The organism is Arthrobacter sp. SO5, from assembly GCF_020532805.1.
GTDB lineage: Bacteria > Actinomycetota > Actinomycetes > Actinomycetales > Micrococcaceae > Arthrobacter.
Map to the genome: position 1 here is coordinate 4,822 of NZ_MQTQ01000022.1, position 44,089 is coordinate 48,910.

41 protein-coding genes and 1 pseudogene are annotated in these 44,089 nt (G+C 65.5%); 33 read left to right on the plus strand and 9 right to left on the minus strand.

What is annotated here, in order from left to right; genetic code table 11:
• The 7 genes from rsgA to BJG92_RS04005 form a co-directional block, all read left to right on the plus strand.
• A partial coding sequence (gene rsgA, locus BJG92_RS03975) for a ribosome small subunit-dependent GTPase A (RefSeq protein ID WP_232082726.1) occupies positions 1 to 866 on the plus strand: 866 nt, incomplete at its 5' end.
• A gap of 226 nt (positions 867 to 1,092) precedes the next feature.
• Entirely contained in the window at positions 1,093 to 2,196 is a 1,104-nt protein-coding gene (locus BJG92_RS03980) for an ABC transporter ATP-binding protein (protein WP_269461713.1), read from the plus strand.
• Positions 2,196 to 2,936 carry an ABC transporter permease gene (locus tag BJG92_RS03985; RefSeq protein WP_232082727.1) on the plus strand — a complete coding sequence of 247 codons (741 nt, stop codon included), beginning with the start codon at positions 2,196 to 2,198 and terminating at the stop codon, positions 2,934 to 2,936. The genes BJG92_RS03980 and BJG92_RS03985 overlap by 1 nt, the downstream gene beginning before the upstream one ends.
• Positions 2,933 to 3,679 carry an ABC transporter permease gene (locus tag BJG92_RS03990; protein WP_232082728.1) on the plus strand — a complete coding sequence of 249 codons (747 nt, stop codon included), beginning with the start codon at positions 2,933 to 2,935 and terminating at the stop codon, positions 3,677 to 3,679. Before BJG92_RS03985 ends, BJG92_RS03990 begins: the two co-directional genes overlap by 4 nt.
• Entirely contained in the window at positions 3,676 to 4,632 is a 957-nt protein-coding gene (locus BJG92_RS03995; protein ID WP_232082729.1) for an ABC transporter substrate-binding protein, read from the plus strand. The genes BJG92_RS03990 and BJG92_RS03995 overlap by 4 nt, the downstream gene beginning before the upstream one ends.
• Positions 4,633 to 4,808: 176 nt before the next feature.
• A complete protein-coding gene (locus BJG92_RS04000; protein WP_232082730.1) occupies positions 4,809 to 6,029 on the plus strand; it encodes a pyridoxal phosphate-dependent aminotransferase in 1,221 nt (406 codons plus the stop codon).
• Between the two features lie 68 nt (positions 6,030 to 6,097).
• Positions 6,098 to 6,952, plus strand: coding sequence for a polyphosphate kinase 2 family protein (locus BJG92_RS04005; protein ID WP_232082731.1), 855 nt, complete (start codon positions 6,098 to 6,100; stop codon positions 6,950 to 6,952).
• Positions 6,953 to 6,976: 24 nt separating this feature from the next.
• On the opposite strand, the gene BJG92_RS04010 is transcribed toward BJG92_RS04005, so the two are convergent.
• On the minus strand, positions 6,977 to 7,207 hold the full coding sequence (locus BJG92_RS04010; protein ID WP_232082732.1) for an exodeoxyribonuclease VII small subunit: 231 nt from the start codon (positions 7,205 to 7,207) through the stop codon (positions 6,977 to 6,979).
• 105 nt (positions 7,208 to 7,312) lie between these two features.
• Positions 7,313 to 8,614, minus strand: coding sequence for an exodeoxyribonuclease VII large subunit (gene xseA / locus BJG92_RS04015; protein ID WP_232082733.1), 1,302 nt, complete (start codon positions 8,612 to 8,614; stop codon positions 7,313 to 7,315).
• A 212-nt stretch (positions 8,615 to 8,826) separates the two neighbouring features.
• Between xseA and BJG92_RS04020 the strand changes: the two genes are divergently transcribed.
• Both BJG92_RS04020 and BJG92_RS04025 read left to right on the plus strand, forming a co-directional pair.
• On the plus strand, positions 8,827 to 9,669 hold the full coding sequence (locus BJG92_RS04020; protein WP_232082734.1) for a hypothetical protein: 843 nt from the start codon (positions 8,827 to 8,829) through the stop codon (positions 9,667 to 9,669).
• 43 nt (positions 9,670 to 9,712) lie between these two features.
• Complete coding sequence (locus BJG92_RS04025) at positions 9,713 to 10,804, plus strand: 4-hydroxy-3-methylbut-2-enyl diphosphate reductase (protein ID WP_232082735.1); 1,092 nt, start codon at positions 9,713 to 9,715, stop codon at positions 10,802 to 10,804.
• Between the two features lie 29 nt (positions 10,805 to 10,833).
• Here the strand turns inward: BJG92_RS04025 and BJG92_RS04030 are convergent, their stop codons facing one another.
• A complete protein-coding gene (locus BJG92_RS04030) occupies positions 10,834 to 12,114 on the minus strand; it encodes a DNA recombination protein RmuC (protein ID WP_232082736.1) in 1,281 nt (426 codons plus the stop codon).
• A gap of 118 nt (positions 12,115 to 12,232) precedes the next feature.
• Here BJG92_RS04030 and ychF point away from each other — a divergent pair, with 118 nt between their 5' ends.
• Entirely contained in the window at positions 12,233 to 13,318 is a 1,086-nt protein-coding gene (ychF, locus tag BJG92_RS04035) for a redox-regulated ATPase YchF (protein ID WP_232082737.1), read from the plus strand.
• Positions 13,319 to 13,459: 141 nt separating this feature from the next.
• Here ychF and BJG92_RS04040 read toward each other — a convergent pair whose 3' ends face one another.
• Positions 13,460 to 14,185: an alpha/beta fold hydrolase gene (locus BJG92_RS04040; RefSeq protein ID WP_232082738.1), complete on the minus strand. Its 726-nt coding sequence runs from the start codon at positions 14,183 to 14,185 to the stop codon at positions 13,460 to 13,462.
• Positions 14,186 to 14,259: 74 nt separating this feature from the next.
• Between BJG92_RS04040 and BJG92_RS04045 the strand changes: the two genes are divergently transcribed.
• From BJG92_RS04045 to BJG92_RS04090, 10 genes and pseudogenes are all read left to right on the plus strand, one after another.
• On the plus strand, positions 14,260 to 14,955 hold the full coding sequence (locus tag BJG92_RS04045; protein ID WP_232082765.1) for a YafY family protein: 696 nt from the start codon (positions 14,260 to 14,262) through the stop codon (positions 14,953 to 14,955).
• On the plus strand, positions 14,952 to 15,365 hold the full coding sequence (locus BJG92_RS04050; protein ID WP_232082739.1) for a hypothetical protein: 414 nt from the start codon (positions 14,952 to 14,954) through the stop codon (positions 15,363 to 15,365). Before BJG92_RS04045 ends, BJG92_RS04050 begins: the two co-directional genes overlap by 4 nt.
• 75 nt (positions 15,366 to 15,440) lie before the next feature.
• Positions 15,441 to 15,692 carry a type II toxin-antitoxin system Phd/YefM family antitoxin gene (locus BJG92_RS04055; protein WP_232082766.1) on the plus strand — a complete coding sequence of 84 codons (252 nt, stop codon included), beginning with the start codon at positions 15,441 to 15,443 and terminating at the stop codon, positions 15,690 to 15,692.
• Complete coding sequence (locus tag BJG92_RS04060; RefSeq protein WP_232082740.1) at positions 15,693 to 15,947, plus strand: Txe/YoeB family addiction module toxin; 255 nt, start codon at positions 15,693 to 15,695, stop codon at positions 15,945 to 15,947. It abuts the gene before it with no gap.
• Positions 15,948 to 15,992: 45 nt separating this feature from the next.
• Positions 15,993 to 16,130 (plus strand): annotated as a pseudogene (locus BJG92_RS04065) (acetamidase/formamidase family protein); the annotation flags it as partial.
• Positions 16,131 to 16,246: 116 nt separating this feature from the next.
• Positions 16,247 to 16,900, plus strand: a complete 654-nt coding sequence (locus BJG92_RS04070) for an SDR family oxidoreductase (protein WP_232082741.1) — start codon at positions 16,247 to 16,249, stop codon at positions 16,898 to 16,900.
• 282 nt (positions 16,901 to 17,182) lie between these two features.
• A complete protein-coding gene (locus BJG92_RS04075) occupies positions 17,183 to 18,796 on the plus strand; it encodes a cryptochrome/photolyase family protein (protein ID WP_232082742.1) in 1,614 nt (537 codons plus the stop codon).
• 367 nt (positions 18,797 to 19,163) lie between these two features.
• Entirely contained in the window at positions 19,164 to 20,948 is a 1,785-nt protein-coding gene (locus tag BJG92_RS04080; protein WP_232082743.1) for an ABC transporter family substrate-binding protein, read from the plus strand.
• A 182-nt stretch (positions 20,949 to 21,130) separates the two neighbouring features.
• Positions 21,131 to 22,672, plus strand: a complete 1,542-nt coding sequence (locus BJG92_RS04085) for an ABC transporter permease (protein WP_232082744.1) — start codon at positions 21,131 to 21,133, stop codon at positions 22,670 to 22,672.
• Entirely contained in the window at positions 22,669 to 23,766 is a 1,098-nt protein-coding gene (locus tag BJG92_RS04090; RefSeq protein ID WP_232082745.1) for an ABC transporter permease, read from the plus strand. Before BJG92_RS04085 ends, BJG92_RS04090 begins: the two co-directional genes overlap by 4 nt.
• A gap of 48 nt (positions 23,767 to 23,814) precedes the next feature.
• On the opposite strand, the gene BJG92_RS04095 is transcribed toward BJG92_RS04090, so the two are convergent.
• Positions 23,815 to 24,444, minus strand: coding sequence for a PH domain-containing protein (locus tag BJG92_RS04095; protein ID WP_232082746.1), 630 nt, complete (start codon positions 24,442 to 24,444; stop codon positions 23,815 to 23,817).
• Positions 24,445 to 24,523: 79 nt separating this feature from the next.
• On the opposite strand from BJG92_RS04095, the gene BJG92_RS04100 reads away from it, so the two are divergent.
• The 5 genes from BJG92_RS04100 to BJG92_RS04120 all read left to right on the plus strand — a co-directional run bounded on the left by BJG92_RS04100 (position 24,524) and on the right by BJG92_RS04120 (position 32,139).
• A complete protein-coding gene (locus tag BJG92_RS04100) occupies positions 24,524 to 26,350 on the plus strand; it encodes an ABC transporter ATP-binding protein (protein WP_232082747.1) in 1,827 nt (608 codons plus the stop codon).
• A 280-nt stretch (positions 26,351 to 26,630) separates the two neighbouring features.
• A complete protein-coding gene (locus BJG92_RS04105; protein ID WP_232082748.1) occupies positions 26,631 to 28,271 on the plus strand; it encodes an ABC transporter substrate-binding protein in 1,641 nt (546 codons plus the stop codon).
• A gap of 223 nt (positions 28,272 to 28,494) precedes the next feature.
• Positions 28,495 to 29,424, plus strand: a complete 930-nt coding sequence (locus BJG92_RS04110; RefSeq protein WP_232082749.1) for an ABC transporter permease — start codon at positions 28,495 to 28,497, stop codon at positions 29,422 to 29,424.
• A complete protein-coding gene (locus tag BJG92_RS04115; RefSeq protein ID WP_232082750.1) occupies positions 29,414 to 30,406 on the plus strand; it encodes an ABC transporter permease in 993 nt (330 codons plus the stop codon). The genes BJG92_RS04110 and BJG92_RS04115 overlap by 11 nt, the downstream gene beginning before the upstream one ends.
• A gap of 11 nt (positions 30,407 to 30,417) precedes the next feature.
• Positions 30,418 to 32,139, plus strand: a complete 1,722-nt coding sequence (locus tag BJG92_RS04120) for an ABC transporter ATP-binding protein (RefSeq protein WP_232082751.1) — start codon at positions 30,418 to 30,420, stop codon at positions 32,137 to 32,139.
• 134 nt (positions 32,140 to 32,273) lie between these two features.
• On the opposite strand, the gene BJG92_RS04125 is transcribed toward BJG92_RS04120, so the two are convergent.
• Positions 32,274 to 33,098: an SGNH/GDSL hydrolase family protein gene (locus tag BJG92_RS04125; RefSeq protein ID WP_232082752.1), complete on the minus strand. Its 825-nt coding sequence runs from the start codon at positions 33,096 to 33,098 to the stop codon at positions 32,274 to 32,276.
• 270 nt (positions 33,099 to 33,368) lie between these two features.
• On the opposite strand from BJG92_RS04125, the gene typA reads away from it, so the two are divergent.
• The 3 genes from typA (at position 33,369) to BJG92_RS04140 (ending at position 36,860) form a co-directional block, all read left to right on the plus strand.
• Positions 33,369 to 35,297: a translational GTPase TypA gene (gene typA / locus BJG92_RS04130; protein ID WP_232082753.1), complete on the plus strand. Its 1,929-nt coding sequence runs from the start codon at positions 33,369 to 33,371 to the stop codon at positions 35,295 to 35,297.
• Between the two features lie 34 nt (positions 35,298 to 35,331).
• On the plus strand, positions 35,332 to 35,709 hold the full coding sequence (locus BJG92_RS04135; RefSeq protein WP_232082754.1) for a hypothetical protein: 378 nt from the start codon (positions 35,332 to 35,334) through the stop codon (positions 35,707 to 35,709).
• A gap of 341 nt (positions 35,710 to 36,050) precedes the next feature.
• Positions 36,051 to 36,860, plus strand: a complete 810-nt coding sequence (locus BJG92_RS04140) for a type IV toxin-antitoxin system AbiEi family antitoxin domain-containing protein (protein ID WP_232082755.1) — start codon at positions 36,051 to 36,053, stop codon at positions 36,858 to 36,860.
• A 162-nt stretch (positions 36,861 to 37,022) separates the two neighbouring features.
• Here the strand turns inward: BJG92_RS04140 and BJG92_RS04145 are convergent, their stop codons facing one another.
• Positions 37,023 to 37,274 carry a hypothetical protein gene (locus BJG92_RS04145; protein WP_232082756.1) on the minus strand — a complete coding sequence of 84 codons (252 nt, stop codon included), beginning with the start codon at positions 37,272 to 37,274 and terminating at the stop codon, positions 37,023 to 37,025.
• A gap of 195 nt (positions 37,275 to 37,469) precedes the next feature.
• Between BJG92_RS04145 and fdxA the strand changes: the two genes are divergently transcribed.
• The 5 genes from fdxA (at position 37,470) to BJG92_RS04170 (ending at position 41,957) form a co-directional block, all read left to right on the plus strand.
• On the plus strand, positions 37,470 to 37,796 hold the full coding sequence (gene fdxA, locus BJG92_RS04150) for a ferredoxin (protein WP_232082757.1): 327 nt from the start codon (positions 37,470 to 37,472) through the stop codon (positions 37,794 to 37,796).
• Between the two features lie 13 nt (positions 37,797 to 37,809).
• Positions 37,810 to 38,958: a succinyldiaminopimelate transaminase gene (gene dapC, locus BJG92_RS04155; protein ID WP_232082758.1), complete on the plus strand. Its 1,149-nt coding sequence runs from the start codon at positions 37,810 to 37,812 to the stop codon at positions 38,956 to 38,958.
• A gap of 228 nt (positions 38,959 to 39,186) precedes the next feature.
• Positions 39,187 to 40,470: a citrate synthase gene (locus BJG92_RS04160; protein WP_232082759.1), complete on the plus strand. Its 1,284-nt coding sequence runs from the start codon at positions 39,187 to 39,189 to the stop codon at positions 40,468 to 40,470.
• A 170-nt stretch (positions 40,471 to 40,640) separates the two neighbouring features.
• Positions 40,641 to 41,279, plus strand: a complete 639-nt coding sequence (locus BJG92_RS04165; RefSeq protein ID WP_232082760.1) for a TetR/AcrR family transcriptional regulator — start codon at positions 40,641 to 40,643, stop codon at positions 41,277 to 41,279.
• A 66-nt stretch (positions 41,280 to 41,345) separates the two neighbouring features.
• Complete coding sequence (locus BJG92_RS04170; RefSeq protein ID WP_232082761.1) at positions 41,346 to 41,957, plus strand: hypothetical protein; 612 nt, start codon at positions 41,346 to 41,348, stop codon at positions 41,955 to 41,957.
• 34 nt (positions 41,958 to 41,991) lie between these two features.
• Here the strand turns inward: BJG92_RS04170 and BJG92_RS04175 are convergent, their stop codons facing one another.
• A complete protein-coding gene (locus BJG92_RS04175) occupies positions 41,992 to 42,843 on the minus strand; it encodes a hypothetical protein (protein ID WP_232082762.1) in 852 nt (283 codons plus the stop codon).
• A gap of 89 nt (positions 42,844 to 42,932) precedes the next feature.
• A complete protein-coding gene (gene dapD, locus BJG92_RS04180) occupies positions 42,933 to 43,943 on the minus strand; it encodes a 2,3,4,5-tetrahydropyridine-2,6-dicarboxylate N-succinyltransferase (RefSeq protein ID WP_232082763.1) in 1,011 nt (336 codons plus the stop codon).
• Positions 43,944 to 44,089 lie beyond the last annotated feature (146 nt).

Sequence of the window (44,089 nt, forward strand, 5' to 3'; positions counted from 1 at the left end):
CCTTCGACGCCTCGTCGGCGGCACAGGTGCTCGGCGCCAACATGGACATCGTCGGCGTCGTGGTGCCGGTGGACCGGCCGCTCACCCACAACCGGCTCGAGCGCACGCTCGTGGCCGCGTGGGACTCCGGGGCCGTGCCGCTGGTCATCATCACAAAAGCCGACCTCGCCGATGCGGCGGACGACGTCGTCGGGCAGGTCATGCTCCAGGCCGCAGGCGTCGCGGTGGTGACCACCTCGGCCGAACAGGGCGACGGCCTCGATGAGCTGCTCGGCCACCTGCCCACCGGCGGCACGCTCGTGCTGCTGGGACCTTCAGGCGCGGGCAAATCCACGCTCATCAACGCCCTCGTCGGCTATGAGGCCCAGGACACCGGACCTGTCCGGGCCGGCGACGGCAAGGGCAAACACACCACCACCTCCCGCGAACTGGTTCCGCTGCCGGGCGGGGCAGTCCTGATGGATACGCCGGGAGTGCGCGGCTTCGGGCTGTTCGACGCCGACGACGGGATGGAGGAGATCTTCGGCGATCTGGCGGAACTCGCCGGGCAGTGCCGGTTCTCCGACTGCGCGCACGGCCGCGAGCCCGGCTGCGCGGTGCAGGCAGCGCTCGCGGACGGTTCGCTCGATGACCGCCGCTGGGCTAGCTACCTGAAGCTGCAGCGCGAACTCGCCGCCCTGAACCGGCGCCACGACGCGGCCGCCCGCCGGGCCTACCAACGGGAATGGCACCAGAAGATCACGGCAGCCGCCAAGAGCCAGCGCTCGGCCGCAAGGTACGGCCTCGAGCGGGCCGAGGAACAGGGGGCGAAGCCCGGCGGAAACGGCCGCGGCGGGGCCAAAGGGGGCGGCCGGCGGCATAGCTGAACCGGAAGTACGGCCGCGGCGGAAGTATTTTCGCCGCGGCACCCATCCAAAACGCGGTTGCCTACGAATCCCAACGTTGGCCGCGGCGCCACCGGCAAGTTCCCCGGTTTTTGGGGTGGCTGCTGGCTACGCTGGGGTCTACCGCTTTACAGCCAAAAATCACCGTGCCTATGATCAGTTGGCTGGACCGTCCGATGTTGCCGTCAACAGTTAGGTAAGCCCGGAAATGGCTGAAGCCATGATCGAGTTCCAGAGCGTCACCAAGCAGTACCAGGGCGGGCAAGCCGCCGTCGATGACCTGACCATGTCCATCGACAAGGGGGCCATCACCGTTTTTGTCGGGCCCTCGGGCTGCGGGAAGACCACGTCGCTGCGGATGATCAACCGCATGGTCGAGCCGACCTCGGGAACCATCACGTTGGGCGGCGAGGACGTCACGTCGGTCCCGGCCGCGAAACTGCGGCGCTCCATGGGCTACGTCATGCAATCCTCCGGACTCATGCCGCACCGTTCGGTCCTGGACAATATTGCCACGGTGCCCCGGCTCAACGGAGTCTCCAAGACCGACGCGCGCCGGCGCGCTGAGGAGCTGCTCGACGTCGTCGGCCTGGCTTCCGCGTTGGGCAAGCGCTACCCCTCCCAGCTGTCCGGCGGCCAGCAGCAGCGCGTCGGCGTGGCGCGGGCCCTCGCCGCCGATCCGCCCGTGCTGCTCATGGACGAGCCCTTCAGCGCCGTGGACCCGGTGGTCCGGGACGAGCTGCAGCAGGAACTCCTCCGGCTCCAGCGCGACCTCGCCAAAACCATTGTCTTCGTGACCCACGACATCGACGAGGCCACGATTCTGGGGGACAGGGTGGCCGTGTTCGGCCTCGGCGGCAAGCTGGCGCAGTACGCCGCCCCGGACGAGATCCTGCGGGCGCCGGCCAATGACTTCGTGGCATCCTTCGTGGGCCGGGACCGCGGGTTCAGGCACCTGGGCTTCAGCCCGTCCGACGGCGTGACCATCCACCCCGTCCGCACCGTCACGCCGGACCAGCTCCGGCAGGAGGGTAGCTCCGGGGACTGGCAGTTGGTGGTCGACGACGCGCTCCGTCCCCTGGGCTGGGCCGGTCCGGTCGCTGAAGCCGGAGCAGGCCCGGTCATGGTTCCCGGTGGCTCCCTGTTCCGCACGGGGGACACGCTCCGCCGTGCCCTGGACGCCGCCCTGTCCTCGCCGTCGGGACTTGGCGTCGCGGTCGACGAACACGGCTGTGCGGCCGGGGTTTTCGCCGCGGCCGAAGTCCTCGCGGTGATCGAGTCGAACCGTCACGTCCGGCAAGGCGTGCGCTGATGGAGTGGTTCCTGGCCAACAGCGCGCAAGTCTTCAGCCTGGCAGGCCAGCACCTGGCCCTCGCCATTCTGCCGATGATCTTCGGGGTGCTCATAGCCGTCCCGCTGGCCCAGCTGGCCCGGCTGAACCCGGGGCTCCGGTCCGTGGTGCTCACCGGCTCCTCGCTGCTGTACACGATCCCGTCCCTGGCGCTTTTCATCATCCTGCCGACCATCCTCGGAACCCGGATCCTCGATCCCGTCAACGTGGTCGTGGCATTGACCATCTATGCCGTCGCCCTGCTGGTGCGCGCCACGCTGGATGCCTTCGACTCTGTGGACGAGGACCTCCGGCAGGCAGCCGCCGCCATGGGCTTCAAACCCTTGGCCCGCTTCCTGCAGGTCGATTTGCCGCTGTCCCTGCCGGTGCTGTTCGCCGGGCTGCGCGTGGTCTCCGTCAGCAACATCTCGCTGGTCAGCGTCGCGGCACTGCTCGGCATCGGCAATCTCGGAATGCTCTTCACCTCCGGCCTGCAACGTGATTTCGTCACCGAGGTGGTGGTGGGCATCATCGCGATCCTGATTCTCGCGCTCATCATGGACGCCGTCCTCGTCCTGCTCGAACGGCTGCTGACCCCGTGGACCCGCGCCGGCGCCACCCCGGGGGCGGGCACCGATGCGGGCGCCGGCCACGCGAAGGCTGACCCCACCGCCGCGGCGCTGCGGCTTTCAACTACCCAGGCCGGAGGGGGCACCGCATGAGCAACGTCGTCACCGAGACATTTGCCTGGCTCGCCGATCCTGCGAACTGGTCCGGCAGCGCCGGGATTCCGGTACGCCTCGCCGAGCACCTGCTCTACACGGGCCTGGTGATGCTCATCGCGATGGCCATCGCCGTGCCGGTGGGGCTCTTCGTGGGCCACACCGGCCGCGGGCGGGTGGCGATCGTGGCACTCGCCGGCGCGCTGCGTGCCCTGCCCACCCTCGGCATGCTCACCCTCTTCGTCCTGTTGGCCGGCATCGGGCTGATGCCGCCGATCTGGGCGCTGGTGATCCTGACGGTCCCGCCCCTGCTGGCCGGCACCTACGCCGGGATCTCCAGCGTCGACCGGAACGTGGTGGACGCCGCCCGCGCCATGGGCATGACGGAGATGCAGGTGCTCTTCCGCGCGGAATTCCCCAACGCCCTGCCCGTCATGTACGGCGGGTTCCGGACCGGGGCGCTGCAGGTGATCGCCACCGTCTCGGTGGTGGCCTACATCAACCTGGGCGGCCTGGGCCGCTACCTCTTCGACGGCCTGGTGCTTTCCGATTTCCCGCAGATGCTGGGCGGATCCCTGCTGATCGCGGGTCTCGCCATCGCCGTCGACCTTGTTCTTGCCCTTATCCAGAGGCTGTTCCTGTCCCGGGGCGCCTCGTCCCAGCCAAACCGCAGCCAGCAGGCTGCAGTTGATCTCACAGATCCCGCACTTGCGGAGACTGTTGTTCAAGGAGGTACACCATGAAGGAATCCAACCAACGAGCCCTCGGCAGGCGCGCATTCGGCGGCCTGGCCGCCGGCGTGGGCGTGGCGCTGGCACTGTCCGCCTGCGGCGGCTCATCCAACCCGCTGAGTTCGGCCCCGGCCAGCAGCGGAGCCGCTTCCGGTTCTGCGCTGGTGGTCGGTTCCGCCGATTTCCCCGAGAGCCAGATCATCGCCGAGGTCTACGCCGGCGCGCTCAACGCAGCCGGTGTCACCGCGAGCACCAAGCCGAACATCGGGTCCCGTGAGGTGTACTTCAAGGCCGTCCAGGACGGCTCCGTGGATGTTATCCCCGACTACAGCGGCAACCTGCTGCTGCACGTCGACAAGGGAGCCACGGCGGTCTCGGCGGAGGACATTGCCAAGGCGCTGCCAGGCAAGCTGCCCCAGGGCCTGGCCGTGCTTGACGCGTCCAAGGCCGAGGACAAGGACGCGATGGTGGTCACCAAGGCCACGGCGGAGAAGTATCAGCTGAAGTCCATTGAGGACATGGCCAAAGTCTGCAGCGAGTTCGTGGTGGGCGCCCCGGCAACCTTCGCCGAGCGCGCCTACGGCCTGCCGGGCCTGAAGAAGAACTACAACTGCGTGCCCAAGAAGCTTGAACCGTTCAGCGACGGCGGCGGTGCCGTCACGCTGAAGGCCCTGCTCTCGGACCAGGTCCAGGTGGCTGATATCTACACCACCACCCCGTCCATCGCGGACAACGACCTCGTGGTGCTGGCGGACCCGAAGAACAACTTCATCGCCCAGCAGGTACTCCCGCTTTACAGCAGCGCCAAGATGACGGACAAGGCCAAGGAGGCCCTGAACTCCGTTTCCAAGATCCTCACCACCGAGGACCTGATCAACCTCAACCGCGCCGTCAGCGGCAGCCAGAAGCAGAACCCCAAGGACGCAGCGGCCGCATGGCTCAAGGACAAGGGACTGGTCAAGTAAGGGGCAATTCCCGGGCTCTCTGACGTACGACGGCGGCTGCCGGATCCTGCCCTGTAGGCGGGGCCGGCAGCCGCCGTCGCGCTTTCCCGGGGTCCAGTGCCGGGCCTGTGACGCCTGGAAAGGCCTGTGAGACATGTCTCCGCGGAAGTCCATCCGCCATATGGCATATTTGATGGATGGCAGAATTCAAGCAGTCCACCAAGCTTCATAATGTCCTTTACGACATCCGTGGACCGATCCTCCAGGCCGCCCAGCAGATGGAGGCGGAGGGTCACCGTATCCTCAAGCTGAACATCGGGAACCCGGCGCCGTTCGGGTTTGAGGCGCCGGACGCGATCCTGGTGGACATGATCCGACACTTGCCGCACGCGCAGGGCTACAGCGATTCCCGCGGCATCTTCTCCGCCCGCACTGCCGTCTCGCAGTACTACCAGACGCGCGGAATCCAGAACATCCACGTGGATGACATTTACCTGGGCAACGGCGTCAGCGAGCTCATCACGATGTCGCTCATGGCCCTGCTGGACGACGGCGATGAGGTCCTCATCCCCACACCCGACTACCCGCTGTGGACCGCGTCCGTGGCACTGGCCGGCGGCAGGCCCGTTCACTACCTTTGCGACGAGGAATCCGGCTGGCAGCCGGATCTTGAGGACCTTGAGGCGAAGATCACCCCGCGCACCAAGGGAATCGTGGTGATCAACCCGAACAACCCCACGGGAGCCGTCTATCCGGAGGCCACGCTGAAGAAGATCGTGGCCCTGGCGGAGAAGCACGGCCTGGTGCTCTTCGCCGACGAGATTTACGAGAAGATCCTCTATGAGGACGCCGTTCACGTGAACATGGCCAGCCTGACTGGCGACGACGTCCTGTGCCTGACCTTCAGCGGGCTGTCCAAGGCCTACCGGGTGTGCGGCTACCGGGCCGGCTGGATGGCCATTTCCGGGCCGAAGAAAGACGCAGCTGACTACCTCGAGGGGATCAGCCTGCTCGCCAACATGCGCCTGTGCGCCAACGTCCCGGCGCAGCACGCGATCCAGACGGCGCTGGGCGGGTACCAGAGCATCAACGACCTCATCCTCCCAGGGGGGCGCCTGCTCGAGCAGCGGAACAAGGCCTATGACATGCTCAACGCCATCCCCGGCGTCAGTACGCAGCAGGCCCGGGGCGCCATGTACCTCTTCCCGAAGCTGGATCCAGAGGTTTACCGCATCCGCGACGACGAGAAGTTCGTGCTTGACCTGCTGCGCGAGCAGAAGATCCTGGTCTCGCACGGCCGGGCCTTCAACTGGGTCCGCCCGGACCACTTCCGCATGGTCACGCTGCCGCTGGTGAAGGACCTCGAAGAGGCCATCAACCGCATGGCGGACTTCCTGAGCAGGTACAAGGGGAACTAGCCTGAGGCGAGCAGCGGGGTTCGGGGACTGACCCGCGCAGAAGCTGCAGATAACCGGAGAGGCTTCCCATGACAGACGTTGTGAAATTCAAGCAGCACCCCGCCGAGACCCTGTTGGCCGGCAAAGGATTCAAGCTTGCGGACTGCGACCCGGACTCCACGCCGGGCTACCCGGGGGACAAGAACGACGGCGAAGCGCTCCTGGACGAGCTCGATGGCAAGCTGACCACCCTGCAGGATCAGCTCTTCGCCGAGTCCCGCTTCGGTGGCACCAAGCGCATCCTGATGGTCCTGCAGGCCATGGACACGGCCGGCAAGGGAGGGATCGTTTCGCACGTTATGGGCGCCATGAACCCGCAGGGTGTCCAACTCAAGTCCTTCAAGGCACCCACGCCGGACGAGAAGTCCTACGACTTCCTGTGGCGGATTGAGAAGGAAGTGCCGGCTGCCGGCATGGTGGGCGTCTTCGACCGCTCGCATTACGAGGACGTCCTGATCCACCGCGTCCACCGCTGGGCGGATCCGACGGAACTTGAGCGCCGGTACAACGCGATCAACGAATTCGAGGCCCGGCAGACGGCGGCCGGCACCAAGATCGTCAAAGTCATGCTCCACATCAGCCGCGACGAGCAGAAGCAACGGCTGCTCGCGCGGCTGGACGAGCCGGAAAAGCTCTGGAAATACAGCAGCAACGACCTCAAGGAACGCGCGTTCTGGAGTGACTACATGGACGCCTACCAGAAGGCTTTCGAGAAGACGGGAACCGAAGTCGCCCCGTGGCATGTCGTCCCGGCCAACAAAAAGTGGTACGCCCGGATCGCCGTCCAGCAGCTGCTGCTCGAAGCCATGGAGGGTCTCAAGCTGCAGTGGCCGGTTCCGGACCTTGACGTCGGGATGGAACGGGAACTGGTCGAGCGCTCCTGACCGGCTGCCGCCGCCGCGCCGCGGCTAGCCATCCTGGGCGGGACGGTCGCGGGCGGCGGCCAGGCGTTTGCGGGCACCCTCCAGCCACTGCTCGCAGCGCTTCGCCAGCCCCTCGCCGCGCTCCCACAGCGCCAGAGACTCCTCCAGGCTGGCACCGCCGGCCTCCAGCTTGCTGACGACGCCCATGAGCTGCTCGCGGGCGTCCTCGTAGCTGAGGGCCTCGATGTCGGCGTTCGGGTTGGCTTCTGCTGCCATGTGGTGCTCCTGTCTTGGTCTCCTGGGACCTGGCGTTTGGTGGAATGGTGGGGCGGGCAATGCTGAGGTGTTCGACGTGTCCGCGCACCGGGCGGGTACCGCAGGTCAGCCGTCCGTGGGTTCCTGGCCGCCGGTGGACTGCGCGGCGAACCGGCCCCCGGCCACCCTGATGCTCAAGCTGGTACCCGACGGCGCCTGGGACGGATGCCGCACGACGTCCCGGTGGGTGCCGGGAGCCGACCCGCCGTCGGTGAGCTGCACGACGGCGTAGCCGCGGTCCAGCGTTTGCTGCGGGGAGAGCGCCCGGACCTGCGCCTTGAGATGGTCCAGCTGGTCAGCGGCTCTGGCTACCGCCATGGTGAGCGCAGAGTGCGCGCGGATCTTGAGCCGTTCGACGTCGTCGTGCCGACCGGTGACCATAACTTCGGGGGCGGCCAGCACCGGCCGTGAGCGCAGCGAGGCCAGCCTGTCCGTTTCCCGATCCACCAGGCGGGTGACTCCGCGCCGGAGCTGGTCCCGGGCCTGCCGCACGCGGGCGAGCTCTTCCACGACGTCGGGGACGATCCGCTTGGCAGCATCGGTGGGGGTCGAGGCGCGGAGGTCCGCCACATCGTCCAGGATCGGCCGGTCCGCCTCATGGCCGATCGCGCTGACCACGGGCGTCACGGCATCTGCGACGGCACGGATGAGCTCCTCATTGCTGAACGGCAGCAGGTCCTCGAGTGCACCGCCGCCGCGGGCTATCACGATCACGTCCACCTCGGGATGGGCATCAAGCTCCCGCAATGCGCCCAGGAGCTGCGCGACGGCGGTGTTGCCCTGGACCGCCACCTCGCGGATTTCGAATTCGACCGCGGGCCAGCGCAGTGCCGCATTGCGCAGCACGTCCTTCTTGGCATCCGAGTCCCGGCCGGTAATCAGGCCGATCCGGTGGGGGAGCAGGGGCAGGCGCTTCTTGCGGGCGTCGGAGAACAGGCCCTCGGCTGCGAGGGCGTGGCGGAGGCGCTCGATCCGGGCCAGAAGGTCCCCAAGCCCCACCGGACGAATGTCTTTCACGGACATGCTCAGCCGGCCGGTCTTCAGCCAGAATTCGGCCTTGAGCAGAGCCACCACGCGGGAACCGCGTTCCAGCGGGCTCTCCTGGCGGTCCAGCACTTTGGTCCAGACGGACGCCGGGAGGGAGATCTCTGCGTCGATGTCGCGCAGTGTCAGGTAGGCGTTGTTCCCCCGCCGGTTCAGCTCGATGACCTGGCCCTCGACCCAGGCCGAGGGGGCCCGGTCGATGTGCATCCTGAGTTTCTGCGACAACAGCTGCAACGGCCACGGGTTGTCCGGGCTGGTTTCGGCGGCCGTGGCCGGAACGGTCGTGGCCGGAACGGTCGTGGCGGCAGCGACGTCCTCAGACACGCCGGTACCCCGTGGCGGAGATTGCGTTGTGCATGTCTCTGGTTGTCCTCTTGTCTGCTGGTGCCGCTGGTGCCGGATGCTGCTGCGGGCAGCCGTGGGCTGTCCGTTTCAACTCTATCCAAAGCTTTACCACCAGGGCCGGACTTTATTGATCCCCGGCCCGCCCCCGTAGAATGGCGCTATCCCAAAAGCCCCCAACCTAGGATTTACTTTTGCGCACTTTTGTCTCTGCCTTGGCCGTGCTCATCGGGCTTTTCATGGCTGCCGTCGCGGTGCCGGCCATGTGGGTGGACCGCAATATCGTCCAAGAAGACGGCTTCGTGGCACTGACCGGTCCGCTTGGCCAGGATCCGGCGTTCCAGCAGAGGCTGGCATCGACCGCCGTCGGCAGCCTCGGCTCGGACCGGATGCCGGCGGCCGTGACTGACCTCGTCCGACCGATCCTGGACCGCGCGGCAACGTCCCTGAGCAGCCTGCCCGGCTACCCGCAGGCGTGGACTGAGACCCTGCGCAAGAGCCACCGGCTGAGTTTCGCGGACCCCAGTACCCTGCCGCCGGGGGCCGACGGCGTCTCCGCACTGACCCTCGACGTCGCCCCGCTGGTCGGGCTGGTGGCCAAACAGGTAGCCGATGCAACCTCCCTTCCCCTTCGTGGCCCCGATCAGGTGCTGATCAACATCGGGCAGGCCAACCACAGGCAGCTCGTTGAGCAGGTGTCCGCCCTCGCGCCGATGGGCTACGCCGTGGGTGTTGGTGCCCTCGTTGCCTTTGCACTCGCATTTGTTGCCGCCCGCCGCCGGTGGACTGTCCTGGTCGGCATAGGCGCCGGGGCCCTCGTGCTCGCCGGGGGCTGGAAGCTGGCAACCGACGCCGCCGGGGGAGTGGTGGCCCGGACCAGGAGCGGCAACCAGGTCGCTGAACTCTTCAAGCGCGAGTTCGTCGCCGCAGCATCAGCGAGCTACGGGCAATGGGTCCTGGCTGCCGCGGTGGTGGGCGCGCTCCTCCTTGTCCTTGGCCTCGTGCTGCGCACCGTCGGGGGACGCCGCCGCGCCTGAGGACCCTCAACGGGGGCGCATTCAGCACCGGTAGGATTGGGGGATGACCACCACCGCTGTTTCCATTCCGATGCCCACCGTTCCCCGCCGTCGGCGTACTCCGGCGGAGGTGCTGGCAGCGGCGCCCGTGTCCGGTCCGAAAAAGGTGCTGCTCGCAGCCCCGCGCGGCTACTGCGCCGGCGTCGACCGGGCCGTCATCGCGGTGGAAAAAGCCCTGGAGCACTACGGCCCGCCGGTCTACGTGCGCAAGCAGATCGTCCACAATGTCCACGTGGTCAGCTCGCTTGAGGAGAAGGGCGCCATCTTCGTTGAGGAAACCGACGAGGTCCCCGAGGGGGCGCTCGTGATTTTCTCCGCGCACGGGGTCTCGCCCGCGGTGGTCCAGTCCGCGGAGGACCGCGGCCTGCGGACCATCGACGCGACCTGCCCGCTCGTGACCAAGGTGCACAAGGAAGCGGTGCGCTTCGCGAAGGACGATTTCGACATCCTGCTGATTGGCCACGACGGCCATGAGGAAGTCGAAGGAACCGCCGGTGAGGCCCCCGAACACATCCAGATCATCAACGGCCCGCACGAGGTGGACAAGGTCACCGTCCGGGACCCCGAGAAGGTCATCTGGCTCTCCCAGACCACCCTCAGCGTGGACGAGACCATGGAGACGGTCCGGCTCCTCAAGGAGCGTTTCCCGACCCTGCAGGATCCGCCCAGCGACGACATTTGCTACGCGACCACCAATCGCCAGGTGGCCATCAAGAAAATCTCACCCCATGCCGACCTCGTCATCGTCGTCGGATCCGCCAACTCCTCCAACTCCGTCCGGCTGGTGGAGGTGGCGCTGGAATACGGCGCGAAGGCCTCCTACCGCGTGGACTTCGCCAACGAGGTCGACGAGGCCTGGTTCGAGGGCGTCGCCACCGTCGGCGTGACCTCGGGTGCCTCCGTCCCCGAAGTCCTGGTCAAGGACGTGCTGCGGCTGCTGGCCGACTACGGCTACGGCTCCGTCGAAGAAGTCGTCACGGCTGAAGAGGACCTGCTGTTCTCGCTGCCGAAGGAGCTCCGGGCGACGCTGAAACAGGCCGGCGATGTCACCCGCGCCCTCGGCGGCCGCGGTGCGCGCCCGGCCCAGACCTCCTGAGCCGGCCGGCCTAGGCCGCGGACTCATACCTAGGCCGCGGACTCTCCGGACGCGCTCCCGGATTCGGCCAGGGATCCGGCCCCGGACTCCACTGCTGACCCGCTCCACGGCTGGAGTTCCGGGGCCGCCACCGAGCGTGGCGTGACCTCGACGGACACAGGCGTGGTCAGCCCTTCCGCGTCGAGGGCGTTGAGCTTCCGGGCGGTCGGCAGGACCCGTGCCTCGAGCGTACCGACCATCGAGTTGTAGCGGTCCACGGAGGTCTTGAGCGAGGCGCCCAGCTTGGTGACGTTCTCGCCCAGGGTTCCCATCCGCTCGTAGAGCTGGTGGGCCAGTTCGAAGAGCTCCCGGGCGCTGTCCGTCAGGACGTCCTGGCGCCACGTGAACGCAACCGATTTGAGCACTGCCAGCAGCGTCCCGGGCGAGGCGAGCACCACGTTTTTCGACAAGGCATAGTCCAGCAGGGCCGGGTCCGCCGAGAGTGCGGCCGCCAGGATCGACTCCGCCGGCAGGAAGCAGACCACAAGCTCAGGGGAGTTGCCCGGGATGTCCCAGTACTTCTTGTTGCTCAGCGCGTCCACATGGGCCTTCAGGGCCTTGGCATGCGCCTGCAGGTGTGCCTGCTGGCTGCCGGAGGAGGCGCCCTGGTGCTGGCCGGCCTGGCGGCTGCCGCCGGCGCCGAGTTCCTGGGCGGCAAGGTAGGACGCGAGCGGGACCTTGGCGTCGACCACGAGCTGCTTCTGGCCGGGAAGCTGGACCACGAGGTCGGGCCGGACGCTGTTGTCAGTGCCGGTGCTGTGCAGCTGTTCGTGGAAATCGACGTGGCGGAGCATCCCGGCAGCCTCGACCACCCGGCGCAACTGGACTTCGCCCCACTGGCCGCGGGCACTGTTGGACCGCAAAGCGGACTCCAGGGCATGCGTTGAGCGCAGCAGCTGTTCATCGGACAGCCGGGCCTCCTGCAGCTGCTGGGCAAGCTGGCCGTACTGCTCCAGCCGGTCCCGTTCCAGCAGCGAGACCTGGTGCTGGACCGCGGTGAGCTTCTCGGCCACCGGGGCCAAAGCACGCAGCACGCTCCCGTCCTGGCTCCGTGACTCGCCCAGCTCCCGGTTCTGCGCCGCGAGAAGGCGCCGCTCGGCGTCGGCCGCCGCGAACTGGGCGCTGACGTCGGACAGCCGGGCGGATACGGCGTCGAAGTCCTGTTCCACGGCCACACTGCGGCGGCGGAGCAGGACGTACGCGAAAACGGCGCCGGCAACGGCGCCGGCGAGCAGCATGAGCAGGGCAAGAATTATTGCAAAAGCGTCCATGCCTTCACTCTGGCATGCCCCTGCGACAGTTTTGGCCCGACGCCCTGCAGGCAGCGAACCGGCCGGTGGACCCCGCCGCCGCGGCGACCCGCAGCTGCAGCGGGTAGAATCTATGCTCGTGGCTCTTACTATTGGCATCGTCGGACTGCCCAACGTCGGCAAATCAACACTTTTCAACGCACTGACCCGCAATCAGGTGCTCGCAGCGAACTACCCGTTCGCCACGATCGAGCCCAATGTCGGCGTCGTGAACCTGCCTGACCACCGGCTGGCTAAACTCGCCGCTGTCTTCGGCTCGCAGCGCCTGCTGCCCGCCCCCGTGTCATTTGTTGACATCGCGGGCATTGTCAAGGGTGCGTCGGAGGGCGAAGGCCTGGGCAACAAGTTCCTCGCCAACATCCGCGAGGCCGAGGCGATCGCGCAGGTGGTCCGTGTGTTCGATGACCCCGATGTCATCCACGTTGACGGCAAAGTGGATCCCCGCTCGGATATGGAAACCATCAACACCGAGCTGATCCTGGCCGACCTCCAGACGATCGAAAAAGCGATTCCCCGGATCGAAAAAGAAGTGAAGATCAAGAAGCGGGCAGCCGCGGAACTGGCGGCCATCCTGGCTGCCCAGACCGTGCTGGAACGCGGCGACACCATCTTCTCCTCGATCAAGAGCGACAAGCTGGAGATGGAGCACCTCAAGGAACTCAGCCTGCTGACGGCCAAGCCGTTCATCTATGTTTTCAACGCCGACGAAGCCATCCTCGGCAGCACCGAGAAGCAGGTAGAACTGCGGGCCATGGTAGCCCCGGCGGATGCCATCTTCCTCGATGCCAAGCTCGAGTCCGATCTCGTCGAGCTGGACGAGGAAGAGGCCCGCGAGATGCTGGAAATGAACGGCCAGGACGAGTCCGGGCTGGACCAGCTGGCCCGCGTTGGATTCCACACCCTCGGGCTGCAGACCTATCTGACGGCAGGACCCAAGGAAACCCGCGCCTGGACCATCCACCAGGGTGACACGGCGCCGCAGGCAGCCGGGGTGATCCACTCCGATTTCCAGCGCGGGTTCATCAAGGCTGAAGTGGTGTCCTTCGATGATCTGATCGAAGCCGGATCCATGGCCGAGGCCAAGTCCCGCGGCAAGGTCCGGATCGAAGGCAAGGAATACGTCATGGCCGACGGCGACGTGGTGGAGTTCCGCTTCAATGTCTAGGTACTGACTCACTCAGACCTTTTCGATGGCCGCTAAGAACTTGTGTTCTTAGCGGCCATCGCTTTTTCCACCGTACGGCTGGCTGCGAACTGGTGGAGTGCCAGATCAATGCATAGCACTGGATGGAAGATGCGTGCTGTATCAGTTGGTTGAGGATTCCGATGCAAGTATGTGAGCGAGGTCGGATGGGCGACTCCACATAGGCCAGTGGCCCGTCGGAAGGTCGACGTAGTGAACGTTCTTGAGATTGGCAACCTCGGCGAACATGGGATGACCGGCCTTGACCAGTTCGATTACCTGCGAACTCGGAATTGAGCAGCAAACGAAGGTGGTGGGTAAGTCGAAGCGTGCGTCATTTGTGAGTTGCACGATCTGACGAAGGACAGTTCCGGGCTCGGACACTGCGCGTTCCCGGAACCGCTCAAGTACTATGGCGCTCAGGCCCTCGATGCTGGCCTGCTCCTCGAGCAGCTCGAAGGGTGGCAGCGAGAGTCCCTCCATATCCTCTGGGAAGTCGGGGGCAGAGGCGACGCCGGACGTTGCCGGGCCGCTGTCAACCCAGATCACACGGCTGAACAGCTCGGGGTACCGATCGAGCGCAAGACTCACCGGAGCGTTGGCTCCGCTGTGCGCCACGATGACCACTGGCCCGGAGCTGCCAGTGGCAGCCTGTTCGATTGCCGCTGCCTGCTCGTCCAGCGTCCTGGACAGCCGGTCGGTATCTGTTTCGTCGAGGCCGGGCAAGGTCAGCGGGATCGCCCGGTGGCCCAAGGATGTTAGGTGCTCCAGGACTTCGTCCCATGCCCATGCTCCCAGCCAGTGGCCGGGAATCAGCAGGATCGTCAGATTGCTTGTGTCTGTTGTCATGCCACAATCTTCGCCCGCCTCTCGGACAACTGTGTGGCACTATTTATGGCATGGATCAGTGATGGGTGGGAGACATGAAGCGAGTGGAGCGGCTCCACGCAATGTCGGAAATGCTGCGACGCAGCGCGTCTCGTGGATGCACGGCTGACCGGTTGGCCAACGAGTTCGGCGTGTCTGTGCGCACGATAAAGCGAGATATTGATGCGCTTGAGAACAGTGGGGCTCCGATCTGGTCCCGTCCGGGACCTCGCGGTGGATATGGTCTGGCTACCCAGGCTAACCTCCCGCCTGTGAGCCGGACCCCCGCTCAAGCGGTGGCTCTTCTTGCAGCGGTTTCAGCTGCCCCTGATGCGCCTTACGCTGATCTTGCCGCGGTCGCCATCAGGAAGATCATGGACGTACTTGATCCTCGGACCCGAGTAAAGGTCGATGAACTAGGACGCCGCATCTGGGTCAATGCGGATCAGCCTGGAACACGGGCCGTCAGATCGGCCCTTGAGGAAGCGATGTCTGAGCAACAAGTGGTTCGCATCCGCTACACCGCACAGGATGGCAATAAGACCACCAGGGACGTCGAACCAGTAATCTTCGCCTCAACGAATGGCCATTGGTATCTGATTGGTTGGTGCCAGCTACGCAACGAAATGCGCTGGTTCCGCGTGAGCCGCATCGAGCACGCCACGACAACAAAGACGCGCTGCGGCACCCATGACGTTGAGGAGATCGGCATCCCACCAGCAACCTCTAGGTCAGTACACGTTGAAGATTGATGAATGACCTGGCGACGGCCGGTTCGGGCCTCAAGTTATCCACATTATTGCAGGCAGATGGCCTGCTCAGCGAAGTGCTGCCTCAGAATCGTCGTGTGGGAATCAGGTACTACGCTTACGCGTTCGACAGCGATCAGACGGGGAAAGCACTGGCTGACCCTTTCACCGTGATCGGATCGGACCCCTACGCGGATGCGTGCGGTCTCGAACCGGGCTTCCCGATGGGCGTCACAGACTTCCGGCAATCCCTGCCGGAGCGCGACTTTCTCTACCTCGACACGGCGTGGCGTTCTTTGCAGCAGCTCACTTCCCCGCGCATTTCGGGCGCCGGAGCCAGACGGCTTCACCCAAGAATCTTCGTTGACGCGCTGGCCTCGGATGGGCGCGGATGCGCATACCTGATCGGCTGAATGCCCGGCAACTTATCAGCTCGTGCCGCGGTGGTACCATAAACCCGTACCATACTTTTCGGAAGGGGAGCCATCATTTCGATCAGTGCCAGTGAGGCGAGAAAGACGTTGTTTCCACTCATCGAGCGCATAAACGACGATCACGAGGCTGTTGAGATCGTCTCCCGAAAGGGTAACGCTGTCCTTATGCCTGCCGCCGAATACGCCGCGTGGCAGGAGACCGCGTACTTGTTCCGTTCCCCTGCCAACGCCCGCCGGCTGCTCGACGCCTACGAACGTGCACGCGGAGGCCAGGCCGAGGTCCACGAGCTCGACCGAGAGGACTGAATGCGCTTGGTCTGGGACCCGTCCGCCTGGGAAGACTACACATACTGGCAGGCGGTGGACCGACGGATCCTCAAGCGAATCAACACGCTCATAGACGCATGCCTGCGTGATCCGTTCGACGGCATCGGGAAACCCGAGCAACTCAAATACGGTGCGCAGGGTTCATGGTCGCGGCGCATCACCGACGAGCATCGCCTGGTCTACCTCGTCGAAGCTGACGACCTCGTGATCCTCCAGACGCGCTATCACTACTGAGCGCCTAGTCCTGTTTATTTTTGTGTGCGCTCCCATCTTCATGCCGGCAACGTCGAGCCACAGTTCAGTCAATGGCTCGCGTTCTCCGGCACCTCGGTAACGCTGAACGGTGAACAGCGTTACCTTGACTCATACCTCTCGTATCAGCGGGCATGCCTCCACGCCATCGACTACTTGACGAAGGACCAAGTACAGGACCTCGGGTTCAACGTTGTGTGAAGCGGCCGAATCCCATTGCTCCGGCCTCAGGAAACCGCCCCGCGCTGGGCTACCTGCAGCACGTGACCTAGGATCGACCCATGACGACTCTTCAGGGTGCGGTTGTTCTGGTGGTCGGCGCCACCGGCGGGCTCGGTTCACGCATTGCCGCTCAGCTGGAGAGTAACGGCGCCATCGTCGTCCGGTCGTCAAAGTCTGCTGGGCACGATCTGCGCGCACCCTCCGTGATCCGGGAGGTGCTGGATGCCACGATTGCGCAGCACGGACGTCTCGACGGGCTAGTGGCTGCGTCCGGGGTCGTCGCCTTCGGCGCCGCATCAGACCTTGAACCCGGCACGGTGGACGAACTATTCGCTGTGAACACGACCAGTCCGATCCAGCTCATTGCCCAGAGCCAGCCCTACCTCGCGGCCTCGGCACGTGAGGGCCGGGAGCCCTTCGTGGTCACACTGAGCGGCGTTGTCGCCGAGGCACCCGTGCCCGGTCTGGCAGCATACTCGGCGTCGAAGGCTGGGCTCGCGGCCTTCGTTGTCGCAGCGGCGCGCGAGTATCGTCGCGCGGGCATCCGAATCGTGGACGCCCGCCCAGGCCACACGGGCACCGCCCTGTCCGAGCATCCGATCGCCGGGTCGGCGCCGCGATTCGGAGCGGCGCTGGATCCAGACATGGTTGCAGCGCGGATCCTCACCGCGATCGTCGATGGCGAGAAGGATCTGCCCAGCACCGCCTTCTAGGCTCGGCCGAGATGATGCAACTGAGCGCTGAGGAGTCTAATGGGTTCCGAAGTGGGTTCATTGCTGACGGCCGGGGCATCGAAGCCACCTTGCTCAAGCTCGGAACCGACCTGAAGCGTCAGACGTCCATTGCATGTCGCGTGGGCATTAGCCACAGTGCTGGAGTAGATCGTTTTGGGCGGGCGGCACGCTGATTCGGCTACGGAACGTGTGGTGGAGTTCCGCCTCAACGTCTAGTGTGTCGGGGTTCGTCGCCCAAGGCGGCACCGCTATCGTTAGGGAATGGATTCGGGCCCGTGTGTGCGCCTCGTCTTGCCGCATCAGCTCTTCGACCAGCATCTCGAAGCGGCTGGCGGCACCGTGTTCGTGCTCATCGAGCATGACCTTCTCTTCCGCCAGTACGCGTTCCATTCCCACAAACTGGTCCTGCACCGCGCGTCGATGAGCCGCTTCGCCCGCCGCCTGAGCGAGCAGGGTTACGAGGTTGAAGTCCTCAGCAGCGACGCCGGCCACAGCTCCCACGATCAGCTCGCCGGGTTCGTCCGGAACCGTCACCCGGCGCAGGTGACCTGGTTCGACGTCGTCGATGACTGGCTTGAGCAGGATCTGTTCGCGGGGCTCCTCGACGGCGGCTATCAGATGCGCCAGAAAGACGTGCTGGAGACTCCGAACTTCCTCACCGACCGCGACCAGATCGATGACTGGTTTTCGCACCATGACGCCCGCATGCAGGACTTCTACGTGTGGCAACGCCGCCGGCTGAACATCCTTCTCGACGACGGGGGACCCCTCGGTGGGAAGTGGTCCTTCGATGCCGAAAACCGCAAGAAGCTGCCCCGCGGCTACACGCCCCACGTCGTAGGCCGGTTCGCGCGCCATCCCGTCCTCCAGCGCGAGGGGACCTTCGATATCGAAACGCTGATGGCGGACGCCGACGAGCTTGGTGACGGGGTACCTCACGAGGTCGACCTCGCGATCGCCTGGGTCAGTGCGGAGTTCCCGGACGCTCCGGGTGACCCCCGTTTATTCTCCTGGCCGACGAGCGGTGACGAAGCCCGGGAGCATCTGCAGGAGTTTGTCCGCGAACGCCTGAACGAGTTCGGGCCCTACGAGGACGCGATCTCCACGGCGCATCCGTTCATCGCCCACAGCCTGCTGAGTGCCGCGCTGAACGTCGGACTGCTGGACCCGCGGGACGTCGTGCGGACGGTGCTCGACGGCGCCGATCACAACACCCCGCTCGCCTCCGTGGAGGGGTTTGTGCGGCAGGTGATCGGCTGGCGGGAATACATGCGCGCAACCTACCGAACAAGCGGCCGCCAAATGCGTACCTCCAACCGGCTCGGCCACCAGCACGCCCTCGGGGACGGCTGGTGGGACGCGACCACCGGATTGGCGCCCGTGGACATGGTCATCTCCCGCGTGCTCGCCACCGGGTACGCTCACCACATCGAGCGGCTGATGGTGCTCGGCAACGCCATGTCCCTGCTGCGGATCCATCCCGATCGGGTCTACGAATGGTTCATGGAGCTGTTCATCGACGCGTACGACTGGGTGATGGTCCCCAACGTCTACGCGATGAGCCAGTTCGCCGCGGGGGAAGGGATCACCACAAAGCCCTATGTGTCGGGCAGCAACTACCTGCGGAAGATGTCAGACCTGCCCGCGGGGGAGTGGATGCCTGATTGGGATGGTCTGTACTGGACGTTCATCGAGGATCACCGCGCGGTCCTGGAAGCAAACCCGCGCATGCGAATGGTCATCTCCCAGCTAGAAAACATGGACCCGAAAACGCGGGAGGACCACCGGCGCCGCGCGGAGGCGTTTCTCGGCGTCGGGCACGAAACGGCACTGCTGAGGACGACGACGACGCGCGGGAGGACGCGCGAATCGTGAAAGTTCGCAGGACGGCGACGCCGCTGAATTTAGCTCAACTTCTGACGGCTCTCTGAAATTCATTGTGTAATTCACGATTAACTCGAAAAGCCCGACCTTTCCGGATCGAAGCCTTTCCTGAGCTGGCGTAATATCCGCCGTCCCGCGCCATGTCACTATCCGGTGCGGAATTGGGCGCAGCTCCGCGCTCGAACGTTGCAGCTCGATAACAAACTTTACAGCTGGTCAACTTTCCTCGCGCTCTGATCACTTTGGGTTTACGCTTCATCCCATGTGAGACGGGCCACACTGCCGCTGGGGGAGTGTGGGCGTCTGTCCGGGGCCTTTGGCCCCGGTCTCATCGACACCACAGAAACAAGGAGGCGGAATGCGATTCGGTCGTATTTCCCAAGCAGTGGGCGTGGCAGCAGCAGCTGCCCTGGCCCTTAGCGCCTGCGCCGGCACCAGCGGCGGGTCAACCTCGTCGACTGCTGCGGCAGGTGGCCAGCAGGGCGGATCAGTCGCCGTTGCCGAAACCAACGGGTTCAGCAGCTTCAATCCCGGGACGGCAGACGGCAACTCAGACGTCAACGGACACATCGGCTACGCCACCCACTCAAGCTTCATCTACATCGACGACAAACTGAACATCGTCAGGAACGAAAAGTTCGGCAAGTACGAGAAGGTCTCGGACAATCCGCTGACCGTGAAGTACACGGTCAACGAAGGCGTCAAGTGGTCCGACGGAACGCAGGTGAGCGCCGCCGATCTCCTGCTCTCCTGGGCATCAGGTTCCGGATACTACGATGACGCCGATGCTGAGGCCAAGACCGGCACCACCTACTTCAAGACCGCGGCAGACACCTCCGGGCTGAACCTCACGGACTTCCCCGAGTTGGGTTCCGACGGACGAAGCCTGACGCTGAAGTACTCCAAGCCCTACGCCGACTGGGAACTGGCGTACAGCTTCCCCGGTAACGGCGGCGTCGACATTCCCGCCCACGTGGTGGCAAAGCAGGCCGGCCTGAAGGATACCCAGGCGCTGGTAGATCTCCTCAAGGGACTCAAGCGTGGTGACAGCAAAGCGCCGAAGCCGGAGGACGCCTCGCTGAAGGCCGTCGCTGATTTCTGGAGCACCGGGTTTGAGTCGAAGACGCTGCCCAGCGATCCGAGCCTGTACCTCTCCAACGGTCCCTACATCATCAAGTCCGTCGTGCCGGAGCAGTCCGTGACGCTGGTCCGCAACAAGGACTACAACTGGGGCCCGTCCCCGAAGCTGGACGAGATCGTCGTCCGTACCATCGGCGCGGCGCCGGCCCAGGTGCAGGCCCTCAAGAACGGCGAAGTGGACATCATCAACCCCCAGGCGTCGGCGGACACGGTGGAGCAGCTCAAGGCGCTCACCGGTGTCAACCTGCTCCTGGGCAACCAGCTCTCCTACGATCACCTCGACCTGAACTTCTCTGGTCCGCTGGCCGAGAAGAACGTCCGGGAAGCGTTCCTGAAGACTGTTCCCCGCAAGGACATTGTGGACAAGATCATCAAGAAGATCGATCCCCAGGCCAAGCCGCTCGATTCGCAGATCTTTGTGCCGGCCCAGGCTGCGTACGCTGACTCCGCGGCAAAGAACGGATCCTCGATGTACCAGGATGTCGATGTCGATGGGGCCAAGAAGCTCCTCAACGGCGCTACCCCCGAGATTCGCATCATGTACAACAAGGACAATCCCAACCGGGTCGATGCCTACTCACTGATCCGCGAATCCGCCACGAAAGCCGGCTTCAAGATCGTCGACGGCGGACTGGGGAAGGCGGACTGGAGCTCGAGCCTTGGCGACGGATCCTATGACGCGACGATCTTTGGCTGGATCAACTCGGGTGTTGGGGTCTCGGGTACGCCCCAGATCTTCAAGACTGGTGGTGGGTCGAACTACAACGGCTTCTCCGATGCAGATGCGGACAAGGCCATGGACGAGCTGATCGTCACGACGGACAAAGCCAAGCAGGATGAGCTTCAAACGAAGATCGACGCGACCATCTGGAAGTCCGCTTACGGCGTTCCGCTGTTCCAGTCGCCGGATGTCAAGGCATCCTCTGACCAGATCAGCGGCGTGACCGCAATGCCGAACCAGACCGGAGTCTGGTGGAACGTCTGGGACTGGTCCCGGAAGTGATCCGACACTGAGCGAGCGCATCGCCTAGCCGGGGGGCGCCGGGGCCGAGATCCATGGCCCCGGCGCCTTCTGGCTACCCACCGGTACCTTTGCCGGCTCCAGTCCTGAGAAGACCGCGGAGCCCGGCGCGATTCTGCGATTGGCCCGGATGACCCGGACCTGGATCCCGAGGCTTATACACAATGGTGACCTACATCGTCAGGCGGCTCGTCACTGCCGCACTGATCCTTCTGGGAGCGTCCTTTCTCGTCTATCTCTTGACGGCGTCGTCAGGTGACCCGCTGGCTGATCTGCGGGCCAGCAACGCCCCCAACAAACAGCAGCTGATGAACGCCCGCACGGAACTGCTGGACCTTGACACCCCCGCCCCCATCCGGTATTTCAAGTGGCTGGCCGGGGCTGCCCAGTGCCTCGTTCCGTTTGCCGGTACCTGTGACCTGGGCAAGAGCGTCTCGGGACAACCGATTACCGAAGCGCTGGGGATAGCACTCGTGCAGACCCTGACGCTTGTCACCGGAGCCACCATCCTGGCCATCCTGATCGGTATCTCACTGGGAATCGTCACGGCCCTCCGGCAGTACAGCGCGCTGGACTACGGCGTGACCTTCATGGCCTTCCTCTTCTTCTCGCTCCCGATTTTCTGGGTCGCGGTGCTCCTCAAGGAGTACGGCGCCATCGGCTTCAACGACTTCCTGCGGAACCCGGAAATACCCCTCCCCACAGCGCTGGGGGTCGGCGCCGTCGCCGGGCTGCTCGTCGCGGTGGCCGTGGGAGGCGAGCTGCGGCGGCGGCTCATCACGGGCGGGGCGGTTTTTGCCGCTGTCACGCTCATCCTTATCTATTTTTCCGCCACGCAATGGTTCAAGACTCCGGGCCTGGGCCCGGTCGTGATTGCGGTGGCGGGAGCCGGCATTGCGGTGGCCGTGACGGTGCTTGTCGCGGGGCTGCGGAACCGCCGGGCCCTGCAGTCGTCCCTCATCGTCGTGGCCCTGGGCGTCATCGCCTACTTCGCCGTGCAGCCCCTACTCGACCAGGCTACGGCGCTGATGATTGCCCTGTTGGGACTCGCCACGGTGCTGGTCGGCGTCGCTGTGGGGTACTTCATGGGCGGTTACGACCGCGGGCAATCGATGAGGGTGGCGGGCATCACCGCGTTCCTCGTGGGCGGTCTCGTCGTGATGGACCGTTTTATGCAGGCCTGGCCTTCATATTTCAGCAACAGCCGCGTCAGGGGGCGTCCGATTGCCACGATCGGCGCCGGCACCCCGAATATCGAAGGTGACTTCTGGGTGCTGGGAACCGACACCTTCACGCACCTGATTCTGCCAACCATTGCCCTGATCCTCGTGTCGCTGGCGAGTTACACACGGTTCACCCGGTCATCGATGCTGGAAATCATGAACATGGACTACATCCGCACCGCCCGGGCCAAGGGCCTCTCCGAACGGTCGGTCATCATGGGCCATGCCTTCCGCAACGCGTTGATACCGATTGCCACAATTGTCGCCTTCGACATCGGCGCCCTGATCGGCGGCGCCGTCATCACGGAGAGCGTGTTCTCCGTCCGGGGGATGGGTTTCCTGTTCCTGGACGGCATCACCCACATCGACCCGAACCCGGTCATGGGCGTCTTCGTCTGCGTGGCCGTCACCGCCATGGTCTTCAACTTGATAGCGGATCTGGCGTATTCCGCACTCGATCCCCGCGTAAGGATAAAAGCATGAGCCAGCCAACCCAAGAGGAGGAGATCCTGGCACAGCAGGCCGTGCGCGGGCCGGGAGACGCTCCACCGGAGCACGAATCGTCAGGACTCAGCCAGGGGCAGATCGTTCGGAAACGGTTCTTCGGCCACACCGGTGCGCTGATCGGCCTCGCCGTCTTCGCACTCATTTTCATCCTGGCGTTCACCTCCGTCGGTGTAGCAGGAATCCCCGGCTGGTGGAAGTACAACCACCTGGATGTTTCCCCGCTGGTGGGTGACGGCGCACCGACGGCGGGTCTGGTGCCGCCCGCCTGGGGGGAACACCCCTTCGGGCAGGACCGGATCGGCCGGGACCTGTTTGCCATGACCATGCGCGGGGCGCAGCAGTCCATCACCATCATGATCCTCATTGGAGCCATCGCCGGGATCCTGGGTGCCGTCATCGGCGGCCTTGCCGGCTACTTCCGGGGTTGGGTGGAAGCTGTGCTGATGCGGATCACGGACGTTATCATCATCATCCCCGTCCTGCTTCTGGCCGCGGTCGTGGCCCAGATCGCCGGGCGCAGGGACGAAGGCAGCATGTTTGCCGCCTTCGCGAACGCCAACGGAATCCTCGTGCTGGGCGTCTTCCTCGGCCTCGTCAGCTGGGTCGGCCTGGCGCGGCTGGTCCGCGGCGAGTTCCTGACCCTGCGTGAGCGTGAATTTGTCGACGCGGCGCGGATCTCGGGGGCCAGCAACGCCCGGATCATCTTCAAGCACATCCTGCCGAACGCCGTTGGCGTGCTCATCGTCAACGTCACCCTGACCATGTCGGCTGCCATCCTGCTGGAAACCGCATTGAGCTACCTCGGTGTCGGCGTCAAATCGCCGGACACGTCCCTGGGGCTGCTTATTTCGCAGAACCAGGAGGCCTTTGCCACCAGGCCGTGGCTGTTCTGGTTCCCGGGCCTGTTCATCGTGCTGATCTGCCTGAGCATCAACTTCATTGGCGACGGACTGCGCGATGCCTTTGACCCGCGGCAGAAGAAGTTCAACGCCAAGAAGGCCTCGGATGCCAACGCGCCTGCCGTGGAAAAGTCCGCAGCTACGGCCTTTGACGGAACCAAGGGCGACTAGATGCCGGTACCCCGTTCTGCCGATGCCGCGGGCGCGGCAACGCCGGCGCTACTTCGCGGCGATTGCCCAGAAGCTGGCTGTCAGGAGCAGCACGACGGCGCCGGCAGCCACCCAGCGGTGCGTCACCTGCACCGCTGTGGTGGCGGCGTCGCCCGCGGCAAGTTGGCCGCTCTCCACCAGCTCCTGCCAGCGGTTGCGCACCAGCCGGGCTGCCTGGCCCGAATCGGTGGACTTCAGGTCCCCGGGGCGGACGGACTTGCCGGGGCCGTAGGTGGTTGCCGGCAGGCCCTGCAGGTCTCCCGGGCGGGCATTGTGGCCGCCCCAGATTCCAGGCGCCGGTGCGGCCCACGAGGTGTAGCTCTTCCCGGCAGTGACCAGGGTCAGTGCAAAGCGGGTATCGACGTGGACCAGGGCTGCCCACGGCACCAGCACCGAACGGAACGGGTTTTCCAGGGTGACCCCGCCGTCGTGGACCACGACGGCGGGCATCCAGAACAGCTGCCAGCCCAGGAACGCGATCAGCAACAGGGGGGCGGTGCCGGCCAATGTGACGGGACCTGCCGTCACGGCCGTGACCACTATGCCGACGGCGGCCACCGCCCAGGACAGCCCCGCGAACCATTTGTTCGTCCGGGCCTTGAAGATTTCGACGTGACCGGCGTGCGGCGCAGAGCTCATGCCCCTAATAATTCAGTATTCCGAGCCCCAGCACTAATCCCCGGTGCACCGGTGGCCCGGGTGGAAGGAAAGCCCCATCATGACTGACTTCATCGCCCTCGACCCGGACATCACGCCCGCCCCCGGCAAGGGGGAACCCGTACTCGAGGTCCGCAACCTCAGCGTCGACTTCGGCGTGGACAAGAAGTGGGTTCCTGCCGCGATCGGCCTGAACTACGAGGTGCACGCCGGAGAAGTGCTCGCCATCGTGGGCGAGTCGGGTTCGGGAAAGAGCGCCAGCTCGATGGCGCTCCTGGGCCTACTGCCCAGTAACAGCCGTGTGACAGGAAGCGTCAAGCTCGCCGGCAAGGAATTGCTCGGCGTGAACGAGGCGAATATCCGGGCGGTCCGCGGCAAGGACGTCGCGGTGATCTTCCAGGAGCCGATGACGGCCCTCAACCCGGTCTACACCGTCGGCGCCCAGATCGTGGAGACCGTCCGCCTCCACAGCGAGGTCTCGCCCGAGGAAGCCAAACAGCGTGCCCTGCGGATGCTTGAGCTGGTGGAACTGCCGGACCCCGAGAAAGCCTTCCGGTCCTACCCGCACCAGCTCTCCGGCGGCCAGCGCCAGCGCGCCATGATCGCGCAGTCGCTCTCCTGCGACCCGAAGCTGCTCATCGCCGACGAGCCGACCACGGCCCTCGATGTCACCGTCCAGGCCGAAATCCTGGACCTCATGCGGAACCTGCGGAACAAGCTGGACAGCGCGATTGTGCTGATCACCCACGACATGGGTGTTGTCGCGGACCTTGCCGACCGGATCGCCGTGATGCGCCGCGGCCTGATCGTGGAAAGCGGCACGGCCGCGGAGATTTTTCACAACCCGCAGCACGAATACACCCAGGCGCTGCTCGCAGCCGTCCCCCACCTTGGGCAGGGCGGCGCGGACTCGGTGGCCGAGGTCGACGTCACGGCCGCCCTGGCCGCTGCCACGCACGCTGACATCGAGTCCGTCCCCGAAGAGGAACTGGTCCGCCGGGAGCGCGCCAACGCGGCCGCCCTAGCGGCCGCGGAAACCGCCAAGCCGGAGGGCGAGCCGGTCCTGGAGCTGACCAATGTGGCCATTGACTACCCGAAGCAGGGCCGCGTGCCGGCGTTCCGGGCGGTGGAGGGCGCAAACCTGGTCATCTACCCCGGCCAGGTGGTCGGGCTCGTGGGGGAGTCGGGCTCCGGCAAGACGACCATCGGCCGCGCCGCCGTGGGCCTGCTGCCGGTCGCCGCCGGGACCATGAAGGTGGTCGGCCAGGATATCTCGGGCGCCAAGAGGAACGGCCGGCAGCTGCATGAGATGCGCCGTTACGTCGGCATGGTCTTCCAGGACCCGTCCTCGTCCCTGAACCCCAGGCTGCCGATCGGTGAGAGCATCGGAGAGCCGATGTTCCTGGCCAGGGAGGCGAAGGGCGCCGGGCTGCAGAAGCGGATCGAGGAATTGCTCGATCAGGTGGAGCTCCCGCGGGACTACCGCAACCGCTACCCGCACGAGCTCTCCGGCGGACAAAAGCAGCGGGTCGGAATTGCCCGGGCACTGTCGCTGAAACCGAAGCTGATGGTCGCCGATGAGCCCACCTCGGCGCTCGATGTGTCCGTCCAGGCCAAGGTGCTGGACCTCTTCCAGAACCTGCAGAAGGAGCTCGGCTTCGCCTGCCTGTTCGTCACCCATGACCTCGCCGTCGTGGACGTGCTCGCCGACCGGATCTGCGTCATGCAGCGCGGCCGGATCGTGGAGCAGGGGACCAGGGACCAGATCCTGCGCAACCCGCAGGAGCTTTACACGCAGCGGCTCCTGGCCGCGGTTCCGCTGCCGGATCCGGACAAGCAGCGGGAGCGGCGGGAACTGCGCGCACAGCTGCTTTCGGGCGCCAGCTGAGGGGGCCGCCGGCAGTCCGGAACGGGTTAATCGGGTGTAACCGGGATCACGTCGCGGAGAATAGTACCAGCCAGTAGAGCGTGACGTGAAATGCTTTGCGCTTGACGCAAACGGTCATGGAATTGTCGGATCACGGTTTGGCAACAGAGTTCCAACATTCGGACAATTTGCGGCTAGGCTACTTCCACATGTAGGCCACGTCACAGGGGATACCCCTGTGCCTGCTTACGGGGAAGCACAAGTTTTCCCTCACGAACTCCCACAACTCATAGGAGGCGGAATGCGTTTTTCGCGCACTTCCAAAGCACTGGGCATGGTGGCTATCGCCGCTCTCGCCCTGACCGGATGCGGTGCCAGCGGCTCCGCATCTGGCAGCGGCAGCACCGGTGGTGACACCAGCAAGGTGATCCTCGCCGACGGCTCCGAGCCCCAGCGTCCCCTCATGCCGGCCGACACCAACGAGGTCGGTGGCGGCAAGGTCATCGACATGATCTTCGCCGGCCTGGTCAGCTACGACCCCAGCGGCAAGCCGGTCAACGAACTCGCCGAGTCCATCGAGGGCAAGGACGGCCAGAACTTCACCATCAAGGTCAAGAAGGACCAGAAGTTCACGAACGGTGAGGCCATCACGGCCAAGAGCTTCGTTGACTCCTGGAACTTCGGTGCGGCTGCCAAGAACGCCCAGCTTAGCGGCGGTTTCTTCGAAAGCATCAAGGGCTATGACGAGGCCAGCGCCGAGGGCTCCACGGTCGAGACCATGTCCGGCCTGAAGGTCGTTGACGACCAGACGTTCACGGTCGAGCTGAAGCAGCCGGAATCCGACTGGCCGCTGCGCCTCGGCTACACCGCGTTTGTTCCGGTTCCGTCCGGTGCCCTGAAGGATCCGAAGGGCTTCGGCGAGAAGCCGGTCGGCAACGGCCCGTACAAGCTTGCGGACGGCGGCTGGCAGCACAACGTGCAGATCCAGCTCGTCCCGAACCCGGATTACAACGGCCCGCGCAAGGCCAAGAACGCCGGCGTGACGTTCAAAATCTTCCAGAACGACGACGCCGCGTACCAGGACCTGCTGTCCAACAACCTGGACATCCTGCAGACCATCCCGACCAGCGCGCTGAAGAACTTCAAGTCCGATCTGGGCGAGCGCACCATCAACAAGCCGTACGCCGGCAACCAGACCATCGCCATCCCGGAATACCTCCCGGAATGGAGCGGCGAGGCCGGCAAGCTCCGCCGACAGGCCATCTCCATGGCCATCAACCGCGATGAGATCACCAAGGTGATCTTCAGCGGCGCACGACAGCCGGCCAAGGACTTCACGGCTCCCGTGCTTGACGGCTACAGCGATTCGATCCCGGGTGCTGACAACCTGAAGTTCGACGCCACCAAGGCCAAGGACGCCTGGACCAAGGCAGACGGCATCCAGAAGTGGGATGCGGAGAAGACCTTCACCATTGCCTACAACGCCGACAAGGGCGGACACAAGGCATGGGTCGAAGCCGTGGTCAACCAGCTCAAGAACACGCTCGGCATCAAGGTTGAAGGCAAGCCGTACGCCACCTTCAAGGAAGCCCGCAACGACGCAACCGCCAAGACGCTGACCGGTTCCATCCGCTCCGGCTGGCAGGCAGACTACCCGTCGCTGTACAACTTCCTCGGCCCGATCTACAAGACCGGTGCCGGCTCCAACGACGCTAACTACGCCAACCCGACGTTCGACAAGGCCATCTCCGACGGTCTGAACGCCGCGTCGGTCAGCGACGGCAACAAGGCCATGAACAAGGCCCAGGAGATCCTCCTGACGGACCTGCCGGCCATCCCCCTGTGGTACCAGGTTGCCCAGGGCGGCTGGAGCGACAAGGTCACCAACGTTGACTACGGCTGGGACGGCGTCCCGCTGTACTACAACGTAACCGGTAAGTAAGAACATAACGACGGCGGGGGCCGCCCACTTTGGGGCCTCCGCCGTCGTCGTGCTTCCCCTCATTTTTATTTTCTTGATGCCCGGCTCTTCGGGCGAACTTTTCGCAGCCCTGCCGCCGTGAGTGAACCGGCGCCGGCCTGCATCCATAGTGAAAAGGTTCTTTGATGAACAACTCCGCCGCATCCCTGGACAGGATGCCTGCCAACGAGGGTGTGACCCGCTGATGTCGACATACATCCTCAGGCGTTTCCTGCAACTGATTCCCGTCTTCCTGGGCGCCACGCTCCTGGTGTACTTCCTGGTCTTCAGCCTCCCCGGCGACCCCATCGTGGCCCTGTTCGGCGACAAGCCGGTCAACGAGGCCGTGGCCGCCAAGCTGCGGGTGCAGTACCACCTGGACCAGCCGTTCTGGATGCAATACCTGTTCTACCTCCAGAGCATCTTCACGTTCGACCTCGGCCAGGACTTCTCTGGACGCCCCATCGCCACGGTGCTGGGCGAGGTCTTCCCCGTCACGGCGCGGCTGGCCATCATGGCACTGATCTTCGAGGGTGTCTTCGGCATCGTCTTCGGCCTCATCGCGGGCCTGCGCAAGGGCAAGTTCTTTGACGCCACAGTCCTCGTTGCCTCGCTGATCGTGATCGGCATCCCGATCTTCGTCCTCGGCTTCCTGCTGCAGTTCACCATCGGCGTCCAGCTGGGCTGGGCCAAACCGACCGTCAGCTCCGCCGCGACCGTCCAGGACCTCATCCTGCCGGCGATCGTGCTGGGACTGGGTTCCTTCGCCTACGTCCTTCGCCTGACCCGCACGTCCGTCATTGAAAACATGAACGCCGACTACGTGCGCACCGCCACTGCCAAGGGCCTGTCCCGGTTCCGCGTGGTCCGCGTCCACATCCTGCGTAACTCCCTGATTCCCGTCATTACCTTCCTCGGCGCCGACCTCGGCGCCCTGATGGGCGGCGCGATTGTCACCGAAGGCATTTTCAACATTCCGGGCGTCGGAAACCGGCTTTACCGGGCCGTGCTATCGGGCGAAGGCCCCACGGTGGTCTCGATCGTCACCGTCCTGGTGCTGATCTACTGCCTGTCCAACCTGCTCGTTGACCTGCTTTACGCCTGGCTTGACCCGAGGATCCGCTATGACAACTGAGAACACCACCGCACGCCACGCCGTTGCCACCCGTCCGCGCCGTCGGAGCGAGCACTTTGTGGCCGATGTCGCCGAGACCCCGCTCCAGCTAACGGACCGGGTCAAGGACGAAGCCGCACCGCTGAGCCTTTGGGGTGAGGCCTGGAAAAACCTGCGCAGGCAGCCGCTCTTCCTCATCTCCGCGTTCCTGATCCTGGTGGTCGCGGCGGTCTCGCTCTTCCCGGGGCTCTTCTCGCCGATCGACCCGACGTCTGAGGCGTGCCAGCTGGCCAACTCAGACGCCGGCCCCGCCGCAGGCCACCCCCTGGGCTTTACCCAGCAGGGCTGCGACGTCTACGCCCGCGTCATCTTCGGTACGCGCTCCTCGGTGACGGTTGGGCTTTTCACCACCCTCGGCGTGCTGCTGATCGGTGGCATCATAGGTGCCGTGGCGGGTTACTACGGCGGCTGGATCGATTCCGTCCTGGCCCGCATTAACGACATCTTCTTCGCCCTGCCCCTGATCCTGGGCGCGATCGTGCTCATGCAGCTGCCGATGTTCCGGACGAACCGGACGGTCTGGACGCTCGTGTTCATCCTGGTGGTCTTCGGCTGGCCGCAAATCGCACGCATCACCCGTGGTGCTGTCATCGAGGTCCGCAACGCCGACTTCGTGACGGCAGCCCGGTCGCTGGGCGTCTCGAAGTTCGGTGCCCTCATGCGCCATGTCCTGCCGAACTCGCTGGCTCCGATCATCGTCGTGGCCACCATCTCCCTGGGCACGTTCATCGTGGCCGAGTCCACGCTGTCCTTCCTCGGCATCGGGCTGCCGCCCAGCGTCATGTCCTGGGGCAACGACATCCAGGCCGCGCAGGCCTCGCTCCGATCCAACCCGATGCCGCTGCTCTACCCGGCCATCGCGCTGTCCATCACCGTCCTGAGCTTCATCATGCTGGGCGATGCCCTGCGTGACGCGCTCGATCCCAAAGCCCGCAAGCGATGAAAGGGGACACCATGAGCGCCTCTGTTGAAATCCAGGAAGCGGACGACGCCGTTGAGCGCCCGCTGCTTGAAATCAAGGACCTGGCAATCGGTTTCACCACCAGCAACGGCGAGGTCAACGCCGTTCGCAACGCGCACCTCACCATCATGCCGGGCGAAACCGTCGCGATTGTGGGCGAGTCGGGTTCCGGCAAGTCCACCACCGCGCTGGCCGCAATCGGCCTGCTCCCGGGCAACGGCCGCGTCTCGGCGGGCCAGATCCTGTTCGATGGCGAAGACATCTCCGGCGCCAGCGAAAAGCGGATGATCGAACTGCGCGGCAACAGCATCGGCATGGTCCCGCAGGATCCGATGTCCAACCTGAACCCGGTGTGGAAGATCGGGGACCAGGTCCGCGAGACGTTGAAAGCCAACGGCCTGCCCAGCGGTCCCGACGACGTCGCGAAGGTCCTGTCCCAGGCCGGGCTGCCGGATGCCGCAAGCCGCGCCAAGCAGTACCCGCACGAGTTCTCCGGCGGCATGCGCCAGCGCGCGCTGATCGCGATCGGGCTCTCCTGCCAGCCGCGGCTTCTCATCGCGGACGAGCCGACGTCGGCACTCGACGTCACCGTGCAGCGCCAGATCCTCGATCACCTGGACAAGATGACGACCGAGCTGGGCACCGCTGTGCTGCTGATCACGCACGACCTCGGCCTCGCCGCCGAGCGTGCCGACCAGGTGGTGGTCATGTACCGCGGCCAGGTCGTCGAATCCGGGCCGTCGCTGGAGCTGCTGCAGAACCCGCAGCACCCCTACACCCAGCGGCTGGTGGCCTCGGCGCCGTCGCTGGCGTCCCGGCGCATCCAGGCCGCCAAGGAGCTCGGCGTGGAAACCGACGACATGCTCGCCCCGACCGAAACAGCCGTGGTCAAGCCTTCCAAGGCCGACGAAATCCTGCAGATCCAGAACCTCAAGAAGGTCTTCAAGCTGCGCTCGGGCCTGGGCAAGTCCACGGACTTCACGGCCGTGGACGACGTCTCCTTCAGCGTCAAGCGGGGAACCACGACGGCGATCGTGGGGGAGTCGGGGTCCGGCAAGTCCACGGTGGCGCAGATGGTCCTGAATCTCCAGCGGCCGACCTCCGGCAAGATCATCTTCGACGGCGTGGACACCTCCACGCTGAACAGCAAGGAACTCTTCGCCTTCCGGCGCCGGGTGCAGCCGATCTTCCAGGATCCTTACGGTTCGCTGGACCCGATGTACAACATCTTCAGGACCATCGAGGAGCCGCTGCGGACCCACAAGATCGGGGACAAGGCCAGCCGCGAGAAGAAGGTCCGGGAACTCCTGGACCAGGTGGCGCTGCCCCAGTCCACCATGCAGCGGTACCCGAATGAGCTCTCCGGCGGCCAGCGCCAGCGCGTCGCGATCGCCCGCGCACTGGCCTTGGACCCCGAAGTGATCATCTGCGACGAGGCCGTCTCGGCCCTGGACGTCCTGGTGCAGGCGCAGGTGCTGAACCTGCTCGCCGAACTGCAGTCGCGGCTGGGCCTGACGTACTTGTTCATCACCCATGACCTTGCGGTGGTCCGGCAGATCGCGGACCACGTCTGTGTCATGGAGCAGGGCAAGCTGGTCGAAACCGGATCCACCGACGACGTCTTCGACGCGCCGCAGCAGGACTACACCAAGGCACTGCTCAACGCCATCCCCGGCGCGCGCCTGATGCTGCCGCCGGAAGTTGCCGTAGCCTGACTTATCCTGCCTGACCCGGGGGGTGCAGCTGCGCCAGCACCCCCCGCACCGAAGCCGGTGTCCGCCTGTTGGGGCGGGCGCCGGCTTCTGGCGTTGAGTGGCTACTGGCGTGGGTGGCTACTGGCGTTGGGTGGCTACTGGCCGGTGCTGAGGCCCGGAGGCCGGGCATGGAGTCCGAGCTCCTTGAACTTCTCGCCCAGCACCGCGCCCAGCTCCTGGTGGCCCTCTACGCTCAGATGGACGCCGTCGGCCGCGAATTTGAGCACGTCGTACTTTGACATCCAGTCCCCGACGCTGACGAACGGGATTTTGTGGCGGGCCGCGACCCGGCCGAGCAGGGTGTCGACCTCGGTGCGGCGGCCGCCGCCGTGGTCCGCGCCGAGGGCCAGCGTGCCGACCATCGCCAGGGTAGCTCCGGGGTAGCGCTGCTTTAGGACGGCAATGAGGCGGTCCGCGTTGTCCGCGATCTGCTGATCGCTGGCGCCGATGGCGGCGTCGTTGCCTCCGCCCTGGACCACGATCAGGGGCGGGTCGCCATAGGGCAGCCGCCAGTCGCCGCGCTGCAGGGCGTCGATGTAGTTTCCCGTTCGGTTATTCCCGGCCACGAATCCTGTACCACCGGCCCCGCAGAAGAAAACGTCGTACCCCATTGCGGTCAGCGCCTCGCGGGGCCAACTCACCACGGGCTCGGACTGCGAGTCGCCAATCAGCAGTGCGGTCTGCCGAATATTGGCCAGGACCACTTCTTCGCGGCCGCCGGCCCGATTCGTGATGACGGAGCACGGCGGCATCTTGGCGGGCTCCGATTTGGCAGGGGCGCCGCCGGCCGGGGCAGACGGGTCCGTCTTCACCGCACACACGTCGGGGTTGTACTGGGTGCTCTGGCCGCAGCCGCCCAGCACGAGGACCGCGGCGACCAGAGGTGCGACGAGGCGGAGCAGGGCCGAGGCGTTGGGCATTGAGTCTCCGGGCTGGCTTGCTGTTGACACAGCCATAGTGGGGCATGGACCTGTGAGAATACCGTGATTTTCATCACGGGTAGCGGGCCAATGCCGCGCCCTGATCACCCTAGCGGTTCCCTCCCGGATTGGGGGTTTTAGGCCAATAAATGCCCTAGCGCTTAGACTGGGTATAGGTGCCCTGTGCCAAAGGGGCTTATCCATCGTGCGTTCCGGTTGGAAATGTCGCGATACATCAGCTGACTTCACCACTGAATCGAGCAATAACGCATGTCTGAAACCACCACCAACACCGCGGTAGCCACTGCATCGCGCAGTGACCTGCGCAACGTCGCGATCGTGGCCCACGTTGACCACGGCAAGACCACCCTGGTCGACGCCATGCTCAAGCAGACCAACTCCTTTGCCGCGCACAACCACCTCGAGGACCGGGTCATGGACTCCGGCGACCTGGAACGCGAAAAAGGCATCACCATCCTGGCCAAGAACACCACCGTGGCCTACAACGGACCGTCCTCCAAGGGCGAGACCATCACCATCAACGTGATTGACACCCCCGGCCACGCCGACTTCGGTGGCGAGGTTGAGCGCGGCCTGTCCATGGTCGACGGCGTCGTCCTCCTCGTTGACGCTTCCGAGGGCCCGCTGCCCCAGACCCGCTTCGTGCTGCGCAAGGCCCTGGCCGCGCACCTGCCGGTCATCCTCCTGGTCAACAAGACCGACCGCCCCGACGCGCGGATCGAAGAAGTCGTGCACGAGTCCATGGACCTGCTTCTGGGCCTGGCCTCCGACCTCGCCGACGAAGTCCCGGACCTCGACCTGGACAAGATCCTGAACGTCCCGGTCGTCTACGCTGCAGCCAAGGTGGGACGTGCTTCCCTCGAACAGCCCGCCGACGGCTCCGCGCCGGATAACGAGGACCTGGAACCGTTGTTCCAGGCCATCATCGAGCACATCCCGGCGCCGACGTACAACCCGAACGGTGTCCTCCAGGCCCACGTCACCAACCTGGACGCGTCCCCGTTCCTGGGCCGTCTCGCGCTGCTGCGCATCTACAACGGCACCCTGCGCAAGGGCCAGACCGTCGCCTGGGCGCGTGCCAACGGTGAAATGAAGAACGTCAAGATCACCGAACTGCTGGCCACCAAGGCCCTGGACCGTGTTCCGGCCGAGTCCGCCGGACCCGGCGAGATCGTCGCCGTCGCCGGTATCGAGGACATCACCATCGGTGAGACCCTGACCGACGTCGACAACCCGCAGCCGCTGCCGCTGATCACCGTCGACGATCCGGCCATCTCCATGACCATCGGTATCAACACCTCGCCGCTGGCCGGCCGCGTCAAGGGTGCCAAGGTCACGGCCCGCCAGGTCAAGGACCGCCTCGACAAGGAACTGATCGGTAACGTCTCCATCAAGGTGCTCCCCACGGAGCGCCCCGACGCCTGGGAAGTCCAGGGACGTGGCGAGCTGGCGCTGGCCATCCTCGTCGAGCAGATGCGCCGTGAAGGTTTCGAGCTGACCGTCGGCAAGCCGCAGGTTGTCACCAAGACCGTCGACGGCAAGATCCACGAGCCGATGGAACACATGACCATCGACGTGCCGGAAGAGTACCTGGGCGCCGTCACGCAGCTTATGGCTGCCCGCAAGGGCCGGATGACCAACATGGCCAACCACGGCACCGGCTGGTGCCGCATGGAGTTCATCGTTCCGGCCCGTGGCCTGATCGGTTTCCGCACCAAGTTCCTCACGGACACCCGCGGTGCCGGCATCGCGGCTTCCATCTCCGAGGGCTACGAGCCCTGGGCAGGTCCGATTGAGTACCGTACCAACGGTTCGATGATCGCGGACCGCGCCGGTGTTGTGACGCCGTTCGCCATGATCAACCTGCAGGAGCGTGGCTCCTTCTTCGTCAGGCCCACCTCGGAGGTCTACGAAGGCCAGATCGTCGGCGAGAACTCCCGCGCCGACGACATGGATGTCAACATCACCAAGGAAAAGAAGCTCACCAACATGCGTGCCGCTTCCTCGGACACCTTCGAGAACCTGACGCCCCCGCGCGACCTGACCCTCGAAGAGTCCCTCGAATTCGCCCGCGAAGACGAGTGCGTTGAGGTCACCCCGGAGTCCATCCGTATCCGGAAGCTCATCCTGGACGTCAACCAGCGCGCCAAGTCCAACCGGGCCCGCGCCAAGTCCTAGTTCCGGCGATCACCGCTGAAACAACGGATCCGTTGTGACCAAGAGAGCTGCCGGTATGGCAGGCGGCATCGCCGCCGCCGTGCCGGCAGCTCTTTTTGCTGCCCTCGCAGGTACGGCACTGCACCGGCAGGATGTGCTGCTGGCCGGCGTCGCGCTTCCCTGGGGGGCCCTGGCAGCGTTGCTGCTGCTCGGTGCTGTGGAGCTGTGGCTGGGCGCTGCCTTCCGATCGGTCATTCCGACGGCGGCTTGCGGCGCGCTCTGCTACGCGCTGACCGGCTGGTGGTCCACCCTGGGGAACGGCAAGCGCCTGGTCATCGGGGACGCCGCCGGCAACATCTGGATCTTCGGCATCGCGGCGGTCACCGTAGCCATGTTGGCGTGGTGCCGGCGCTACCGGGCGCGTCAAGGGTAGGGCCCGGTGCCCGGCCACAGCTGGACATGTCCCCCGGTAGCGGCCGGGATTGGACATATTGGCTACATGTCCGCTGGTCACGGTCAGGGGAGGGCATGTCCGGCCCCATCCAGCCTCCACCCCGCGGGACATGCCCATTCTTCCAGGCAGCGGGTGAGCGCAAAGGCACTATGTCCATCCGCTGACCCCTCCGGGGGACATGCCCAGCCTTGACCGCAGAGCATGTCCAACGCTGATCTCAGAGCATGTCCCAAGCCCGTCCGGAACGGGGGGCATGCTCTTTTGCACATAGGGGTTCACGGCGCTGTCGCTACCTCTTGATTTGGCCCCATGATGTCCGCATGGTCAATGTCACTGAAGTTCTTTCGCATTACGACGGCGTCGCCCGCGCCAAACATCTTGCTGCTGCGGGCGTCTCAGACTTCCAGCTGAAGTCGGCCCTGGCCTCGGGTGCAGTCTCCCGGGTGGCCCGCGGCGTCTACGCGGTCTCTGGCGCCGACGCCGGGCTCATCGCCATCCGGTCGCTGCCGGCCGAGCCTGCATGTGCCACGGCGGCGCAATTTCAGGGCCTCTGGGTTCTTGAACCGCCCGGGAAACCTCACATTGCGGTGCCCCACAGCCGCCGATATCCAGGATTCGTTTGCCACCGGTCCGCTGCGCCGCCCACCCTGCTGGACACTGTCGTGAAGAGCCTGCGATGCCTGCCGGACCTGCACGGTCTGGTCATTGCCGAGTCAGCCGTCGCCGTCAAAGGCCTGCCACTGTCCGCTCTGCGGCAGCGCCTGGCCGGCCGCAATGACATGAGGTCGCGCCGGATGGTGGCCAGGATCGTGCCGCAATCGCAGTCCATCATCGAGTGCATGGCCCGGTACTGGCTGCGTAGAGCGGGTTTCCATGTGGAGTCCCAGGTCAACGTCCCCGGAATGGGCCACATTGATCTCATGGTCGACGGCAGGCTTGGCATTGAGACGGACGGTGCGGGCTTCCATATGGACCGGACAAGCTTCGAGGAGGACCGGCGTCGCTGGAACGTAGCAACCAGGCGCGGCATCCCGACCCTCGTCGTCAGCTATTCGTTACTTCTGAACCGGCCCGAGGAGTTTATCGCCATGGTCCGCGAGGCACTGAACAAACTGTCCGTCCCCGCGTAGCTCTGGACATGCACTCCGGAGTTCGCGTCCTGCCCGCCTGGAATGTCCCGCGTGAACGGCCCCCCGCTGGACATGCCCAGCGTTCGCCCGCCAAACCTCGGGGACATGTCCAACGCGCGCGGCCGGGAATGGACATGGTGGCTAAATGTCCATTGGCCACGTTTAGGGGAGGGCATGTCCGGCCGGCCCGCGGCGCGGCGGTGCGGGCGGGACCTGTTTCGCGGCCACCACGAGGGCCAGCGGGATCACCACGTCGGAGCGCCGGGTGCGGACGGTGCATCCGCCGTCGGACTGGTTCACGAGTTCGCCCAGGGCGTCCGTCAGTCCGCCCTCGATCCGGTACCTGACGACGACGCGGGTGCCGAGCGCGGCGGCGGAGAGGAACTGTTGGGGCGCGGGCAGATCGGAGGTCACGTCTTCATACTAGGACGACGCATACTAGGACGGCGCATACTGGGAGCGCATGCTCGACGGACGCGGCCCGTGTGACGCCCGGCTAGGTTCGCGGGAACAGGCTGGGAGATAATAGGCTCGGAAGTCAGTAGTCCGGCGCTCAGGCCGGGAACATTGTCCGGCAGGCCGCCGGAACCAACGTGGAGAGGTCTGGACGTGACGTACGTAATCGCGCAGCCGTGTGTAGATGTCAAAGACAAGGCATGTATTGAAGAGTGCCCGGTCGACTGCATCTATGAGGGTGAGCGTTCCCTGTACATCCACCCGGACGAGTGCGTGGACTGCGGTGCCTGCGAGCCCGTGTGCCCCGTCGAGGCCATTTACTACGAGGATGACACTCCGGAGGAATGGGCCGACTACTACAAGGCGAACGTTGAGTTCTTTGACGTCCTGGGATCCCCGGGCGGCGCCGCGAAGGTAGGCAACACCCACACGGACCACCCCATGATCGCCGCCCTGCCGCCGCAGAACCAAGACAACTAAGGCGGGCGTCCCGGTGACATCTGCGCTGCGCAGCTTCGGCCTCAGCCTGCCCGACTACCCGTGGGAGGCACTGGCGCCGTACCTTGCCAGGGCGGCGGAGCACCCCGGGGGAGCGGTAAACCTCTCGATCGGCACGCCGGTTGACCCCACCCCGTCCGTGATTCAGGAAGCGTTGAAGGCCGCGGCCAACGCCCCCGGCTACCCGACGGTCCACGGGACGCCGGCCCTCCGCGAAGCCGTGGCCGCGTGGTTTGACCGCCGCCGCGGCGTGCCCGGGCTGGATCCGCAGCATGTGATGCCCACGGTCGGGTCCAAGGAACTGGTGGCGTGGCTGCCGTTCCTGCTGGGCCTCAAGCCGGGCGACGTCGTCGTCCGGCCTGCCGTTGCATATCCCACGTACGACATCGGCGCCACGTTCGCCGGCGCCGAACAGATCGCCGCGGACGATCTTGACGAGCTCGACGCCGCGACCCGGAGCCGGGTTCGGCTGGTCTGGGTCAATTCACCGGCCAACCCGACCGGCACCGTCCGGGACATCGCCTCGCTGAGGCGCATCGTCGGGCAGGCCCGTGAGCTCGGCGCCGCCGTCGCCTCGGACGAGTGCTACGCCGAACTCGGCTGGGGGGAGTGGGATGTCCAGCGCGGCGGAGCGCCGATTCCCAGCATCCTGGACCCGCAGGTCTCGGCAGGCTCGCACGAGGGACTCCTGGCCGTGTATTCGCTGAGCAAGCAGTCCAACCTGGCCGGCTACCGGGCCGCCTTCGTGGCCGGCGATCCTGCCCTGATGGCGAATCTCGTCAACAGCCGCAAGCACGCCGGCATGATCGTGCCGTACCCGGTCCAGGAGGCCATGCGGGTAGCCCTCGGCGACGACGCCCACGTCCAGGCGCAGAAGGATCTCTACCGCGGCCGCCGCGAACGGATCGTGCCGGCCCTGGAGGACTTCGGCCTGAAGATCCACGAATCCCGGGCCGGACTCTACCTCTGGGCCACCGCGGGCGAAGCCACCTGGGAGACCGTGGGCCGGCTCGCTGAGCGAGGGATCGTCGTCGGCCCTGGAGTCTTCTACGGCGACGCCGGCAACGGATTCATCCGGGTCGCGCTGACCGCGAGCGATGACCGGATCGACGCTGCGGCCGCACGGCTGGCTACCGGGCCGTAACAATACTGTGAAACGTGCCACAAGTGGTGCGTTTCGGGTAGTCCCGGACAGCCTTGGATTAGTGCCACCCGCAATCTGCCGGTAGTTTTTAACTGACTATCAATGGTGGCTTTCCACAAGAAGTCAGGCCGGCCTTTGGAACATCCGGAAGTACGGGTTCCGTGGGAGGCTTCACCAGAAGTTGGACCAGCTTTCGACAGAGGCCCCGACGCCTCAAGAGGAGACTCCATGACCGAGACCAACAGCGCGACCCTGAGCTATGCCGGCGGCGAGCTCGAACTGCCCCGCATTAAGGTTGTAGAAGGAAACGAAGGCTACGACGTTTCGAAGCTGCTGAAGCAGACCGGCGCCGTCGCGTTTGATCCCGGCTTCATGAACACCGCGGCAACCACCTCCGCAATCACCTACATCGACGGTGACGCCGGAATCCTGCGCTACCGCGGCTACCCGATCGAACAGCTCGCCAAACACTCCAGCTTCCTGGAAGTTTCCTACCTGCTGATCTACGGCAACCTGCCGACCCCCGCCGAGCTGGAGGCCTTTGACCAGCGGATCCGCCACCACACCCTGCTGCACGAAGAGCTCAAGGGTTTCTTCAGCGGCTTCCCTCGTGACGCCCACCCGATGCCCGTGCTGTCCTCGGCCGTCTCCGCGCTCTCGACCTTCTACCAAGACTCGCTGGATCCGTTCAACGCCGAGCAGGTCGAAGTCTCCACGTACCGGCTGCTGGCCAAGATGCCGGTCATCGCTGCCTACGCCCTGAAGAAGAGCGTCGGCCAGCCCATGCTGTACCCGGACAACTCCCACAACCTCGTGGAGAACTTCCTGCGCCTGAGTTTCGGACTCCCGGCGGAGCACTACGAGGTGGACCCTGTTGTCGCGAAGGCGCTGGACCTCCTGCTCATCCTGCACGCGGACCACGAACAGAACTGTTCCACGTCCACCGTCCGCCTGGTGGGTTCCTCCAACGCCAACCTCTTCGCCTCCGTGTCCGCCGGAATCAACGCCCTCTTCGGTCCGGCCCACGGCGGCGCCAACGAGGCGGTGCTTAAGATGCTTCGCCAAATCCAGGCAGACGGCACCAGGCCCGAGGACTACATGGAGAAGGTCAAGAACAAGGAAGACGGCGTCCGTCTCATGGGCTTCGGGCACCGGGTCTACAAGAACTATGACCCGCGCGCCAAGATCGTCAAGGCCACGGCCCACGAGATCCTCGGCAAGCTCGGCGGCAACGACGAACTGCTGGATATCGCCATGCGGCTGGAGGAGAAGGCGCTGAACGATGACTACTTCATCCAGCGCAAGCTCTACCCCAACGTGGACTTCTACACCGGCCTGATCTACAAGGCCATGGGCTTCCCCGAGAAGATGTTCACCGTGCTCTTCGCGATCGGCCGCCTGCCGGGCTGGATTGCCCAGTGGCGCGAAATGATCAGCGATCCCAACACCAAGATCGGCCGCCCGCGGCAGCTCTACATCGGCGAGCCGGAGCGCAACTACCCTTCCGTCTAATCCGCGAGGACCATGGCACAACGACGCCGGCCGCGCACCCTTCAGCTTGGGTGCGCGGCCGGCGTCGTTGTGCCGTCAGCCGCCGTTGCGCCCCTGCGCCGTTGCGCCCCTGCGCCGGTGCGCCGGTGCGTCCCGCCGTCGTGCAGGCACATCCGTGCTAAAAAGGACCAATGCCCAAATTTGTCGACGCCGCACTGCGGCGCCAGGAAGTGGTCGAGGCGGTCTTCAGGATCGTCGCAGCGGACGGACTCGAAAGGGCCTCCCTCCGGGAAGTCGCCGACGAGGCGGAACTGGCCGTCGGATCCGTCCGCCATTACTTCGCCAGCAGTGATGAGCTGCTCAGCCATGCGTTCGGCGTCGTGGTGGACCGGATCGTGGGCCGGCTGGCGGCCGCAGACGAGCGCCTCGGCGAGCTCGCGCCTGGCACCGCGGAACACCACCAGGGTGTGTTAACACTGCTGGGCGAGTTTCTGCCCCTTGATGAGGAGCGGGCCCTCGATGCCTGCGTCTGGATGGCCTTCAAGAACGCCGCCAGAACGAAGTTGTTCCTGGCCGCGGAAGCGGACCGCAGCCACCGGGCCGTAGCTGCGATCGTGGGCAGGGTGGTAATGGATTTGGCCCCCTCCGGCGGCACTGCCGCCGGGCCGGGGAGCATCGACCAGCAGCGGCTCGTCACCGAAGCGGAGCGGCTCCTGGCCACGCTGGATGGCCTCACGATGCACGCCCTGCTGCAACCTGAATGGATGACGGCCCAGATGTGCGGGGACGTGCTGGAATCCCATCTTGCGGGGCTTGGCAGCACTCGATGAGCCATTAACGTGCGTCAAGTTGGGTAATACACTGGAACCGTACTTCTTGCCAAGGGAGGCAATCGGATGCACCACACAGGCGGACCTGGCTGGCGGATCACCATGGACACTTCGGGCCCCATGCTTATTGCACTCTATATCCGCGACGCCGCCGGCCTGGACAGTGCTGGGCATCCGGCACTAAGTCACGTCTTACCCAAAATCCGGCCTTCGGACCACGCCCATCTCGTCGCCGATGTTGGCGGCCCCAGTGCGCTCAAGACCGAGTGGGAAGCCTGGTGGGACCAGCTCCTGAAGGCCCACCCCGAGATGTCCCCGGAACTGGGGCCGCCGGGCTTCCGGGCCTTCAGCAACTCACCGGCCCTGCGGCGCGTGCTGCAGGCGCACTTCGGCGCGGCGCTGTCCTGGGCCCGGGAACGCCGGAGCGAGTACGCCACCATGGAGGCGGAGCGTGAAGCGGGCGGCGGAGTGCAGTTGCTCCAGGACATGGTGGATGACCGGCTGCTCGCGGTTGACCGCGCCGCCCGTGATTTCACCCTGACCATCATTGAGCTGCCCCTGACGGAGCCCCGGGCCTGGTACCTCGAGCCGGATAAGATCATCATGAGCTCTAGCCTGGTGTCCCAGCCTGAGCTGTTCCGCAGCTACGTCCAGCCGGTAGTGGACGTGCTCGTCTGAGTTCAGCTGCCGACGCGCGCTGACGAGGGCGGCGTTAGCCTGCCGGCGCCTCCGCGACGGTCACCCTGATCTGTCCGGCCGGCACGTCGGCGGCCTGCCAGCCTTTGCGGTCCTGCCGCGTCCACGAGTGGCCATCCGCCTCTACCTGCACAATGGCGAGCCCTTTGGCATTGGCCACGGCCCATTGAGCCACTGCCCAGGCAGTGGCTCCGTCCGCCTCGACCGTCAGCGTCCTGCCGTCGGCGGAGGCCGGCAGCTGGCCGAAGGCCGCGGTCAGTCGCTCCTGCGCGGCGGCGGCATCCCCCGCCTCGTCCGGGGCCCGGAGCGAGCAATCCAGGCCTCTGGCGGTCTGGCCGGTCAGCGAGGAGGCAAACGCCTTGGCCATCACCTCGTGCTGGGCGTAGGCGGCCGGGTAGGCGGAGCGCTGGACTCGCTGGGCAGCGTCGGTGATCTCCAGGGACTGGTATCCGGGGACCTTCACGAGGGAGTCGTAAAAGGCGTTGCTGGCGTGATACGGGTCCATCACCTGCGCCGCGGTGCCCCAGCCCTGCGAGGGCCGCTGCTGGAACAGGCCGCGCGAGTCCGGCCCGGCCTGGTCGCCGTGGCCGATGTTGCGCAGCTTGGATTCCTGCATGGCTGTGGCGAGCGCGATGCTGGCGGCCCGGGCGGGCAGTCCCCGCCGGACCGCCACGGCGGAGATCAGGGCAGCGTTCGAGGCCTGGTCCGGGGCGAGATCCTCCCCATCGCCGCCGTCTGCAGTGCAGCGTTCGGTAATCAGCGTTTCCGAGCGCTGCAAAAATGCCACGGCCGTGTAGATGCCCCCCGCTACCAGCGCAAGGGTCAGCAGGAGAACGATTCGTCGGCGCCAGCTGCCTTTTCGTGCCACGTAACTACTCCCTCGGGCCCTTCCGGGCCGGTCTGTTCCCACGCCGATCCACCGGGGCGGTGTGTCCGCCCCGGGCTCCGGCAAGAATGTTAGTTGGCGTGCAGCGCGTCGTTGAGCTCAACGGTCTGGCCCCTGCGCGGGAGGACTTCTACCGCGCCGGTGGAGGAGTTGCGCCGGAACAGCAGGTTGGGCACGCCGGAGAGTTCCACGGCCTTGACGATCTTGGCGGATTCCGCACCGTCGGCGTCCTTGCCGCCGAGAACGCGGACCCGGGTTCCCGCGGTGACGTAGAGGCCCGCCTCCACCACGGAGTCGTCGCCGATGCTGATGCCCACCCCCGAGTTTGCGCCGAGCAGGACGCGCTCACCGAGGGAGACCTTTTCCTTGCCGCCGCCGGACAGGGTCCCCATGATTGAGGCGCCGCCGCCGACGTCGGAACCATCACCGGCGACGACGCCGGCGGAGATGCGGCCCTCGACCATGGATGTGCCCAGGGTGCCGGCGTTGAAGTTCACGAAGCCCTCGTGCATGATCGTGGTGCCCTCGGCGAGGTGCGCGCCGAGGCGGACGCGGTCGGCGTCGGCGATCCGGACGCCGGAGGGGATGACGTAGTCGACCATCCGCGGGAACTTGTCGACGCCGTAAACCGTGACGGCACCGCGCCTGCGCAGCCGCGCGCGGGTCAGCTCGAACCCCTCGACGGCGGCGGGCCCGAAGTTGGTCCACACGACGTTGGGGAGTTTGCCGAAGATGCCGTCGAGGTTGATGCTGTTGGGCAGGACGAGGCGGTGCGAGAGTAGGTGCAGGCGCAGGTAGGCGTCAGCGGTGTCCGCCGGCGCCTCGTCGAGGTGGATCTGGACGAAGACGACCTTCTGTTCGGTGCCGCGGTCGGCGTCGTCCCCGCCGGCGGCGATCTCGGTCAGGGCCGGGTCCGCGGACTCGACGTCCCGCAGGTTCTCTGCCGCGGTGCCCAGGGCCGGTGCCGGGAACCACACGTCCAGCACGGTGCCTTCACCGTTGCGGGTGGACACGGTGGCGAGCCCGTAGCCATAGGCGGAGCGGGAGTCGGCGGGCACAGCGGAAGAAGCGGTCTCAGTCATGCCCCAAGTCTATAGAGGGCATCCGTGCTCCCCGAAACCTGTGACAGCCCGGCTGGCTGCCACTTGTTGTCGTGTGAGGGCCGGAAACGACAGCAAGTGCGGGCCAGTCCGGGGGAGCCGGCGGGCATATACAGTGGAACGGTGAC

Excerpts from the sequence above, each read along its gene's own strand:
- BJG92_RS03980 (WP_269461713.1), top strand. The coding sequence starts at position 1,093 with ATGGCTGAAGCCATGATCGAGTTCCAGAGCGTCACCAAGCAGTACCAG.
- BJG92_RS03985 (WP_232082727.1), top strand. The coding sequence starts at position 2,196 with ATGGAGTGGTTCCTGGCCAACAGCGCGCAAGTCTTCAGCCTGGCAGGC.
- BJG92_RS03990 (WP_232082728.1), top strand. The coding sequence starts at position 2,933 with ATGAGCAACGTCGTCACCGAGACATTTGCCTGGCTCGCCGATCCTGCG.
- BJG92_RS03995 (WP_232082729.1), top strand. The coding sequence starts at position 3,676 with ATGAAGGAATCCAACCAACGAGCCCTCGGCAGGCGCGCATTCGGCGGC.
- BJG92_RS04000 (WP_232082730.1), top strand. The coding sequence starts at position 4,809 with ATGGCAGAATTCAAGCAGTCCACCAAGCTTCATAATGTCCTTTACGAC.
- BJG92_RS04005 (WP_232082731.1), top strand. The coding sequence starts at position 6,098 with ATGACAGACGTTGTGAAATTCAAGCAGCACCCCGCCGAGACCCTGTTG.
- BJG92_RS04010 (WP_232082732.1), bottom strand. The coding sequence starts at position 7,207 with ATGGCAGCAGAAGCCAACCCGAACGCCGACATCGAGGCCCTCAGCTAC.
- BJG92_RS04025 (WP_232082735.1), top strand. The coding sequence starts at position 9,713 with ATGACCACCACCGCTGTTTCCATTCCGATGCCCACCGTTCCCCGCCGT.
- BJG92_RS04030 (WP_232082736.1), bottom strand. The coding sequence starts at position 12,114 with ATGGACGCTTTTGCAATAATTCTTGCCCTGCTCATGCTGCTCGCCGGC.
- BJG92_RS04040 (WP_232082738.1), bottom strand. The coding sequence starts at position 14,185 with ATGACAACAGACACAAGCAATCTGACGATCCTGCTGATTCCCGGCCAC.
- BJG92_RS04045 (WP_232082765.1), top strand. The coding sequence starts at position 14,260 with ATGAAGCGAGTGGAGCGGCTCCACGCAATGTCGGAAATGCTGCGACGC.
- BJG92_RS04060 (WP_232082740.1), top strand. The coding sequence starts at position 15,693 with ATGCGCTTGGTCTGGGACCCGTCCGCCTGGGAAGACTACACATACTGG.
- BJG92_RS04070 (WP_232082741.1), top strand. The coding sequence starts at position 16,247 with ATGACGACTCTTCAGGGTGCGGTTGTTCTGGTGGTCGGCGCCACCGGC.
- BJG92_RS04075 (WP_232082742.1), top strand. The coding sequence starts at position 17,183 with ATGGATTCGGGCCCGTGTGTGCGCCTCGTCTTGCCGCATCAGCTCTTC.
- BJG92_RS04080 (WP_232082743.1), top strand. The coding sequence starts at position 19,164 with ATGCGATTCGGTCGTATTTCCCAAGCAGTGGGCGTGGCAGCAGCAGCT.
- BJG92_RS04085 (WP_232082744.1), top strand. The coding sequence starts at position 21,131 with ATGGTGACCTACATCGTCAGGCGGCTCGTCACTGCCGCACTGATCCTT.
- BJG92_RS04090 (WP_232082745.1), top strand. The coding sequence starts at position 22,669 with ATGAGCCAGCCAACCCAAGAGGAGGAGATCCTGGCACAGCAGGCCGTG.
- BJG92_RS04095 (WP_232082746.1), bottom strand. The coding sequence starts at position 24,444 with ATGAGCTCTGCGCCGCACGCCGGTCACGTCGAAATCTTCAAGGCCCGG.
- BJG92_RS04100 (WP_232082747.1), top strand. The coding sequence starts at position 24,524 with ATGACTGACTTCATCGCCCTCGACCCGGACATCACGCCCGCCCCCGGC.
- BJG92_RS04105 (WP_232082748.1), top strand. The coding sequence starts at position 26,631 with ATGCGTTTTTCGCGCACTTCCAAAGCACTGGGCATGGTGGCTATCGCC.
- BJG92_RS04110 (WP_232082749.1), top strand. The coding sequence starts at position 28,495 with ATGTCGACATACATCCTCAGGCGTTTCCTGCAACTGATTCCCGTCTTC.
- BJG92_RS04115 (WP_232082750.1), top strand. The coding sequence starts at position 29,414 with ATGACAACTGAGAACACCACCGCACGCCACGCCGTTGCCACCCGTCCG.
- BJG92_RS04120 (WP_232082751.1), top strand. The coding sequence starts at position 30,418 with ATGAGCGCCTCTGTTGAAATCCAGGAAGCGGACGACGCCGTTGAGCGC.
- BJG92_RS04125 (WP_232082752.1), bottom strand. The coding sequence starts at position 33,098 with ATGCCCAACGCCTCGGCCCTGCTCCGCCTCGTCGCACCTCTGGTCGCC.
- typA (WP_232082753.1), top strand. The coding sequence starts at position 33,369 with ATGTCTGAAACCACCACCAACACCGCGGTAGCCACTGCATCGCGCAGT.
- BJG92_RS04140 (WP_232082755.1), top strand. The coding sequence starts at position 36,051 with ATGGTCAATGTCACTGAAGTTCTTTCGCATTACGACGGCGTCGCCCGC.
- BJG92_RS04160 (WP_232082759.1), top strand. The coding sequence starts at position 39,187 with ATGACCGAGACCAACAGCGCGACCCTGAGCTATGCCGGCGGCGAGCTC.
- BJG92_RS04165 (WP_232082760.1), top strand. The coding sequence starts at position 40,641 with ATGCCCAAATTTGTCGACGCCGCACTGCGGCGCCAGGAAGTGGTCGAG.
- BJG92_RS04170 (WP_232082761.1), top strand. The coding sequence starts at position 41,346 with ATGCACCACACAGGCGGACCTGGCTGGCGGATCACCATGGACACTTCG.
- dapD (WP_232082763.1), bottom strand. The coding sequence starts at position 43,943 with ATGACTGAGACCGCTTCTTCCGCTGTGCCCGCCGACTCCCGCTCCGCC.